At 71.4% G+C, this 57671-nt stretch carries 48 protein-coding genes and 4 tRNA genes (2 of these 52 running past the window's edge); 24 read left to right on the top strand and 28 right to left on the bottom strand.

Features of this window, described 5'->3' with window-relative positions; all coding sequences use genetic code 11:
- The 4 genes from NUH29_RS01190 to NUH29_RS01175 form a co-directional block, all read right to left on the bottom strand.
- A protein-coding gene (locus NUH29_RS01190; RefSeq protein ID WP_258797034.1) for a cellulase family glycosylhydrolase crosses the window boundary here: on the bottom strand, positions 1-1207 show its 5' portion. It extends 1157 nt beyond the left edge of the window; 1207 of the gene's 2364 nt are visible here — the first part of the coding sequence; the start codon lies at positions 1205-1207; the stop codon falls past the left edge of the window.
- Positions 1208-1268: 61 nt separating this feature from the next.
- A tRNA-Val gene (locus tag NUH29_RS01185) sits at positions 1269-1340 on the bottom strand.
- 33 nt (positions 1341-1373) lie between these two features.
- Positions 1374-1444 (bottom strand) — tRNA-Cys (locus tag NUH29_RS01180).
- 51 nt (positions 1445-1495) lie between these two features.
- Positions 1496-1568: transfer RNA gene (locus NUH29_RS01175), tRNA-Gly, on the bottom strand.
- Positions 1569-1704: 136 nt separating this feature from the next.
- Between NUH29_RS01175 and NUH29_RS01170 the strand changes: the two genes are divergently transcribed.
- Positions 1705-1777 (top strand) — tRNA-Val (locus tag NUH29_RS01170).
- Between the two features lie 9 nt (positions 1778-1786).
- Here the strand turns inward: NUH29_RS01170 and NUH29_RS01165 are convergent.
- Positions 1787-2785, bottom strand: coding sequence for a hypothetical protein (locus tag NUH29_RS01165; RefSeq protein WP_258797033.1), 999 nt, complete (start codon positions 2783-2785; stop codon positions 1787-1789).
- 102 nt (positions 2786-2887) lie between these two features.
- Positions 2888-4093 carry an ammonium transporter gene (locus NUH29_RS01160; protein WP_258797032.1) on the bottom strand — a complete coding sequence of 402 codons (1206 nt, stop codon included), beginning with the start codon at positions 4091-4093 and terminating at the stop codon, positions 2888-2890.
- A gap of 228 nt (positions 4094-4321) precedes the next feature.
- Here NUH29_RS01160 and NUH29_RS01155 point away from each other — a divergent pair, with 228 nt between their 5' ends.
- Positions 4322-5464 carry a Na+/H+ antiporter NhaA gene (locus NUH29_RS01155; RefSeq protein ID WP_258797031.1) on the top strand — a complete coding sequence of 381 codons (1143 nt, stop codon included), beginning with the start codon at positions 4322-4324 and terminating at the stop codon, positions 5462-5464.
- On the opposite strand, the gene zapE is transcribed toward NUH29_RS01155, so the two are convergent.
- Positions 5454-6470, bottom strand: coding sequence for a cell division protein ZapE (zapE, locus tag NUH29_RS01150; protein WP_258797030.1), 1017 nt, complete (start codon positions 6468-6470; stop codon positions 5454-5456). The genes NUH29_RS01155 and zapE overlap by 11 nt on opposite strands.
- A 151-nt stretch (positions 6471-6621) precedes the next feature.
- On the opposite strand from zapE, the gene NUH29_RS01145 reads away from it, so the two are divergent.
- From NUH29_RS01145 to NUH29_RS01135, 3 genes are read left to right on the top strand one after another with little or no spacing between them, the layout of a single operon-like run.
- A complete protein-coding gene (locus tag NUH29_RS01145) occupies positions 6622-7521 on the top strand; it encodes a sulfurtransferase (RefSeq protein WP_258797029.1) in 900 nt (299 codons plus the stop codon).
- Between the two features lie 27 nt (positions 7522-7548).
- Complete coding sequence (locus NUH29_RS01140; protein WP_258797028.1) at positions 7549-7986, top strand: SufE family protein; 438 nt, start codon at positions 7549-7551, stop codon at positions 7984-7986.
- On the top strand, positions 7983-8702 hold the full coding sequence (locus tag NUH29_RS01135) for a dihydrofolate reductase family protein (RefSeq protein WP_258797027.1): 720 nt from the start codon (positions 7983-7985) through the stop codon (positions 8700-8702). Before NUH29_RS01140 ends, NUH29_RS01135 begins: the two co-directional genes overlap by 4 nt.
- Here the strand turns inward: NUH29_RS01135 and NUH29_RS01130 are convergent.
- Positions 8678-9829 carry an alpha/beta hydrolase family protein gene (locus NUH29_RS01130; protein WP_258797026.1) on the bottom strand — a complete coding sequence of 384 codons (1152 nt, stop codon included), beginning with the start codon at positions 9827-9829 and terminating at the stop codon, positions 8678-8680. The genes NUH29_RS01135 and NUH29_RS01130 overlap by 25 nt on opposite strands.
- 100 nt (positions 9830-9929) lie before the next feature.
- Between NUH29_RS01130 and NUH29_RS01125 the strand changes: the two genes are divergently transcribed.
- The 6 genes from NUH29_RS01125 to NUH29_RS01100 all read left to right on the top strand — a co-directional run bounded on the left by NUH29_RS01125 (position 9930) and on the right by NUH29_RS01100 (position 18498).
- Positions 9930-10526 (top strand): DUF3000 domain-containing protein, encoded by a 597-nt coding sequence (locus tag NUH29_RS01125; protein ID WP_258797025.1) that lies wholly within the window; start codon positions 9930-9932, stop codon positions 10524-10526.
- Complete coding sequence (locus NUH29_RS01120) at positions 10519-11751, top strand: HRDC domain-containing protein (RefSeq protein WP_258797024.1); 1233 nt, start codon at positions 10519-10521, stop codon at positions 11749-11751. The genes NUH29_RS01125 and NUH29_RS01120 overlap by 8 nt, the downstream gene beginning before the upstream one ends.
- A 145-nt stretch (positions 11752-11896) precedes the next feature.
- On the top strand, positions 11897-13072 hold the full coding sequence (locus NUH29_RS01115; protein ID WP_258797257.1) for a thiolase family protein: 1176 nt from the start codon (positions 11897-11899) through the stop codon (positions 13070-13072).
- A gap of 2 nt (positions 13073-13074) precedes the next feature.
- A complete protein-coding gene (locus NUH29_RS01110; protein ID WP_258797023.1) occupies positions 13075-15231 on the top strand; it encodes a 3-hydroxyacyl-CoA dehydrogenase NAD-binding domain-containing protein in 2157 nt (718 codons plus the stop codon).
- An 85-nt stretch (positions 15232-15316) separates the two neighbouring features.
- Entirely contained in the window at positions 15317-15514 is a 198-nt protein-coding gene (locus NUH29_RS01105) for a hypothetical protein (protein WP_258797022.1), read from the top strand.
- 53 nt (positions 15515-15567) lie between these two features.
- Positions 15568-18498: an ATP-binding protein gene (locus tag NUH29_RS01100; protein ID WP_258797021.1), complete on the top strand. Its 2931-nt coding sequence runs from the start codon at positions 15568-15570 to the stop codon at positions 18496-18498.
- Here the strand turns inward: NUH29_RS01100 and NUH29_RS01095 are convergent.
- The 6 genes from NUH29_RS01095 to dut all read right to left on the bottom strand — a co-directional run bounded on the left by NUH29_RS01095 (position 18458) and on the right by dut (position 26855).
- Positions 18458-19957 carry an MDR family MFS transporter gene (locus NUH29_RS01095; protein WP_258797020.1) on the bottom strand — a complete coding sequence of 500 codons (1500 nt, stop codon included), beginning with the start codon at positions 19955-19957 and terminating at the stop codon, positions 18458-18460. The genes NUH29_RS01100 and NUH29_RS01095 overlap by 41 nt on opposite strands.
- A gap of 108 nt (positions 19958-20065) precedes the next feature.
- Entirely contained in the window at positions 20066-22009 is a 1944-nt protein-coding gene (gene dxs / locus NUH29_RS01090) for a 1-deoxy-D-xylulose-5-phosphate synthase (protein WP_258797019.1), read from the bottom strand.
- A 60-nt stretch (positions 22010-22069) separates the two neighbouring features.
- The gene (gene acnA, locus NUH29_RS01085) at positions 22070-24946 is read right to left on the bottom strand and encodes an aconitate hydratase AcnA (RefSeq protein WP_258797018.1); all 2877 of its coding nucleotides are present in this window, start codon (positions 24944-24946) and stop codon (positions 22070-22072) included.
- A 93-nt stretch (positions 24947-25039) separates the two neighbouring features.
- Entirely contained in the window at positions 25040-25786 is a 747-nt protein-coding gene (locus NUH29_RS01080) for a DUF3159 domain-containing protein (RefSeq protein WP_258797017.1), read from the bottom strand.
- Complete coding sequence (locus NUH29_RS01075) at positions 25786-26406, bottom strand: DUF3710 domain-containing protein (protein WP_258797016.1); 621 nt, start codon at positions 26404-26406, stop codon at positions 25786-25788. The genes NUH29_RS01080 and NUH29_RS01075 overlap by 1 nt, the downstream gene beginning before the upstream one ends.
- On the bottom strand, positions 26403-26855 hold the full coding sequence (gene dut, locus NUH29_RS01070) for a dUTP diphosphatase (protein ID WP_258797015.1): 453 nt from the start codon (positions 26853-26855) through the stop codon (positions 26403-26405). The genes NUH29_RS01075 and dut overlap by 4 nt, the downstream gene beginning before the upstream one ends.
- A gap of 33 nt (positions 26856-26888) precedes the next feature.
- On the opposite strand from dut, the gene NUH29_RS01065 reads away from it, so the two are divergent.
- The gene (locus tag NUH29_RS01065) at positions 26889-27329 is read left to right on the top strand and encodes a DUF3093 domain-containing protein (RefSeq protein ID WP_258797014.1); all 441 of its coding nucleotides are present in this window, start codon (positions 26889-26891) and stop codon (positions 27327-27329) included.
- Positions 27330-27371: 42 nt separating this feature from the next.
- Here NUH29_RS01065 and NUH29_RS01060 read toward each other — a convergent pair whose 3' ends face one another.
- Positions 27372-27662 (bottom strand): DUF4193 domain-containing protein, encoded by a 291-nt coding sequence (locus tag NUH29_RS01060; RefSeq protein WP_258797013.1) that lies wholly within the window; start codon positions 27660-27662, stop codon positions 27372-27374.
- A 205-nt stretch (positions 27663-27867) separates the two neighbouring features.
- Between NUH29_RS01060 and sepH the strand changes: the two genes are divergently transcribed.
- The gene (sepH, locus tag NUH29_RS01055; RefSeq protein WP_258797012.1) at positions 27868-28908 is read left to right on the top strand and encodes a septation protein SepH; all 1041 of its coding nucleotides are present in this window, start codon (positions 27868-27870) and stop codon (positions 28906-28908) included.
- A gap of 1 nt (position 28909) precedes the next feature.
- On the opposite strand, the gene NUH29_RS01050 is transcribed toward sepH, so the two are convergent.
- Complete coding sequence (locus NUH29_RS01050; RefSeq protein ID WP_258797011.1) at positions 28910-29974, bottom strand: alkaline phosphatase family protein; 1065 nt, start codon at positions 29972-29974, stop codon at positions 28910-28912.
- Between the two features lie 57 nt (positions 29975-30031).
- Between NUH29_RS01050 and NUH29_RS01045 the strand changes: the two genes are divergently transcribed.
- Positions 30032-32497 (top strand): DNA gyrase/topoisomerase IV subunit A, encoded by a 2466-nt coding sequence (locus NUH29_RS01045; protein WP_258797010.1) that lies wholly within the window; start codon positions 30032-30034, stop codon positions 32495-32497.
- A 4-nt stretch (positions 32498-32501) separates the two neighbouring features.
- On the opposite strand, the gene NUH29_RS01040 is transcribed toward NUH29_RS01045, so the two are convergent.
- Together NUH29_RS01040 and NUH29_RS01035 are read right to left on the bottom strand one after the other, a co-directional pair.
- Positions 32502-33557, bottom strand: coding sequence for a class I SAM-dependent methyltransferase (locus NUH29_RS01040; RefSeq protein ID WP_258797009.1), 1056 nt, complete (start codon positions 33555-33557; stop codon positions 32502-32504).
- Positions 33558-33621: 64 nt separating this feature from the next.
- Positions 33622-35694: a DNA gyrase/topoisomerase IV subunit B gene (locus tag NUH29_RS01035; RefSeq protein ID WP_258797008.1), complete on the bottom strand. Its 2073-nt coding sequence runs from the start codon at positions 35692-35694 to the stop codon at positions 33622-33624.
- 164 nt (positions 35695-35858) lie between these two features.
- Here NUH29_RS01035 and NUH29_RS01030 point away from each other — a divergent pair, with 164 nt between their 5' ends.
- Genes NUH29_RS01030 through NUH29_RS01020 form a run of 3 tightly spaced genes read left to right on the top strand, consistent with a single transcriptional unit; the run spans position 35859 to position 37833 of the window.
- Positions 35859-36086 carry a DUF7455 domain-containing protein gene (locus NUH29_RS01030; protein WP_258797007.1) on the top strand — a complete coding sequence of 76 codons (228 nt, stop codon included), beginning with the start codon at positions 35859-35861 and terminating at the stop codon, positions 36084-36086.
- A gap of 8 nt (positions 36087-36094) precedes the next feature.
- Complete coding sequence (locus NUH29_RS01025; RefSeq protein ID WP_258797006.1) at positions 36095-36772, top strand: alanine racemase C-terminal domain-containing protein; 678 nt, start codon at positions 36095-36097, stop codon at positions 36770-36772.
- A complete protein-coding gene (locus NUH29_RS01020; protein WP_258797005.1) occupies positions 36769-37833 on the top strand; it encodes an alanine racemase in 1065 nt (354 codons plus the stop codon). The genes NUH29_RS01025 and NUH29_RS01020 overlap by 4 nt, the downstream gene beginning before the upstream one ends.
- Before the next feature lie 39 nt (positions 37834-37872).
- On the opposite strand, the gene NUH29_RS01015 is transcribed toward NUH29_RS01020, so the two are convergent.
- The 4 genes from NUH29_RS01015 to NUH29_RS01000 are packed head-to-tail and all read right to left on the bottom strand — an operon-like array spanning position 37873 to position 42433.
- On the bottom strand, positions 37873-38595 hold the full coding sequence (locus tag NUH29_RS01015; protein ID WP_258797004.1) for a coenzyme F420-0:L-glutamate ligase: 723 nt from the start codon (positions 38593-38595) through the stop codon (positions 37873-37875).
- A 7-nt stretch (positions 38596-38602) separates the two neighbouring features.
- The gene (locus NUH29_RS01010) at positions 38603-40162 is read right to left on the bottom strand and encodes an RNA polymerase sigma factor (RefSeq protein ID WP_258797003.1); all 1560 of its coding nucleotides are present in this window, start codon (positions 40160-40162) and stop codon (positions 38603-38605) included.
- A complete protein-coding gene (locus NUH29_RS01005) occupies positions 40159-41502 on the bottom strand; it encodes an MFS transporter (RefSeq protein ID WP_258797002.1) in 1344 nt (447 codons plus the stop codon). Before NUH29_RS01005 ends, NUH29_RS01010 begins: the two co-directional genes overlap by 4 nt.
- A gap of 19 nt (positions 41503-41521) precedes the next feature.
- The gene (locus NUH29_RS01000) at positions 41522-42433 is read right to left on the bottom strand and encodes a proteasome assembly chaperone family protein (protein WP_258797001.1); all 912 of its coding nucleotides are present in this window, start codon (positions 42431-42433) and stop codon (positions 41522-41524) included.
- A 102-nt stretch (positions 42434-42535) separates the two neighbouring features.
- Between NUH29_RS01000 and NUH29_RS00995 the strand changes: the two genes are divergently transcribed.
- The 3 genes from NUH29_RS00995 (at position 42536) to sucB (ending at position 47050) form a co-directional block, all read left to right on the top strand.
- Positions 42536-44029, top strand: coding sequence for a leucyl aminopeptidase (locus NUH29_RS00995; RefSeq protein WP_258797000.1), 1494 nt, complete (start codon positions 42536-42538; stop codon positions 44027-44029).
- 98 nt (positions 44030-44127) lie between these two features.
- A complete protein-coding gene (lpdA, locus tag NUH29_RS00990; protein ID WP_258796999.1) occupies positions 44128-45498 on the top strand; it encodes a dihydrolipoyl dehydrogenase in 1371 nt (456 codons plus the stop codon).
- Positions 45499-45547: 49 nt separating this feature from the next.
- Positions 45548-47050 carry a 2-oxoglutarate dehydrogenase, E2 component, dihydrolipoamide succinyltransferase gene (sucB, locus tag NUH29_RS00985; RefSeq protein WP_258796998.1) on the top strand — a complete coding sequence of 501 codons (1503 nt, stop codon included), beginning with the start codon at positions 45548-45550 and terminating at the stop codon, positions 47048-47050.
- Here sucB and NUH29_RS00980 read toward each other — a convergent pair.
- Positions 47047-48435, bottom strand: a complete 1389-nt coding sequence (locus NUH29_RS00980) for a protein kinase family protein (RefSeq protein ID WP_258796997.1) — start codon at positions 48433-48435, stop codon at positions 47047-47049. The two genes, sucB and NUH29_RS00980, sit on opposite strands and share 4 nt — an antisense overlap.
- A gap of 108 nt (positions 48436-48543) precedes the next feature.
- On the opposite strand from NUH29_RS00980, the gene lipB reads away from it, so the two are divergent.
- The 3 genes from lipB (at position 48544) to NUH29_RS00965 (ending at position 50957) form a co-directional block, all read left to right on the top strand.
- Positions 48544-49203: a lipoyl(octanoyl) transferase LipB gene (gene lipB / locus NUH29_RS00975; RefSeq protein ID WP_258796996.1), complete on the top strand. Its 660-nt coding sequence runs from the start codon at positions 48544-48546 to the stop codon at positions 49201-49203.
- Positions 49200-50189 carry a lipoyl synthase gene (lipA, locus tag NUH29_RS00970; protein ID WP_258796995.1) on the top strand — a complete coding sequence of 330 codons (990 nt, stop codon included), beginning with the start codon at positions 49200-49202 and terminating at the stop codon, positions 50187-50189. Before lipB ends, lipA begins: the two co-directional genes overlap by 4 nt.
- Positions 50190-50255: 66 nt before the next feature.
- The gene (locus NUH29_RS00965; protein WP_258796994.1) at positions 50256-50957 is read left to right on the top strand and encodes a DUF4191 domain-containing protein; all 702 of its coding nucleotides are present in this window, start codon (positions 50256-50258) and stop codon (positions 50955-50957) included.
- A 13-nt stretch (positions 50958-50970) separates the two neighbouring features.
- On the opposite strand, the gene NUH29_RS00960 is transcribed toward NUH29_RS00965, so the two are convergent.
- Both NUH29_RS00960 and NUH29_RS00955 read right to left on the bottom strand, forming a co-directional pair.
- Entirely contained in the window at positions 50971-51870 is a 900-nt protein-coding gene (locus NUH29_RS00960; RefSeq protein WP_258796993.1) for a hypothetical protein, read from the bottom strand.
- Positions 51871-51973: 103 nt separating this feature from the next.
- A complete protein-coding gene (locus NUH29_RS00955; RefSeq protein WP_258796992.1) occupies positions 51974-52396 on the bottom strand; it encodes an RDD family protein in 423 nt (140 codons plus the stop codon).
- 143 nt (positions 52397-52539) lie between these two features.
- Between NUH29_RS00955 and glnA the strand changes: the two genes are divergently transcribed.
- A complete protein-coding gene (glnA, locus tag NUH29_RS00950) occupies positions 52540-53964 on the top strand; it encodes a type I glutamate--ammonia ligase (RefSeq protein WP_258797256.1) in 1425 nt (474 codons plus the stop codon).
- Between the two features lie 72 nt (positions 53965-54036).
- Here glnA and NUH29_RS00945 read toward each other — a convergent pair whose 3' ends face one another.
- The 3 genes in view from NUH29_RS00945 to NUH29_RS00935 are tightly spaced (at most 28 nt apart) and all read right to left on the bottom strand, a layout consistent with a single transcriptional unit that may run on beyond the window.
- Positions 54037-55458: a UDP-glucose dehydrogenase family protein gene (locus tag NUH29_RS00945; protein ID WP_258796991.1), complete on the bottom strand. Its 1422-nt coding sequence runs from the start codon at positions 55456-55458 to the stop codon at positions 54037-54039.
- 16 nt (positions 55459-55474) lie between these two features.
- The gene (locus tag NUH29_RS00940; protein WP_258796990.1) at positions 55475-56848 is read right to left on the bottom strand and encodes a glycoside hydrolase family 26 protein; all 1374 of its coding nucleotides are present in this window, start codon (positions 56846-56848) and stop codon (positions 55475-55477) included.
- 28 nt (positions 56849-56876) lie between these two features.
- On the bottom strand, positions 56877-57671 hold the 3' portion of the coding sequence (locus tag NUH29_RS00935) for a glycosyltransferase family 2 protein (protein ID WP_258796989.1). It continues 699 nt past the right edge of the window; the window shows 795 of its 1494 coding nt (coding positions 700-1494); the start codon falls outside the window, past its right edge; its stop codon occupies positions 56877-56879.

Here is a 57671-nt window from a genome sequence, read left to right as displayed (position 1 = left end):
CGCGCGACGGCTCGAGCGCCGACCACGACAGGTTCAACCGCACGACGTCGAACCCCTGCGCCGCGATCCCGGCGAAGTCGTCCTCGGTGAGTGGGCGCGTGTCGTCGACGTCCGCGCGGGGGCGGTAGAAGTCGACGAGCTGGTTGACGTTGACGCCGCGGAGCAGCACCTGGTCGCCGTCGCCGTCGGTGATGACGTCGCCCTCGGCACGGAGGAAGCCCGCCGGGACCGCGAGGTCGGGGCTCGCGGCCGCCGACGTCGAGGCGATCAACTGGGGGACGGCGAGCCCCGCCACGAGCAGGAGGCCGAGTGCGGATGCCACCGCCGCGCGAGCCGTGCGCGCCGGGGTACGCACGGGTGCGCGTTCGAGCACGAGGGCGACGACGCCCACGATCCATCCGGTGCACGCCGCGAACGAGAGCCCGTCGGCGACGGCCACGTAGGCGACCATGAGCGGCCACAGGTCGCCCGCGAAGCCGTCGTCGACGACGAGGGCCACCAGAGCCTGCACGACGCCCACCATGCTCGCCGCGACGACCGCGGCGAGCCAGCCGGCGAGCGCGCCCGCGACGCGCGACCGCATCCACCGCAGGCACAGCGCCGTCGCGCCGGCAAGCAGGAGCACCGTGACGACGACGGGGAGCACGCCCTGGTCGGGGCGGAATGTCGGGACGCCGGGAGCGTAGGCGGCGCCGGTCCACCAGGACCCCACGAGCAGCGGTGCCGCGCCGGCGAACGCGATCGCGGGGATCCAGACGGAGCGACGACCGAGCACCGGCGTCCACGGGGCGGGGTCGACCCGGGTGCGCTCGCCTCGGCCCCCGAGCCATCGGGTCAGCGCCGACACGATGAGGGCCGCGGGCACCGCCTTCGCGGTCACGTAGCCGCCGGCCCAGGCCGCCGTGCCGAGGTCTCCGGTCATCACCAGGCAGGCCGCGGACTGGGCGAGCACGACGGCGAGCACCATTCCGGGCACGAGGGTCCAGAAGCGCCCACCCGCGCGGAGCGCGACCCACCACACCATCGCGAGCAGTACCGGCAGGAACACGAGATACGGGGCGAAGCTCCAGATCCCGCTCGCGAGACTCGGGACGGCGCCCGACCAGCCGACCAGCGCGAGCAACCCGGTGGGGTCTGCGACCGCCTGCACCATGACGAGGACCAGCATGGTCGCGACCGCGACCCCGGGACGGCGGAACGTCTTCACGAACCCCTCCTTCTGCAGCGAAACAGGAAAACCCCCGGTCGAACCGGGGGTTTCGAGGGGGTGGGCGATACTGGGATCGAACCAGTGACCTCTTCCGTGTCAGGGAAGCGCGCTACCGCTGCGCCAATCGCCCGCTCCGGATGCGGGGCATCCGACTCGGTGAGTGAGGTGGCGACGGGATTCGAACCCGTGTATACGGCTTTGCAGGCCGCTGCCTCGCCTCTCGGCCACGCCACCAGGTGTGCGGTCCGTGGACCGTTGCCCGGTGGACCGTGAGACTCCTACTCGAGCGGATGACGAGACTCGAACTCGCGACCCTCACCTTGGCAAGGTGATGCGCTACCAACTGCGCTACATCCGCATCGCCCGCCGTCTCCGGCGTGCGTGTTCGACTGTAGCCGATCCGCGCGCGAGGTCAAAACCGACGCACCCGTTTGCGACGACGGCCTCCCGGGTGTGCCGACGAGCCCTCTCGGATATGGCAGGATGGTCGTCGCGGGCGATTGGCGCAGTTGGTAGCGCGCTTCCTTCACACGGAAGAGGTCATCAGTTCGAGTCTGGTATCGCCCACCGAAGATCTCACCGTCGGCGCGCGAGCAGCCAGCTCGGAGCGCTCGTCACGACCCCGAGCGCCGCGACCGCGAGGAACGCGGCGACGGGCGGCAGCAGAGCGCTGATCCGGCCGGAGAACACCAACCCGATGGTGTCGCCCGACACGGCCGGAGCGAGGTATCCGATGGCGGTGGAGGTCAGCACCACCAGCGCCCAGTGCCCCGCTCGTCCACCGGACGCCAGCCGCTTCGATCCGTAGACGAGAGCTGCCGCCGCACCGGCCAGGGCTCCCACCGCGAGCGACCAGGGGAACGAGATCCCCGCCGCGCCCGGGACGATCGCCACGAGCCCCGCCAGCAGTCCGTCCGCGGCCGAACGCAGCGGGTGCCTCGGCGCCTGGCGCAGCAGATCGACGAGCACCCACGCCACGGCACCGCCGACCGGTGCCACCACGGCGGCCAGCAGGATGCGCGGGGTGTACTCGTCCACGACACCCTCGAGCGCCGTCAACCACAGCGCCCCCGCGAACCACACGCCCACCACGGGGACCGCGAAGCGGACCCAACCCTCGCGCGCGACCGCGCTCGGGGCCCGCCACGCGATCAGCACCGACGACGCGGACGACACCAGCAATGCGAGCCCACCCCCGAAGTCCTCGACCCGGCACTCGCTCACTCCGCACATCTCGAAGAACAGCGGCGGGACGACGGCGCACACCGGGAACACCACGAGCGCCCACACGAGCACGAGGGACCACGCGACACTGCTCCGGCCGGGGGCCGTCTCCTCCGCGGCGCCCGAGAGCAGCACCGCGATCGGCGCGACCGCGAAGGCCGACGCGAGCAGGAAGGGCGCCGTCTCGGCTGCCGTCGCCAGCCCGGCGAACACGGCCACGGATGCGGCCCCCGAGGTCGCGAGAAGGGCGCGGATCACGACCTCGCTCCTGCGGGGCGGTCGCATCATGCGCACGAGCGCGGCGGTCATCAGCGCGCTGCAGAACGCCGAGACGAGCAGGAGTTCGGGCATCGCACCTCCGAGCGCGCACGGACCGCGCCGGGCGCAGACAACGATACGGGGCGCCGCCTCCGGAGAGACGGCGCCCCGCGCCGGGTTGGTCGGTCGACTGGATCAGTCGGCCAGGGCGTAACCCTCTTCGCCGTGCACGACGGTGTCGACACCGGCGAGCTCGTCCTCGTTCTTGATGCGGAAGCCGATTGTCTTCTGGATGGCGAAGCCGATGATCCACGCGACCACGAAGGAGTAGATCAGCACGCCGAAGGCGGCGACCGCCTGCATGAGCAGCTGCATGCCGTCACCACCCACGAAGAGGCCGGTGCCGGTGGCGAAGAAGCCCAGGTACAGGGTTCCGATGAGACCGCCGACCATGTGGATGCCCACCACGTCGAGCGAGTCGTCGAAGCCGAGCTTGAACTTCAGCTCGATCGCGATGGCGCACACGGCGCCGGCGATCAGACCGAGCAGCAGACCCCAGCCGGGCGTGAGGTTCGCACAGGACGGGGTGATCGCGACGAGACCCGCGACGGCGCCCGAACCGGCGCCGACCGAGGTCGCCTTGCCGTCCTTGATCTTCTCCACGATGAGCCAGCCGAGGATGGCCGCAGCCGTGGCACCGAGGGTGTTGATCGCGATGAGGCCGGCACCCGCGAGGTCGTTGAGGAACTCGGCGCCCACGTTGAAGCCGAACCAGCCGAACCACAGGATCGACGCGCCGAGCAGCACCAGCGGCACGTTGTGCGGCTTCTGGATGCCCTTGGCGAAGCCGATGCGCTTGCCGAGCACCAGCGCCAGCGCCAGCGCGGCAGCACCCGCGTTGATGTGGACCGCGGTACCACCCGCGTAGTCGATGACGGTGTAGTCCAGACCCAGGGTGTCACCGAGGCTGAGGATCCAGCCTCCACCCCAGACCCACGCGGCGACCGGGAAGTACACCAGCGTCGCCCAGATGCCCGCGAAGATCATCCACGAGCCGAACTTGGCGCGATCCGCGATCGCACCGGAGATGAGCGCGACCGTGATGATCGCGAAGGTCGCGCCGAACAGGGCACCGACCAGGGTCTCGTTGTCTGCCGCACCGAGTGCGAAGTCCGAGAACGGATTCCCCGCGAACTCCCACGCGCCGCCGACAGCAGACATGTTGAAGCCGTAGAGGATCCACAGCACGCTGATGAGTCCAAGAGCGCCGAAGCTCATCATCATCATGCTGACGACGCTCTTCGCCTTGACGAGACCGCCATAGAAGAAGGCAACGCCCGGAGTCATGAAGACAACCAGCGCAGAGGCCGTGATGGCCCAAGCGAGTTCGCCGGTATCCATAGGTTTTCTTACCTCTCTGAGATGTGCATGGGACGCACCGTCGGATCCTCGCAGGGTGAGCCGTGATGCTCCTCGGGTACGCCGACAGTCTGGCTACGGGACGTTTCGGGGGGGCTGTCGTGCTGTTTCGCGGGCGTTACACCGATCTCGGGAATGTAAACATCATGTTTCCCGGCGCTGCAGCTTTCCTTCGAATTCCCCGGGATCGCGCATGAAAGAGTGGGTGCCATGCATTTCTTCCGCTCCGAGCGCGTCGCCGCGGTCGTGCTCGCCGCGGCCGCGGTCATCGGGCTCGCCGTCGCCAACTCCCCCATCGGTCCGGCGGTCATCGGCATCCGCGACGAGCATCCCCACACGGGGATCACGGTGCTCGACCTCTCGATCGGACACTGGATCGCCGACGGTCTGCTCGCCCTGTTCTTCCTGGTGGCGGCGATCGAGCTGCGGCACGAGCTCACCCACGGAGAGCTCGACACCCCCCGCAAGGCGCTGGCCCCGGCCGTCGCCGCCACCGGCGGTGTCATCGCCCCGGCACTTCTCTATTTGGCGATCGTGCACGAGCCGGCGGGGAACGTCGGCTGGCCCATCCCGACGGCCACCGACATCGCCTTCGCGCTCGGGGTGCTCGCGCTGCTCGGTCGCGGCCTGCCCCGCCGGGTGCGCGCGTTCCTGCTCGCCCTCGCCGTGCTCGACGACCTCATCGCCATCGCGATCATCGCGGCCTTCTTCACTCGCGACCTCCAGCCCGTGCCGCTGCTGGTCGCCGTACCGCTCATCGCCGCCTTCGGATGGGTGAGCGCGCGCCGGAGCCTCGCTCCCGCCGTGCGGGTGGTGCTGCTCGTGGCCATCGGCGTGGCCGTGTGGGCGCTCGTGCTCAGCTCCGGGATCCACGCGACCATCGCCGGCGTCGCCCTCGGCCTGGTGTTCTCGCCGGGACCCGCCCACCGCACCCGGCACACCCTCGAACCCTGGGTCAACGGCGTCGTCCTTCCGCTGTTCGCCCTGAGCGCCTCGATGGTCGCGATCCCCGAGGTGCGCGAGGGCGGACTCGGAGGGGTCTTCTGGGGGGTGCTCATCGCGCTTCCCGTGGGCAAGCTCCTCGGCATCACCGCCGGTGCGCTCATCTCCCGGCGCATGATGCCGGCCAGCGAACGCGCAGTGGCGCTCAGACTGCCCGAGGTGCTCGTCGTCGCGACGCTCGGCGGAGTCGGGTTCACGATCTCGCTGCTGATGGCCGAGCTCGCCTTCCGCGGCGAGACGACCCTCGTCGCGTCGGCGACCCTCGCCGTGCTCGCGGGTTCGCTCGTCGCGATCCTCGTCGGAGGGGTCACCACCGCGGTGGTCGCCCGCCGGATGCGCGTCAGCTCGTGAGGGCGATGAGCCGCGAGATCGCGCGCAGGTACTTCTTCCGGTAGCCGCCCGACATCATCTCGTCGCCGAAGACCTCGTCGAGACGCGTCCCCGTGGCCACGACCCGGACCTGCTCGTCGTAGAGCCGATCGACGAACGCGACGAATCTCAGCGCATCCGCCTGGTCGACGAGGGTGTGCACGCCGCGCAGCCCCACCGCCGTCAGCCCCTCGACCATGCGCACGTAGCGCGAGGGGTGGACCCGCCCGAGATGGCCGAGCAGCGCGTCGAAGTCGTCGAGCGTGACGGAGCCCGGCTGCGCGGCCAGCGCGCTCTCGAGCTCGTCGGCTCCGACCGCGGCGGCGTGACCCTCGACCTCGCGGCGCCGGTAGTCGAGGCCGTCGATGCGCACGATGTCGAAGCGGTCGGCGAGGGCCTGGATCTCGCGCAGGAAGTCGACGGCGGCGAACCTGCCCTCGCCGAGTGCGTTCGGGGGCGTGTTCGACGTCGCGGCGATCCGGGTGCCGCCCCCGGCGAGCTCGGCGAGCAGACGGGTCATCATCATCGTGTCGCCCGGATCGTCGAGCTCGAACTCGTCGATGGCCACGAGCGAGGCGCCGCGCAGCAGCTCGACCGCGTTCGCGTAGCCGAGGGCGCCGACGAGCGCCGTGTACTCGATGAACGTGCCGAAGTACTTCCGGCCGGGGGCGAGATGCCAGAGCGCGGCCAGCAGGTGCGTCTTGCCGACGCCGAATCCGCCGTCCAGGTAGATCCCGGGCTTGGCCTCCGGTGCCCGTCGCCTGCCGAACAGGCCCCGGCCGCCCCCTCCGCCTCCGCCCCGGAGGACGTCGGCGAACGCCCGCACCTTCGCGACCGCCTCCGCCTGCGACGGGAAGTCGGGGTCGGGCCGGTAGCCCTCGAGGCTCGCCGTGGCGAACTGGCGCGGAGGGACGAGCGACGACGCCATCTCGGCCCCCGACATCTCGGGTGCGCGGTCGAGGAGCGACGCGACGATGTGCTGCGGCATGCGGATCCTTCGTCGCCACGACCGTGCGGTCGGCGAGAGCGGTAGGGGTCGGGGTGCGGGACTGTGTCGAACTCTTACGGAGTCCCAGCGCGTCCCGGAGGCGGATGCCTACCCTGGACGTGGAAAGTTTACCCACGAGGAGAGAACCACCATGGCCGTCGCGACCGACCCGAATCCCGCCTTCGCCGCATTCGCCCACCCCGAACGGCTCGTCGGCACCGAGTGGCTCGCCGCGCACCTGGGCGAGCCCGGGCTCGTGGTCGTCGAGTCCGACGAGGACGTGCTGCTGTACGAGACCGGCCACATCGAGGGTGCGGTCAAGATCGACTGGCACACCGACCTCAACGACCCCGTGCTGCGCGACTACCTCGACGGCGCGGGCTTCGCCCGCCTGCTCGGAGGCAAGGGCATCTCGCGCGACGACACCGTCGTCATCTACGGCGACAAGAACAACTGGTGGGCGGCCTACGCGCTCTGGGTGTTCACCCTCTTCGGTCACGAGGACGTGCGCCTGCTCGACGGCGGACGCGCCAAGTGGGAGGCCGAGGGGCGTCCCTACACGGCCGAGATCGCCGCGCGCCAAGCGGTAAGCTACCCCGTGGTCGAGCGCGACGACACCGCCGTGCGCGCGTTCAAGGACGACGTGCTCGCACACCTCGGCAACCCCCTCATCGACGTCCGCTCGCCCGAGGAGTACGTGGGCGACCGCACGACCGCACCCGCCTATCCCGAGGAGGGCACCCTGCGGGCCGGCCACATCCCGAGCGCGCAGAACGTGCCCTGGGCGAAGGCCGTCGCGGAGGACGGATCCTTCAAGCCGAAGGACGAACTCGACGCCATCTACCGCGACGGCGCGGGCCTCGCGGACGGTGATAGCGTGATCGCCTACTGCCGGATCGGCGAGCGCTCGAGCCACACCTGGTTCGTGCTCACCCATCTTCTCGGCTTCGAGGGAGTGCGCAACTATGACGGGTCCTGGACCGAGTGGGGCAGCGCCGTGCGCGTCCCGATCGTCAAGGGAGCCGAGCCCGGACCGGTCCCCGCGCGCTGAGCGACGGATCATGGCGCAGGTGACCGCGTGAGCGTCGGACTGCCCGAGAAGCTCGCCGAGATCCGCGACGACTTCCTCGCCCTCGACCAGCAGGATCGCCTCCAACTGCTGCTGGAGTTCTCACGCGAGCTGCCGGAGCTGCCGGAGCGCTACGCGGATCACCCCGATCTGCTGGAGCGCGTGGAGGAGTGCCAGTCCCCCGTCTACATCTTCGTCGAGGTCGACGACGACCGGATCGTGCACCTGCACGCCACGGCCCCGCGCGAGGCGCCGACCACCCGCGGTTTCGCGTCGATCCTCGTTCAGGGGCTCGCCGGCTTGACGGTCGAGCAGGTGCTCGCCGTGCCCGCCGACTATCCGCTCACGATCGGGCTCACCGAAGCGGTCAGCCCGCTGCGGATCCGGGGCATGTCGGGTCTTCTCGGCCGGACGCAGCGCCAGGTGCGGGAGAAGACCGCCGCGTGATCCTGCGCGCGGTCCATCCCGAGGCCGGCGCGCCGATCACCGTCGGCGACGCCGGGGCCCGCGACCGGCTCCGTGCCCTGTACCGGCGGGCGGACGACGCCTCGGGCGTGCGCGTCAACCTCATCGCGAGCGTCGACGGCAGCGCCCGAGGAGACGACGGCACCTCGGAGTCGCTCTCCAGCCGCGCCGACCGCGCGGTGCTGGGCGCGATCCGCGCCGAGAGCGACGCCGTCCTCGTCGGCGCCGCCAGCCTGCGCGCGGAGGGGTACCTGCTGCCCCGCACGGCGCGCCTCGCCGCGCTCACCGCATCCGGGGACTTCACCGGCGCCCAACCCGGGGAGGTCGACGACCCGGAGAAGCTGATCGTGCTCGGCCCGGAAGCCGCGCGCGCCCGCACCGCCTCGACGCTCCCGGTCCCCCATCGGTTCGTGGCGCTGGCGGCCGACGGCGACGGCCGGATCGGACTCCGGGACGCGCTCGACGCGCTCTCCACGCTCGGGGCCCCGTCGGTCGTCTGCGAGGGCGGGCCGTCGCTCGCCGCCGCGCTGCTCGCCGACGGCCTCGTCGGAGAGCTCTGCCTCTCCACGAGCCCCCGGCTGACGGGGGGCGGCCTGCCGGTGCTCGGTGCCGCGGCGCACCCCGCCGTCGAGCTCGAGCTGCTCGGGTTGCTGGTCGACGACGCGGGCGGTCTCTACGCGCGCTGGCTCGTGAGCTGATCGAGCCAGTTGCGGATGGCGTCCTCCCAGCGGGTGCGGTCGTAGTTCCACAGCTTCGTGTGCCGTGCGATCGTGAACTCCTCGAAGGTCACGATGTCGGGGCGCACCGTCGCGAGCGAGATCGACGCGCTCGCCGGGACGAACCCGTCGTCGACGCTGTGCAGCAGCAGGATCGGCCGGTCGAGCTCGGCGGCACGGGTCACGAAGTCGAGGCGCTCCAGGTCGAGAGGCTCCGCGAGCCCGGTCACGACGCGCCCCCACCGGGAGCGGATGAGCGTGTACACACCCCAGCGGACGACGGGCGGCAGCCGGCGCATCCGCGCCTGGAACTCGAGGGTCGCGATCCAGTCGACCACCGGGGAGTCGAGCACCACACCGGTGACGAGCGCCGCCCGCGGCGAACGGGTCAGCGCCTGCAGCACGGTCGCGCCGCCCATCGACCAACCCATGAGCACGATCTCCCGAGCTCCGCGCGCGATCGCGTAGGCCATCGCGGCGTCCACGTCGACCCATTCGCGGTCGCCCAGGGCGTAGCGGTAGTCGGCGCTGCGGGGGGCGTCGCCGTCGTTGCGATACGAGATCAGCAGCGAATGGAACCCCGACGCGCGGAAGGGCGCGACGGCGCGCAACGTCTCCTGTCGCCGGACAGCGCGACCGTGCACCTGGATCACCCAGCGGTCGGTGTCCTCCGCAGCGGGGACGAACCACGCGGGAGCGGCACCGAGCGGGGTCTGCACGGACACGTTCTCGTACGGCACCCCGAGCGCGCGGGGCGACAGCCAGAACCATCCGCTGAAGCGCCCGCGGACGGCGCGCCGCAGATCGCCGAAGTCGACCTCGAGCAGTTCGCGCGTCACCCCCACCCGGTCGACGGAGACGATCTCTCCGACCCGCGCGTGCCCCGTGTCGCCCGAGAACCAGAAGCTGTACTCCCCCGGGAGCAGCGAATCGGGCGTCGGCGAGAGCACGATGCGCCCGCTGTCGGGCTGGAGGTCGAGGATCCGGATGTCGTCGTCGCGGCGCGACGGAGGGATCACGACCGTGCGCGCGACGATCGCGCTGAGCACCGCGATCGTCCCGACCGCGACCGCACCGGCACCCAGGACACCCCACAGCACCCCGGCCATCCGCGAACGGGCTCCAGCTGTCCGACGCGGCACGGCGACCTCCCTCGTGCGGACGGCGTGGCACCGCCGCTGCTCTCATCGAGAATCCTAGGCTTCCCCCGTGGCCACCCCGCAGTCCGAGTCCGCTCCGCCGGCTCCGTTCGCCCGCGCCGTCGCGTCGGTGAAGGCGGCGACCACGCGCGCCGAGATGGAGGTCGCCGAGATCACCGCGCCGAGCGGTCTCGCTCCCTACGCGCTCGCGCTCGCGGCCGATGTGCGGCCCACCGTGCACGGGATCGACTCGGTGCTCGGGACCGGCCGCTTCGTGCTGCTCTACGACCCCGAGGAGCCCGAGGCGTGGGGCGGCCCGTTCCGTGTCGTCGCCTACGCGCAGGCGCCGCTGGAGACCGAGATCGGCGTCGACCCGTTCATCGCCGAGGTCGCCTGGTCGTGGCTCGTCGACGCGCTCGACAGCCGGGGAGCGGAGTACACCGCGGCCTCCGGCACCGCCACCAAGGTCCTCTCGACCGGTTTCGGCGAGCTGGCCGGGCAGGGCGACGCCGCCCAGCTCGAGCTGCGCGCCTCCTGGTCGCCGCTCGGCTCCGACATCGGCCATCAGGTCGAGGCGTGGTGCGATCTGCTGTGCATGCTGGCGGGGCTCCCGCCGTCGTCCGATGCGGTCTCCCTGCTCCCCCACCGACGGGTGTCGCGTGACTGACGCCGAGACGCCGCCCACCGCGGACGCCGCCCACCCGGAGGTGCACGTCATCGACGGTCGGGACGAATACCTCGAGGCGGTCGAGCAGCTCGCGCGCGGGAACGGGCCGTTCGCGGTCGACGCCGAGCGCGCATCCGGGTTCCGCTACTCGCAGCGCGCCTACCTGATCCAGGTGTTCCGTCGCGGCGCCGGGGCCTTCCTGTTCGACCCGCCCGCGATCGGGGACTTCCACGAACTCGCCGAGGTCATGCGGGGCGAGGAGTGGATCCTGCACGCGGCGAGCCAGGACCTCGCCTGCCTGCGGGAGGTGGGACTCGACCCGAGCACGATCTTCGACACCGAACTCGGTGCGCGACTGGCGGGCCTTCCCCGCGTGGGCCTCGCCACGGTGGTCGAGGAGCTGCTCGGAATCCACCTGGCCAAGGCGCATTCGGCCGCCGACTGGTCGACGCGTCCGCTTCCGCAGGGATGGCTCGTCTACGCCGCCCTCGACGTGGAGCTGCTCCCCGATCTGCGCGACCGGATCTCGGAGCTGCTGCACGCGGCGGGCAAAGAGGAGATCGCGCGTCAGGAGTTCGGCGCCGTCCTCGAGAAGGCCGCGCCGGTCCGCCAGGAGCCCTGGCGTCGCCTCTCGGGCATGCACTCGCTGCGCACCCCCCGCCAGCTCGCGATCGCCCGCGCCCTCTGGCTGGCGCGCGACGAGCTCGCGCAGCAGCTCGACACGGCGCCCGGCCGGCTCGTCCCGGACCTCTCGCTCGTCGCGGTCGCGAAGGCCCAGCCGGCCAGCAAGCGCGACCTCGCCGCCCTGAAGGACTTCACCGGACGTGCGAGCCGTCGTGAGCTCGAGCGCTGGTGGGCGGCCGTCGAGCGCGGCACGGCGGATGCGGAGCCGCCCAGCATGCGGGGTACCGGCGACGGCGTACCGGCGCCGCGCGCCTGGGCGGACAAGAACCCGGAGGCCGACCGCCGCCTGAAGCTCGCCCGCGCCGCGGTCGGCGCGCGCGCGGAGGAGCTCGAGATCCCCGTCGAGAACGTGCTCACCCCGGACACCCTCCGGCGGGTGGCGTGGTCGCCCCCGGCCGAGATCTCCGCGGAGAGCATCGGCGAGGCGCTCGCCGTGCACGGCGCGCGCGCCTGGCAGGTCGACGAGCTCGCCGCAGCCATCGCGGACGCGTTTGTCGAGGCGCGCCAACCCCCCTCCCGCACCCCCGACGAGGCTTCGTAGGTTCCGTCGAACGATGCGAGCGCCCCCGCGGGTGCCTGCCTAGGATCGAGGACGACACCCGGATGCGCGGCCGCACGCCCGCATCCGTCCCCTGAACTGTGGAGGCATCGTGGCCCAAGCGCCATCGGCTCATCGCACCGACGTCGTGTTCGTTGACGGGGTGCGCACCCCGTTCGGACGCGCGGGCGAGAAGGGCCAGTACTGGAACACCCGCGCCGACGACCTCATCGTGAAGGCGATGATCGGTCTCCTCGAGCGCAACCCCAACCTGCCGAAGGATCGCGTCGACGACGTCGCGATCGCCGCGACCACGCAGCAGGGCGACCAGGGGCTCACCCTCGGCCGCACCTCCGCGATCCTCGCCGGGCTGCCGCTCTCCGTGCCGGGCTACGCCATCGACCGGATGTGCGCGGGCGCCATGACGAGCGTCACGACGATCGCCGGAGCCATCGCGTTCGGCGCCTACGACATCGGCATCGCCGGCGGCGTCGAGCACATGGGCCGCCACCCCATGGGCTTCGGCGCCGACCCGAACCCGCGGTTCCTGGCCGAGAAGCTGGTCTCGCCCGACTCCCTCAACATGGGCAACACGGCCGAGCGCCTGCACGACCGCTTCCCGCAGCTGACGAAGGAGCGCTCCGACCTCTTCGGCATGCGCAGTCAGCAGAAGGTGGCCGCCGCCTACGCCGCCGGCAAGATCCAGCCCGACCTCATCCCCGTGGCCATCAAGTCGGATGCCGGCTGGGGCCTCGCCACGCAGGACGAGGGGATGCGCCCGGAGACGACCATGGAGGGGCTCGCCGCCCTCAAGACGCCGTTCCGCCCGCACGGGCGCGTGACCGCGGGCAACGCCTCGCCGCTCACCGACGGCGCCACCGTGTCGCTTCTCGCGAGCGAGCAGACGGCGCGCGACCTCAACCTCTCGGTGAAGATGCGCATGGTGTCGTTCGCCTTCGCCGGCGTCGAGCCGGAGGTGATGGGTATCGGTCCCATCCCGTCCACCGAGAAGGCGCTGCGCAAGGCGGGGCTCACGATCGAGGACATCGGCCTCTTCGAGCTCAACGAGGCGTTCGCGGTGCAGGTGCTCTCCTTCCTCGACCACTTCGGCATCGCCGACGACGACCCGCGGGTCAACCCGTGGGGCGGCGCGATCGCCATCGGTCACCCCCTCGCCTCCTCGGGGGTGCGGCTCATGATCCAGCTCGCCCGCCAGTTCGAGGAGCACCCGGAGGTGCGCTACGGTCTCACCGCCATGTGCGTCGGCCTCGGCCAGGGCGGCTCCGTGATCTGGGAGAACCCGCACTACAAGGGGGCGAAGTGAGCATGAGCGGCCTTCCCGATTACAGCGGATCCGACTTCGCGAAGCTCGTCGCCCTCGACCCCGACGAGATCGTCACCCACTCCTTCGTACGCGACATCGTGCTCGCCAGCGGCAAGCGACTGGCGTTGCTGACGCTCGACAACGGCCGCGACCACACGCGCCCCAACACCCTCGGCCCGGCGACCCTGACGGAGCTCGGCGAGCGTCTCGACGAGCTCGCCGCCCGCGCCGCGGCGAAGGAGATCGACGCCGTCGCCGTCACCGGCAAGCAGTTCATCCTCGCCGCGGGCGCGGATCTCTCGAAGGTCGGAGAGATCCAGGACCACGAGACCGGTCTCCTGATGGCCCAGCTCGGGCACAAGACCCTCGGCAAGCTCGGGGAGCTGGGCGTGCCGAGCTTCGTGTTCGTCAACGGCCTCGCGCTCGGCGGCGGCGTCGAGATCGCCCTCAACGCCGACTACCGCACGATCGACTCCTCGGTTCCGGCGCTCGCACTCCCCGAGGTGTTCCTCGGCATCATCCCCGGGTGGGGTGGTGCCTGGCTGCTGCCGAACCTGATCGGCATCGAGAACGCGCTCGAGGTCGTCATCTCGAACCCCCTCAAGAACAATCGGATGCTGAAGGGCCCGCAGGCCTTCGAGCTCGGGATCGCCGACGCCATGTTCGGCCCGGCGAACTTCCTCGAGAACTCGCTCGCCTGGGCCGACGGCGTGCTCACCGGCGCGATCAAGGTGAAGCGCCCGAACGAGCCGGGCAAGCTCGAGCGCCTCGCGAAGTGGGACGTGGCCATCGGGATCGCGGAGAAGACCCTCAAGAGCCGTATCGGCGAGGTCGCCACGAGCCCCTACACGGCGCTCGGGCTGCTCAAGGCGGCGAAGAACACCGACAAGAAGACCGGCTTCCTCGCGGAGGACAAGGCGCTGGCCGATCTGATCTCCGGCGATCAGTTCCGGGCGTCGATCTACGCCTTCAACCTCGTGCAGAAGCGCGCGAAGCGGCCCGCGGGCGCGCCCGACAAGGAGCTCGCGCAGAAGGTCGGCAAGGTCGGAGTGATCGGCGCCGGTCTGATGGCCAGCCAGTTCGCCCTGCTGTTCGTGCGCCGCCTGCAGGTGCCGGTGGTCATCACCGACCTCGATCAGGCGCGCGTCGACAAGGGGATCGCCTACATCCACGGCGAGATCGACGAGCTGCTCGGCAAGGGACGCATCGACTCGGACGAGGCGAACCGCCTGAAGGCGCTCGTGACCGGCACCACCGACAAGGCCGACTTCGCGGACTGCGACTGGGTCATCGAGGCGGTCTTCGAGGAGCTCGGCATCAAGCAGGACGTCTTCGCCGAGGTCGAGAAGCACATCTCACCGGAGGCGATCCTCGCGACGAACACCTCGTCGCTGTCCGTCGAGCAGATCGGCGCGAAGCTCGCCCACCCGGAGCGTCTCGTCGGCTTCCACTTCTTCAACCCGGTGGCCGTCATGCCGCTCATCGAGGTCGTCAAGACACCGAAGACCACGGACGCCGCGCTCTCCACCGCCATGGTCACCGCCGCCAAGCTGCGCAAGAACGCCGTGATCACCACCGACACGCCCGGCTTCGTCGTGAACCGGGTGCTCGCGAAGGTGCTCGGCGAGGCGATGCACGCGGTGGAGCAGGGGGCGTCGTTCGAGGACGTCGTCGAGGCGGCGCGCCCGTTCGGTCTGCCGATGGATCCGTTCGTGCTGCTCGACCTGGTGGGACTCAAGGTCGGCGCCCACGTGCTCGACACCCACCACACGGCGTTCCCGGAGCGCTTCTTCGACAGCCCCGCCCTGCACGAGCTCGCCGAGTACGGTGCGATCTTCGAGAAGGACGCCAAGGGCAAGATCAAGGGCTACGACAAGAAGGCCCTCGAGATCGTGAAGAAGCACCGCCCGGCCGACGCGGTCGCGCTCAGCCCCGAGCAGCTGCGCGAGCGGCTGCAGCTCGGGCTGGCCGACGAGATCCACCGCATGCTCGACGAGCACGTGGTGGCCGCCGCCGAGGACATCGACCTGTGCATGATCCTCGGTGCGGGCTGGCCGTTCCAGATGGGCGGGGCGACCCCGTACCTGGACCGCGTCGGTGCAAGCGAGCAGGCCTTCGGCGACACGTTCCACCACCCGCCCATCCGCGGCGTGCGATAGGCGTGCCATCGGTCTGAGGTAGGCCGTCCGGAAATAGGGAATCCGCCCGATCCGGGCGGCCTACCTCATCTCCGACGCTGGAGTCATGGATCTCACCCCCGACTCCCGCATCTGGATCTCCGACACCCGCGACGCCGAGCTGGCTCTCGCGGCCGAGCGCGCGCGCAGAGCCCTCGAGCGCGCGGGCGACGGCGCCCGCGCCGCGCGCGTCCCCCTGTTGTCGCGACTGCGTCGCCGCGCCGGCGCGCCGCAGCGCGCGGTGACCCACCCGGTGACGCACTGAGCCTCGCGACGCCGGCCGGGCGTCGGGTCGGTCGCGGATGGCACGATGATGACGTGCGCATCCAGACCGTCTCGCCGATGGTCGGCCGCGACGTCGAACGAGGCGAACTGGCCGACGCGTGGACCGAAGCCCGTGAGGGCGACCCGCGCATCGTCGTGGTGGGCGGTGAGGCCGGCATCGGCAAGTCCCGCCTCATCGACGAGTTCCTCGCCGGGCTCGACGACCGGACGGTCGTCGCGCGCGGCCAGTGCGTCGAGTTCGGCGCCGTCGGCATCCCCTACGCGCCGCTCGTCGGCGTCCTCCGGGATCTCGTGACGGCCGTCGGAGCCGATGCCGTGTTCGAGGCGGCGGCGGGCGGCGCCTCGACCCTGCACGCGCTCGTCGAGGCGCGCACCCCGGTCGAACGCGACGAACGGCTGGGCGTCGAACGGCTCGACGAGGTCGTGACGACGATCCTCGAGAGCCTGTCGGCGCAGCGGGACGTCGTCGTGGTCGTCGAGGACGTCCACTGGGCCGACCCCGCCACCCTCGACGTGCTGCGATTCCTCGCGCGGATGCTGCGTTCCGGGAGGCTGCTGGTCGTCGCGAGCTACCGCAGCGACGACGTCCGCCGCGGCCACCCGCTGCGCGCCCTGCTCGCCGAGCTCGAACGCACCCGGCGCGTCTCGCGCATCCTGCTCGCACGGCTCGACGCCGCCGAGGTGCGCGCCCAGCTCGCGGGCCTGCTCGGCGGCCTCCCCAGCGCCGAGCAGGCGCGCACCGTCTTCGACCGCAGCGAGGGTGTGCCGTTCTTCGTCGAGGAGCTCGTCGGATGCGGTGGCGAGCTCGCCGACGGAGTTCCCGCGACGCTCCGGGAGCTGCTCCTCGCGCGATACGAGGGGCTCACCCCCGCCGCCCGTCGTCTCGTGCGGTTGCTCGCCGCGGGCGGTGGCCAGGTCGACCACGAGATCCTCGTGGGGGTCGGCGACAGCGACCCCGACCAGCTCGACGCGGCTCTGCGCGAGGCGATCGAGGCCGGCGTGCTCGTCGTCTCGGGACGCGGCTACGACTTCCGACACGCGCTCGTGCGCGAGGCGGTGGTCGACGAGCTGCTGCCCGGCGAGCGTGCCCAGGTGCATGCCGCCTACGCGGTCGCGTTGTCGGCGCAGTCGGTCGAGCCGACCGCACGCGCCGGCCGCTCCGTGCTCATCTCGGCGCACTGGCTCGAGGCGCACGACCTCGAGCAGGCGTTCCGCAGCTCGCTCGACGGGATGCGGTTGAGCCGCGCCGCCTTCGCCTACGCGAGCGCCGCCCAGCTCGGCGAGCGCGCGCTGTCGCTGTGGAATCGCATCCCCGACCCGGTCGCGTCCGCCGGTGCCTCGCACGTGCAGCTCCTCGACCGCGTCGCGCGCTCCTGGCGCGCCGCCGGGGAACCGCAGCGCGCCCTCGCCACCATCGATCTCGCCATCTCGGAAGCCGGCACGGACGACCCCGTCGAGCTCGCCCGGCTGGTCCGGAATCGCGGGCTCATGCTCGGAACCGAGGGGCACGTCGACTCGCTCACCATGTACGAGCGGGCGCTCGCGATCCTGGGCGACGCCGACGAACCGGCGCTCCGCGCGGGGCTGCTCGCCGAGGCTGCCAGCAAGTACATGGTGTCGGGGCGATCGGAGGAGGCGATCGCGGCGGCGAGCGAGGCCCTCGCGACCGCTCCCCCGGATGCCCCCCGCATCCGCTCGATCGCCGCGAACGTACGCGCGGGCACGCTGACGCACCTGGGACGCATCGACGAGGGCGCGGCCGACTACGACCTGGCCCGACGCGAGGCGGGTGATGATCGCGACGCGCTGCTGCGATACCACGTGAACTACTCCGACTCGCTGCACCTGCTCGGGCGGTACGACGAGTCGATGCGCGTGGCCCTCGCGGGCATCCGCATCGCCGAAGCCTCCGGCGTCGCCCGCACCTCGGGCGCGATCCTGGCTCTCAACACCGTGGACCCGCTGTTCGCCCTCGGCGAGTGGGATCGCGCCGACGCCCTCATCGAGGACTCGCTCGATCTGGACCCTCCCGTCGTGTTCCGCGTGTACCTCCGACGCGCGCGCATCCGGTCCGTGCTGTGGCGGGGCGACCCTGCACGGGCGGCCGCGCTCTTCGAGCAGTGGCAGTCCTCGATGCGCCAGATCGCCGAGTTCGAGGACCAGGTGGCGGCGGGCCTCGCGCTCGACATCGCGGAGGTGCACCTCGCTCTCGGCGACACGGATGCCGCGTGGGAGTGGGCGGGACGGCTCGTCGAGCGCGAGCATCTGGCATCGGCACCCTGGGAGCTGCCGATCGCCCCCGTCGTCGCCCGCATCATCGCGCGACGACGTGAGGCGAGCGGCGATCCAGGGCGTCAAGGCGACGACGTGGCGCGCCTGCGCGCGGTGATCGCCCGGGACGCCTGGCCGACCCGCCCCCTGTGGGCCGCGTTCGTCGAGGCCGAGCTCGGCGGACCGAGCGGTGCGGGCGACGATGTCGACGCATGGCACGCGGCCCTCGCCCTCGCGGCATCCGCCGAGACCGCCGTGCTCACCCGACTGCAACTCCTCGAGGGGCTCGCGCGCGCCCGACTGCGCACGGGCGACCGCGATGGGGCATCGGAGACCCTCGCGTCGCTCAGCAGCGAGGCTTCTCGCATCGGCGCCCGGTGGTTCGTCGACGAGGCGGCGCGGCTCGTGGCGTCGGGTGGCCTCGCCGTCCCCGTCCGCACGAGCGCCTCCGATGAGCTCACGGCGCGCGAAAGGCAGGTGCTGGAGCTGATCGCCGAAGGGCTCAGCAACGGTCAGATCGCCGAACGCCTCTACATCAGCCGCAAGACCGTCTCGGTGCACGTCTCGGCGGTGCTCCGCAAGCTCGGGGCCACCTCCCGCACGGAGGCCGCACGACGGCTGCTCAGCGCATCGCCCCTCGGCACATCTCCCGTCAGTGCATCGCCGGGCGCGCCTCGAGCTGCTCGTCCGTGAGCTCGGGGGCGACGGGCTTGCGCACGAAGAACGCGGCGACGATCGCGAACAGCGACAGCACCGCTCCCCCGATGAAGGCCAGATGCGCTCCCGCGATCACCTGCTCCGGGGTCGCCGTCTCGGCGGTCGGCGCCCCGGCCGCCGCCGTTCCGACGGCGAGCAGCGCGATGAACGCCGCGGTGCCGGCGGCTCCCGCCACCTGCTGGACCGTGCCGATGGTGGCCGAGCCGTGCGAGTACAGGTGCGGCGGCAGGGCGCTCGTCGCGGTCGTGAAGATCGGGGTGAACAGGAAGCCGAGCGCGAGGCTCAGCACGACATGGGTCACGAGCACGAACCACAGCTGCGTGTCGGGGCCGAAGAACGTCATGGCCCAGATCGCCGCACTCATCACGATCGAGCCCGGAAGCACGAGGGGCGCGGGCCCGTATCGGTCGTACAGGCGGCCGACGAGCGGGCCCAGCAGTCCCATCACGAGACCGCCCGGCAGCAGCGTCAACCCGATCACGAGCGTGTCGATCGCGAGGCCGCGCTCGAGGTAGATCGGGAAGAGGATGACGACGCCGAAGAGCACGGCCATGAGGATCACGAAGAACAGGATCGAGACCGTGAAGCTGCGCGCCCGGAAGGTGCGCAGGTCGAGCAGGGCCGCATCCCGACGCTGCAGCACCAGCTGACGCCAGATGAAGAGGGCCAGGCCGACCCCGCCGATCACGAGGGGGATCCACGAGGGCATCATGGCCTTGCCCTCGGCCGCGAGACCGAGGTTGCTCAGACCGAAGACCACGCCGCTGAAGCCGAACGCGGACAGGATCACCGACAGCACGTCGAGCGGCACCTTGCGGGGCTCCGACACGTTGGGCACCCGTGCGATGCCCACGACGAGCATGAGCAGGGCGATGGGGAGCATCACCCAGAACAGCCCCCGCCACGCCGTGAGCTGCAGCACGAGACCCGACACGGCCGGACCGATCGCCGGCGCGACCGACATCACGATCGAGATGCGACCCATGATGCGCCCGCGATCCGAGAGCGGGACGAGCGTGAGCACGGTGGTCATGAGCAGCGGCATCATGATGCCGGTGCCGCTCGCCTGCACGACCCGCCCGGCCACGAGCACGCCGAAGCCCGGTGCGGTCGCCGCGATGAGCGTGCCCGCGGAGAACAGCGTCATGGCGGTGATGAACACCGTGCGCGTCGTGAGCCGCTCGAGCAGGAAGCCCGTGACGGGGATCACCACGGCGAGCGTCAGGGCGAACGCCGTGGTGAGCCACTGACCCTGGCTCGGGGAGATCCGCAGATCCTCCATGATCTCGGGGACCGCGACGCTCATCGTGGTCTCGTTGAGGAACACCACGAAGACGGCGGCGAGCAGCAGCACGATGGCGACGCGGTTGCGGCGGGCGGTCGCGGGATCGGGGGCGCCGCTCGTCGCGGACGTCTCGACGGCGTTGTTCGTCACGGTTCCTCCGGTGGGGGTGGTGGTGGGCGATGCTGCCCGGGGAAGTCCAACTATGTGAACAGCGTCCACATTAGCGGAGACCACCGACATCGGCACCCCGCGAAGGGGTCAACGACCCGTTTCGGCGTCGTATTCCCGCGCCGGCTCCGCCGGGAGCGGACGAGCCACCGGGATGCGCGTGCCCAGCACCTGCGCGACGATGTCACGCGCGATGCGCTGGTCGGTGAGCCCCGCGTCCTCGAGGATCTGGTCGCGCGAAGCGTGCTCGAGGAACTCGTCGGGAAGGCCGAGCTCGTCGACCGCGGTGTCCACGCCCGCCGCTCGGAGGTCCTGGCGGATGCGCGTCCCGACCCCGCCGACGCGGATCCCGTCCTCGATCGACACCACCAGCCGATGCTCGCGCGCGAGCTCCACCACGCTCCCGGGCACGGGGATCACCCAGCGCGGATCGACGACGGTCGCGCCGATGCCCTGCGCGGCGAGTCGTTCGGCGACCCGCATCGCGAGCGACGCCATCGGGCCGACCGCGACCAGCAGCACGTCGCGGTGGGCTGCCTCGCGCAGCACGTCGACGCCGTCGTCGGTACGGCGCACGGCGTCGAACTCGTTGCCGACCGAGCCCTTCGAGAACCGCAGCACCGTCGGGCCGTCGTCCACGGCGACCGCCTCGGCGAGCTCCTCCCGCAGCCGGGTCGCGTCGCGCGGCGCCGCGATCCGGATCCCCGGCACGACCTGCAGGATCGCGAGGTCCCACATCCCGTGATGACTCGGGCCGTCGGGTCCCGTCACCCCGGCGCGGTCGAGCACGAACGTCACGCCGGCGCGGTGGAGCGCCACATCCATCAGCACCTGGTCGAAGGCCCGGTTCATGAACGTCGCGTAGAGCGCGACCACCGGATGTAGGCCGCCGAAGGCGAGACCGGCGGCGCTCGTCGCGGCGTGCTGCTCCGCGATCCCGACGTCGAACACCCGCGCGGGGAAGCGCTCGGCGAACCTGTGCAGCCCCGTCGGCCGCAGCATGGCCGCGGTGATCCCCACCAGGCGGGGGTTCTGCTCGGCGAGGTGCAGGATCTCGTCCGAGAACACCGAGGTCCACGAGGGGCGGCTGGGGTGCTCGAGGGGCTCCCCGGTCTCGGGGTCGATCTGGCCGACCGCATGGAACTGATCGGCCACGTCCGAGACCGCCGGCTCGTAGCCGCGTCCCTTCTGCGTGATGACGTGCACGATGACCGGCGCGTCGTAGTCCTTCGCCTGCCGCAGCGCCTCCTCGAGGGAGCGCAGATCGTGACCGTCGACGGGGCCCAGGTACTTGATGTCGAGGTTCGAGTAGAGCGCTTCGTTGTTGGAGAACCGGGACAGGAACCCGTGGATGGCGCCCCGCGTTCCGCGGTAGACGGCCTGGCCGGGCCTGCCGAGCCGGTCGAAGAAGCGCCTGCTCGAGAAGTAGAGCGAGCGGTACGCGCGCCGGGTGCGCACGGTGTTCAGGAACCGCGCCATCCCTCCGATCGTGGGCGCATAGGAGCGACCGTTGTCGTTCACCACGATCACCAGGCGCCGCGAGTTGTCGTCGGAGATGTTGTTGAGCGCCTCCCACGTCATGCCGCCCGTGAGCGCACCGTCTCCGACGACCGCGACCACATAGCGGTCGCCCTGGCCCGTCATGGCGAATGCGCGCGAGATGCCGTCGGCCCAGCTCAGCGAGCTCGACGCGTGCGAGCTCTCGACGATGTCGTGCTCGGACTCCGTGCGCTGCGGGTAGCCCGCGAGGCCGCCGCGCTCTCGGAGTCCCGTGAAGTCCTGCCGCCCCGTCAGGAGCTTGTGCACGTAGCTCTGATGCCCGGTGTCGAACACCAGCGCGTCGTGCGGCGAGTCGAACACCCGGTGCATCGCGATCGAGAGCTCGACCACGCCGAGGTTGGGTCCGAGGTGGCCCCCCGTCTTCGAGACCTCGCGCACGAGGAATCCGCGGATCTCCCCCGCGAGCTGCTCCAGCTGCTCGCGGTTCAACCCGTCGAGGTCACGAGGACCGCGGATCGAATCGAGCAGGCTCATGTCGTCGACCCTACGCTTCCCGACCGAGTGAACGGTGATCGACCCACTCGGTCCCCGAGCTCAGACCAGCGACCTCAGCACGTACTGGAGGATGCCGCCGTTGCGGTAGTAGTCGGCCTCACCGGGGGTGTCGATCCGGACCACGGCGTCGAACTCGACGGTCTGCTTGCCCTCGGGAGAGAACTCGCTCGGCGCCGCGGTGACGTGCACGGTCTTCGGCGTGACGCCCTCGTTGAGCTTCTCGAGCCCCGTGATCGAGACGATCTCGGTGCCGTCGAGCCCCAGCGACTTCCAGCTCTCGCCCGCCGGGAACTGCAGCGGGACGACGCCCATGCCGATCAGGTTCGAGCGGTGGATGCGCTCGAAGCTCTCGGTGATGACCGCCTTGACGCCCAGCAGGCTCGTGCCCTTGGCCGCCCAGTCGCGCGACGAGCCCGACCCGTACTCCTTGCCGCCGAACACCACGAGCGGAGTGCCCGCGGCCTGGTAGTTCTCGCAGGCGTCGAAGATGTAGGACTGCGGACCGCCCGGCTGGGTGAAGTCGCGGGTGAAGCCGCCCTCGACGACCTGGCCGTCGTTGACCGCCGACACGAGCTCGTTCTTCAGGCGGATGTTCGCGAAGGTGCCGCGGATCATCACCTCGTGGTTGCCGCGGCGGGAGCCGTAGGAGTTGAAGTCCTTGCGCTCGACGCCGTGCGCCTCCAGGTACTCCGCGGCGGGCGTGCCCGCCTTGATGTTGCCGGCGGGGCTGATGTGGTCGGTCGTGACCGAGTCGCCCAGCGTCGCCATGACGCGCGCGCCCGCGATGTCGGAGACCGGCGTGAGCTCCATCGACATCCCGTCGAAGTACGGCGCCTTGCGCACGTACGTCGAGTCGGCATCCCACTCGAAGATGGGGCCGGTGGGCGTCGGCAGGCTGGTCCAGCGCTCGTCGCCGTCGAAGACCGTCGCGTACTGCTTGATGAACTGCTCACGCGAGATCGAGGAGTCGATGATCTCCTGCACCTCGGCGGGGTCGGGCCAGATGTCCTTGAGGAAGACGTCGTCGCCGTTCTGGTCGGTGCCGAGCGGGTCGGTCTCGAAGTCGAAGTTCATCGACCCGGCCAGGGCGTAGGCGACCACGAGAGGAGGCGACGCGAGGTAGTTCATCTTCACGTCCGGGCTGATGCGCCCCTCGAAGTTGCGGTTGCCCGAGAGCACCGCGGTGACGGCGAGGTCGTTCTCGTTGATCGCCGCCGACACCTCGTCGATGAGCGGACCCGAGTTGCCGATGCAGATCGTGCAACCGTAGCCGACCGTGTAGAAGTCGAGACCCTCGAGCGCCTTGTCGAGGCCCGACTTCTCGTAGTAGTCGGTGACGACCTTGGAGCCCGGTCCGAGGGTCGTCTTGACCCACGGCTTGCGCTTCAGGCCCTTGTCGACCGCCTTCTTCGCGAGCAGGCCCGCGGCGATCATGACGGACGGGTTCGAGGTGTTGGTGCACGAGGTGATCGCCGCGAGGGTCACCGCGCCGTTGTCGAGGATGTAGCTGGTGCCCTCCGGTGTCGTCACCTTGACGGGCTTCGACGCGCCGTTGGGGGCTCCGCTGTTGATGTGCACCTCGCGCGTCGCGGGCTCCTCCTCACCGGGCACGGGACCGGGATCCGACGCCGGGAACGAGTGCTTGCCCTCGAGGTCGACGAGGTCGTGGCTGGTCGACGCGGTCGCGTAGCCGAGGATGTCCTTCTCGAACTGGCTCTTCGCCTCGGAGAGCAGGATGCGGTCCTGCGGGCGCTTGGGGCCGGCGATCGAGGGCACGACGGTGCCGAGGTCGAGCTCCATGTACTCGCTGTACGAGGGCTCGTGCGAGGCGTCGTGCCAGAGGTGCTGCTGCTTGGCGTACGCCTCGACGAGGGCGACGGTCTGCTCGTCGCGTCCGGTGAGGCGCAGGTAGTCGATCGTCACGCCGTCGATCGGGAAGATCGCCGCGGTCGAGCCGAACTCCGGGCTCATGTTGCCGATGGTGGCGCGGTTGGCGAGCGGCACGGAGGCGACGCCCGCCCCGTAGAACTCGACGAACTTGCCGACGACGCCGTGCTTGCGCAGCATGTCGGTGATGGTCAGCACGACGTCGGTCGCCGTGACGCCCGCGGGGATCTCGCCCGTGAGCTTGAATCCGACGACGCGCGGGATGAGCATCGAGACCGGCTGACCGAGCATGGCCGCCTCCGCCTCGATGCCGCCGACGCCCCAGCCGAGAACACCGAGGCCGTTGACCATGGTCGTGTGCGAGTCGGTGCCGACGCAGGTGTCGGGGTAGGCCTGCAGCACTCCCCCGTTGACCCGGTCGTAGATGACCTTCGCGAGGTGCTCGATGTTCACCTGGTGCACGATGCCGGTGCCCGGGGGCACGACCTTGAAGTCCTGGAAGGCGGTCTGGCCCCAGCGCAGGAACTGGTACCGCTCGCCGTTGCGCTCGTACTCGATCTCGACGTTGCGCTCGAGAGCGTTCTCGGTTCCGAACAGGTCGGCGATGACCGAGTGGTCGATGACCATCTCGGCGGGCGAGAGGGGGTTGATCTTGTCGGGGTCGCCGCCGAGGGCGGTGACGGCCTCGCGCATCGTGGCGAGGTCGACGATGCAGGGCACGCCGGTGAAGTCCTGCATCACCACGCGCGCGGGGGTGAACTGGATCTCGGTGTCGGGGTCGGCATCCGGGTTCCAGGAGCCGAGAGCCTCGATCTGCGCCTGGGTGACGTTCGCCCCGTCCTCCGTGCGCAGCAGGTTCTCGAGCAGCACCTTGAGGCTGAACGGCAGCTTGTCGTATCCGGGCACCGCGTCGATCCGGAAGATCTCGTAGTCGGTGCCTCCGACCGTCAGGGTGTCCTGGGCGGAAAAGCTGTTGATGCTCGGCACGGTCGTCTCCTCTGGCGATTGTCCGGATGCGCGCTCTGCCATCCTGACGGCCGACACGAGCGCATTCCAGCAAGGCAAGCCTAAGCCTGACCGCCGCCGCGCACCCGGGTCGATTTATCTTGACATCAAGATATCTTACGCCTCTGCGGAGCCCTCGTCGTCCGCCGCGCCGGTCCATGCAGAGCGGATGAGCAACCAGCTCACCCAGAGCAGGATGGCGTACGGCGGGATGCCGAGCAGGAGCTTCGTCGCGGCGAGACCCGCGGCGTCGCCCGCCAGGTACAGCGGCACCTCGACCGCCAGCCGGAGCGCCGGCAGCACCGCCCACAGGACGGTCGCGATGAGGGCCACCCGCGCCTTCGCCGGGTCGCCCCGCCAGCCGGTGTCGCCCGTCAAGAGCCCCACCAGCACGCCGATCAGCGGACGCCGCACCGCGATGCTCAGCAGCATCGCCAGCAGCAGCACGACGTTGATGATGAGCCCGGGGAGGAAGTTGTCCTCCGCGCGGCCGCTCAGCAGGGCCAGCCCCGCGGAGATCCCGACGCCGAGTGCTCCGACCACGGCGGTCATGACCGCCTGGCGCATCACGAGGCGCACGACGATGAAGACGACGGCGAGACCCAGAGGCGCGAGCACCGCGGGGGCGAGCTGCTGGGTGATCGTGAACACCACGAGGAACAGCAGAGGGGGCAGGATCGACTCCACGAGACCCCGGACGCCGCCGACGGCCGCCAGCAGCGCACCCGCCGTCGGCGCCTGACCCGGCGTCACATGACCGAGACCCGACCGCCGCACGGCCGCGGCCATCGCCTCCGAGAACCCGGGCTCCGGCGGGGTCGGGTGCTCCTCGCCTCCCCGCGACGCGTCGTCCGCCGCGGCCATCAGGCGGATGCCGGGGAGTCGCCGCCCTGCACGCTTGCCGGCACGGTGAGCGGGATCAGGTCGCGCGGCGGCATCGGGGTGTTCCCGCGCACCACGACGATGCTGCGGAACAGGTCCTCCACCTGGGCCGCGGCCTCGGGCTCCACGGCGGCCTTGCCGCTGATCACGCCGCGCAGGAACCAGCGCGGGCCGTCGACACCGACGAAGCGCGCGATCCGGACGCCGGGTGCGTTGCCCGACGGCGCCGGGATCTCGGCGCGCAGCTCCGGCCCGAAGGGACCGTCGACCGTCTGGGTGCGGCCGCCCTGGCGGGAGATCTGCTCGACGATCTGCTCGCGGATCTCGTGCCACAGCCCGCTCGTGCGCGGAGCGGCGAACGGCTGCACCTGCAGAGTCGACTCGGCGTAGTCGAGGGCGACCGCGACCACGCGCTTGCTGCCCTCCTCGATCTCGAGCCGCAGGGCGAGCTCGGGCCGCGGAAGGATCTTCACTCCCCCGAGGTCGACGTAGGGCCGCACCTGGTTTGCCTCGGCGACGTCGAGCGGGCCCGCGGTGGCCCGGTCCTCGGGTGCCGACTTCGGCTGGTCGACGGCGCCGTCATCGACGGGAGCGTCGCTCATGGTGTTCCTCCTGGAGTCGAATAGCCGGTGGAGCCGAAGCCGCCCTCGCCGCGATCGGAGCCGGGCAGGCGCTCCACCGGGATGAAGCGCGCCCGGCTCACCGGCATCACGACGAGCTGCGCGATGCGGTCGCCTGCGGAGATCGCGTAGCTCTCGCGCGCATCCGTGTTGAGCAGGGTCACCCGGATCTCGCCGCGGTAGCCCGCGTCGACGGTTCCCGGGCTGTTCACGATGGTGATGCCGTGCCGGGCGGCGAGCCCGCTGCGCGGCACGACGAACGCGACGTACCCGTCGGGCAGGGCGATGCCGACCCCGGTGCCCACGGTGGCGCGCTCGCCGGCGGCGAGCACGACGTCGTCGGTGGACACGAGATCGGCGCCGGCGTCGCCGGGATGCGCGTAGGCGGGGACGGTGTCGCCCCGGAGCAGCACCTCGACGGTCTCGGTCACCCCACGAGGCTAGTCCATGGTCGAATTGCCTGGATGACGTACCGCGAACGGCTGTGGCCGGCCCCCTGGATCTTTCTCGCGACGGCGCTGGTGATCCCCGCGTCGCTTCTGGTGTTCCTGCCGATCTCGTCCGTCGCGGGCGTGGCGGTCGCGATCGCCCTCTACGGGGCGATCGTCGTCGCGCTCGCGCTCACCACCCCGACCATCGAGGTCGTCGACGGCGAGCTGCGGGCCGGGCGGGCGCGGTTGCCGCTCTCCGCGGTGGGCGAGGTGCACGTGGCGCGCGGTCCCGATGCCGTGCGGGAGCGGGGCGTCGGATTGCACGCCGACGCGTGGCTGCTCATCCGCGGATGGGTGGCCGACGTGGTGCGCGTGGAGCTCGACGACCCCGAGGACCCGACGCCGTACTGGCTTCTCTCGAGCCGGCGCGCCGAGGCGCTGGCGACCGCGATCCGGGAGGGCGCGAAGCGCTGACCGCGAGAAGCGGCGTGGCGCTCCCCGATCAGCTCGCTGCGCTCAGGCGGCGCACTCGATGCAGATCGGGCCGAGGTCGGTCTTGTGGTCGAACTGCGACTGGTGCTTGACGAGGAAGCAGCTCACGCAGGTGAACTCGTCCTCCTGCGGGGGCAGCACCACCACATCGAGGTCGAGGTCGGACAGGTCCTGGCCGGCGAGCTCGAATCCGGGGTTGTCGGCGTCGTCGACGTCGACCACGCCCGACAGCTTGTCGGGCACGCGCTCCTGGAGGGCCTGGATCGACTCGGTGTCGTCGTCGGTCTTCCGCGGGGCGTCGTAATCGGTAGCCATTCCCATCCATCCAGGTCGCTGCGTGCGGGTGAAGCGGCGTCAGTCTGCATCATCGGATGCCGGAGCGCAAACTCTCCCAGCCGGCTCTCAGAAAGCGTGAGAACCGCGGCGTGTGCAACTCGCGGCGCGCCCGCGGTATTCCCCGGTTCCGGGGTCTCTCCGTGGCATCCTGACCTCGGATCATGACGGCTGGAGGTCGTTCCGCATGCAAGAGCTCAAGGTCATCGGAGTCGAGAACGGCTCGCTCCTGGTCGCCTCCGACGACGGGGACGAGTACCGCGTCGAGGTCGACGAGACCGTGCAGTCGCGGCTGCGCGCCTCGATGCCCGACCCCGGTCCCCTGCGACGACTCGCTCCCCGCGAGATCCAGGCCCAGATCCGGGCCGGCATGACGGCCGAGGACGTGGCCCGGGTGACGGGCGCCTCGCTCGAGTACATCAAGCGCTTCGAGGGTCCGGTGCTCGCCGAGCGCGAGTACGTCGTCGAGTCCGCACTCAACGTGCCCGTGCACATGGCGGTCGAGACCGACCCCCTCGCCTCGGGGGCGACCTTCGGCTCGGTCATCCGGGAACGCCTCGTCGACGCGGGAGCGTCCGGTGAGCGCTGGGCGAGCTGGAAGGAGCAGGGCGGCGGCTGGGTCGTCAAGCTCACCTTCTCGGCTGCCGAGATCGAGCGCGACGCGCGGTGGGCCTTCGAGCCGAAGAAGCAGTCGCTTCAGCCCCTCAACCAGGAGGCGGTGCAGCTCTCGCAGCAGGGTGAGCTGCCGCCGAGCCTCATCCCGCGGCTCCGCGCGGTGCCGCTCGACGAGCGGGACGACGCGCGGTTCGACTCCGGCGCCTTCGCCGTCGAGACGGAGGCCGACGGCACGGTCGTCACCGCCGTCGAGTTCACGCAGCTCGAGTTCGGCACCCGCACGAGCCCGGAGGAGGAGCCGAGCGGCACCCACCACACGGCCGATCTGCTGGAGGCGCTCCGCCGCCGGCGCGGGGAGCGGGAGCCGCTCGACCTCGACGAGGGTGAGCAGGGACTGGCCGCTCACCCCTCGACGGGAGTGGTGAAGCTCGTCGACGTTCCGCTCGAAGGCGTGCCCGACGAACCGGTCCCGGCGAACTTCGCGTCGCAGCCGACGGCCAAGGCGTCCGGTTCCTCGGGAGCCACCGGTCCGCTCGGCAAGCGCCGCGGACGTGCGTCGATGCCCAGCTGGGACGAGATCGTCTTCGGCGCCCGCAGCGACGACGACCTGTAGCTCAGCTCCAGGCGCCGAAGCGCAGCAACGGCACGGCGGTCTCGGCGGCGCTGAGCGATCCGTGCTGACCGACCATCCCCCGCCCGTGATCGTCGGCCGACGCGTAAAAGGCGTGTGCGCCGCGGGCGGCCACGAGCACCTCGCCGATGCGCGGCAGCACCTCGGCGTCGACATCGCCGAACCAGCCCGCGGCGACGGCCTCCGCCCGGGTGGCGATCCAGGCGCGTCCCCCCTCGGCCGCACGCCAGCGGTCGGCGAGGGCGTCGGGGTCCACGTCGGCGTCCAGCTGCAGCTGCAGGCAGCGCGGCTCCCCCGCGACGTGGCGCACCCCGTCGAGCAGGGCGTCCGCCACGATGCGTTGCGCGTGCTCCGGCACGTCGACCATGCCGTGGTCCGCCGTCACGACGAGCCCGTCCCGCGGACCGAGCAGGCCGAGCACCGCCGCGAGCTCGGCGTCGAGATCCTCGAGCGCGGTCACCCACTCGTCCGAGGCGACGCCCTGCGCGTGGCCCGCGACGTCGAGGTCGGGCACGTAGTAGTAGACGAGCGCGGGTCCCGGGGTCGCGAGCACCCGCCCGAGAGCCTGCTGCCGGGCGGCCGCGCCCGTCGCGCCCGCGAACTCCGCCCCGCGCAGCACCGCCCGGGTGAACTCCGAATCGCGGTAGCGCGGATGCGCGATCGCCACGGCCCGCACGCCGACCGCCGTCGCCCGCTCGAAGAGGGTGGGCATCCGCTGCCACGCGGCGGGGTCGAGCCCCTCCCACCCGCTCAGCTGGTTGACGACCCGGTCGTGCGCGGGGTCGTAGACGCGGTAGCCCACGAGACCGTGCCGGCCGGCGGATGCGCCGGTCGTCAGCGTGGCCAGCGCGGCGACCGTGGTGGTCGGGAAGCCCGCGCCGATGGCGGGGTCGACCGGCAGTCGCCGCGCGAGGGTGCGGGCGTGACCGGCGTGGGCGCCGAGCGGCTGGTGGCCGAGCCCGTCGACCACCACGACGACGGCCTTCTCGGCGGGCGCGAGGCCCATGCGCCCCGTCGCGCCCTGGACGGCCGAGAGGCAATTCGGCATGACGTCCGCGAGGCTCAGCCTGTGCGTTTTCGCCGCCGGTAGCATGGGCCCGATCTTATGACTCCGCCCGAAGCCACCCCCGTCACCCCTGCCTCATCCGCCGCCGGCGAGCGGATCGAGGACGTCGACGTCTCGACCGAGATGCAGGGTTCGTTCCTCGAGTACGCCTACTCGGTCATCTACTCGCGCGCCCTCCCGGACGCGCGCGACGGTCTGAAGCCGGTGCAGCGCCGGATCCTGTTCCAGATGAACGAGATGGGCCTGCGCCCGGATCGCGGCCACGTGAAGTCCGCCCGCGTCGTGGGCGACGTGATGGGACGCCTGCACCCGCACGGCGACACGGCGATCTACGACGCCCTGGTGCGCCTCGCCCAGGACTTCACGATGCGCGTCCCGCTCGTGGACGGGCACGGCAACTTCGGCTCCCTCGACGACGGTCCCGCGGCCCCGCGGTACACCGAGGCGCGCATGCAGGCCGCCGCCCTCGCGCTCGTCGAGTCGCTCGACGAGGACGTCGTGGACTTCGTGCCGAACTACGACAACCAGCTCACCCAGCCCGAGGTGCTGCCCGCCGCCTACCCGAATCTGCTCGTGAACGGCGCCAGCGGTATCGCGGTGGGCATGGCGACCAACATGGCGCCGCACAACCTCATCGAGGTGGTCGGCGCCGCCCGACACCTCCTCGAGAACCCGGCGGCCACGCTCGAGGACCTCATGGCGTTCGTGCCGGGGCCCGATCTGCCCACCGGCGGCACGATCGTCGGCCTCGACGGCATCCGCGACGCCTACGCCTCCGGTCGCGGGTCGTTCAAGACACGCGCGAAGGTGACCGTCGAGCAGCTCTCGGCCCGGCGCACGGGTCTCGTCGTCACCGAGCTGCCGTACCTCGTGGGCCCCGAGAAGGTGATCGAGAAGATCAAGGACGGGGTGAACGCCAAGAAGATCACCGGCATCGCCGACGTCACCGATCTCACCGACCGCAAGAACGGCCTGCGCCTCGTCATCGGCATCAAGACCGGCTTCTCCCCCGAAGCGGTGCTCGAGCAGCTGTACCGGCTCACCCCGCTCGAGGACGGCTTCTCGATCAACAACGTGGCGCTCGTCGAGGGCCGCCCGCAGACGCTCGGACTGCGCGAGCTGCTGCGCGTCTACCTCGATCACCGCATCCAGGTCGTCACCCGGCGGTCGCGCTACCGCCTCGCGCGTCGTCAGGAGCGCCTGCACCTCGTCGAGGGACTGCTCGTCGCGATCCTCGACATCGACGAGGTCATCCAGCTCATCCGCGGCAGCGACGACACCGCGCAGGCCCGCACCCGCCTGATGGAGGTCTTCGACCTGTCGCAGCTGCAGGCCGAGTACATCCTCGAGCTGCAGCTTCGGCGGCTCACCCGCTTCAGCAGGATCGAACTCGAGACCGAGCGCGACAAGCTGCGCGCCGAGATCGCCGAACTCAAGGCGCTGCTCTCGGATCCGGCGCGCATCCGCACGCAGGTCGGCGTCGAGCTCGACGAGGTGGCCGACCGGTTCGGCACCCCGCGCCGCACGCTGCTGACGGAGGCCGGCGCCCAGGTGTCGGCGTCGGCCGCCCGGAAGTCGGCGGGCGTCTCGCTCGAGATCGCCGACGCGCCGACGCTCGTCGTGCTCTCCACGACGGGCCGCGCGGTGCGGATCGATCTCCCGGAGGGAGTCGACGCCCCCGCCGCCGCCGCGCGGCGCAGCAAGCACGACGCGATCCTCTCGACCGTCCACGGCACCACGCGCGGCGAGCTGGGCGCCGTCACCTCGCGGGGGCGGCTCATCCGATTCACACCCGTCGACCTGCCGTCGGTGCCGGCGAACTCGGTGCAGCTGGCCGCCGGTGCGCGGATCGGCGACTACCTCGGCATCACCGACAAGAAGGAGCGGGTGCTCGGTCTCGTGTCGCTGACCAGCGACCAGCCGATCGCCCTCGGTACCCGGCAGGGCGTCGTCAAGCGGGTGGCGGCGGGCGGCTACCCGAACCGACCCGACTTCGAGGTGATCGCGCTGAAGACGGGCGACGAGGTGGTCGGCGTGTCCCAGGGCGCGGACGGGGACGAGCTGGTCTTCGTCACCTCCGACGCGCAGCTGCTCCACTTCCCCGCATCCCAGGTGCGCCCGCAGGGTGTCGCCGCCGGAGGCATGGCGGGGATCAACCTGTCGGCGAAGGCGTCGGCGATCTTCTTCGGGGCGATCGACCCCGCGGATGCCGTGGTCGTCACGCTCTCCACCCCCGCCGAGACGCTGGCTGGCGCGGACGCGGGCCGGGGCAAGGTCTCGCACTTCTCGGAGTTCCCCGGCAAGGGGCGCGCCACAGGAGGGGTTCGATCGCACGCGTTCCTGAAGGGGGAGGTCTCGCTCGCCCTGGCCTGGGTCGGGCCCGCCCCCGCGCTCGCGGTGTCGGCCGACGGTGCCGCTCGGACGCTCCCGGAGGTCGGCGCGAAGCGCGATGCATCCGGCACCCCGCTCGACGCGGTCGTCGCCTCGGTCGGGCGCACGCTCTGAGGCGCTAAGGACGCAACCGGGAGAAACGAAGCAGCCCGAACCCCTCGATGGGGAGCTGCTCGACCGCTGTGAAGCCCGCCTCTCTCGCGTAGCGCTCGAGGACCGCCCGGCGCATGACGGTACCGGTGCCGACAGAGTGCGGGCTCGACATCCCGTCGGGCAGGCACACCAGCAGGCTGAATCCGTACATGATCCGCTCGACGCCGTCTCCGGGCGTGAGCTCGTCGGCGACCGCCTCGTCCACGATCACCACGGCACCGTCATCGCGCACCGCGCGCCGGAGCGCCGAGAGCACCTCGACCGGGCGGGGCATGTCGTGCAGCGCCTCGAAGACGAAGGCGACGTCGAACTCGTCGTCGACACCACCACCGTCGGCGTGGCGGAACTCGACCCGATCGTCGAGGCCGAACCGGACGGCGCTCGCGCGCGCCGCCTCGACGGAGGGTTCGTCGACGTCGATGCCGACCACGGTCGCGCCCGGGTAGGCGCGGGCGAGCGCGAGGGTGGACCAGCCGGCGCCGCACCCGACGTCCGCGATCCGAGCGCCCGCGCGCCCGAGGAGGTCGTGCAGCTCGGGCACCGAGGCCAGGGACGGTGCCAGCCGCCGCTCGAACCATGGCCGGTTCATATCGGCCTGCGACTCCCGCGCGTCGGGACCCAGTTGATCCCACGAGACGCCCCCGCCCGTTCGGTAGGCCTCCAGCAGGGCGGGCAGCTGCACCGCGGCGGCAGCGAGCATCCGCGCGAGAGGCGCCAGATAGTCGAGGGACGACGTATCGGTGAGCACCTCGGCCGCGCCGGTCCCGATCGTGTAGCGGGCGTCTGCGCCCCGCCCCTCGTGTTCGAGGAGCCCGGTCGTCGCCTGCTGCTCGAGCCACTCGCGCGCGTAGCGCTCTGCGGTGCCCGTCGCGGCCGCCAGCTCGCCAGGACCGGCGGGGCCGATCTCGACCAGTGCCCGGTAGTAGCCCAGCCGATCGCCCAGGTAGACGCTCAGCAGGTCCGCGGTGCCGAGGGCCGCATCGAAGATGCGCCCAGCGATCTCGTCGGTGGTCGCGGACATGGCCGCCTCGCTCTCTCCCCCGGAGCCAGGATCGCGGTTCGCGACCGGCCGGACAAGAGGCGGGTCAGACGTCGACGCGCGAGCGATCCAGTCCCTGGCCGGCGATGATGAAGTCCTTGCGCGGGGCGACGTCGTTGCCCATGAGCAGCTCGAACACCCGGTTCGCCGCGTCGGCGTCCTCGATGCGCACCCGGCGCAGGGTGCGGTGCGCCCGGCTCATGGTGGTCTCCGCGAGCTGATCGGCATCCATCTCCCCCAGGCCCTTGTAGCGCTGGATCGGGTCCTGGTAGCGACGTCCCTGCTTCTTCAGGGTCGCGAGCACCGACTGCAGCTCGGGCTCCGAGTACGTGTAGATGATGTCGTTGGGGTTGGACCCGGGGTTCATCGCGACGACGCGGTGCAGCGGCGGCACCGCCGCGAACACCCGGCCGTCCTCGATCATCGGCCGCATGTAGCGGAAGAACAGGGTGAGCAGCAGCGTGCGGATGTGGGCGCCGTCGACGTCGGCGTCGCTCATGATGATCACCTTGCCGTAGCGGGCGGCCTCGAGATCGAAACTCCGGCCGGATCCGGCGCCGATCACCTGGATGATCGACGCGCACTCGGCGTTGCCGAGCATGTCGGCGATCGACGCCTTCTGCACGTTGAGGATCTTGCCGCGGATCGGCAGCAGTGCCTGGTGCTCGGAGTCGCGCGCCAGCTTCGCGGTGCCGAGCGCGGAATCGCCCTCGACGATGAACAGCTCGGTGTCGGCCACGTCGTTCGAGCGGCAGTCGACGAGCTTCGCGGGCAACGACGAGCTCTCGAGCGCGTTCTTGCGCCGCTGGGTCTCCTTGTGGGCGCGTGCCGAGATACGGGACTTCATCTCGGCGACGACCTTGTCGAGCACGAGGGCCGACTGGGCCTTGTCGTCCCGCTTGGTGCTCGCGTAGCGCTCCTGCATGCCCTTCACGACCGCGTTCGACACGATCGCCCGGATCGCCGGGGTGCCGAGCACCTCCTTGGTCTGACCCTCGAACTGCGGCTCGGGTAGACGCACCGTCAGCACCGCGGTGAGCCCGGCGAGAACGTCGTCCTTCTCGAGCTTGTCGCTTCCGGCCTTCAGACGGCGTGCGTTCTTCTCGACCTCGGCGCGCAGGAACTTCAGGAGCCCCTGCTCGAAACCCGCCTGGTGGGTGCCGCCCTTGGGCGTCGCGATGATGTTGACGAAGCTGCGGAACACGGTGTCGTATCCGGTGCCCCAGCGCAGCGCCAGGTCGACCTCGCACTCGCGCTGCAGCTCGGTCGGCACCATGTGCCCGTTCTCCTGCAGCACCGGCACGGTCTCGGTGTAGGCGCCCGTGCCCTGGATGCGCCAGATGTCGGTCACGCCCGCGTCGGGTGCGAGGTGCTCGACGAACTCGCTGATGCCCCCCGCGAAACGGAACGTCGAGGTGGCGGGCTCCTCCCCTCGCTCGTCGCGGATCTCGAGGCCGAGACCCGGGACCAGGAACGCGGTCTGGCGGGCGCGCCCCATGAGCTCCTCGGTCTGGAACCCGGCGCCCTTCGTGAAGATCTGCCGGTCGGCCCAGTACCGGATGCGGGTGCCGGTCACGCCCTTCGCCACCTTGCCGACGACCCGCAGCTCGCTCCCCGAGACGAACGGCGTGAAGGGCGCATCCGGCGTCGGCGCGCCGGTGTCGGCGAAGACGCCGGGCTCGCCGCGGTGGAACGACATCGCCCAGGTCTTGCCGTCGCGGTCGACCTCGACGTCGAGACGCTCGGAGAGGGCGTTGACGACCGAGGCGCCGACACCGTGCAGGCCGCCGGATGCCGCATAGGAACCGCCGCCGAACTTGCCGCCCGCGTGCAGCTTCGTGAACACGACCTCGACACCGGACAGGCCCGTCTTCGGCTCGATGTCGACCGGGATGCCGCGCGCGCGGTCGCGCACCTCGACCGACTCGTCGGCGTGCAGGATCACCTCGATGTCGGTGCCGTGGCCCCCGAGGGCCTCGTCGACCGAGTTGTCGATGATCTCCCACAGGCAGTGCATGAGGCCGCGCGAGTCGGTCGAGCCGATGTACATGCCGGGCCGCTTGCGCACCGCCTCCAGCCCCTCGAGGACGGAGAGATGGCGCGCGGAGTAGTCGGTCACCGCACGAGCCTAACCGCGCGCCGCGCCGGGCCCCGGGAGCCACCCCGTGCCCAGCACTGGGGATACGCCACGGGCGAAATACCCCCTCGCCATCCGGAACATCCAGCTTCGTCGTGCTTACATGGATCAACGCACCACACCGCGACCCGAGGGAGGAGCAGGACATGTCACAGATCACGACCGACGACACCGTCGAGCTGGAGCGTCCCGCCCTGACTGCGCTCGATCGCTGCGACATGTGCGGCGCCCAGGCCTACGTCCGGGTGACCCTCGCCTCCGGCGAACTGCTGTTCTGCGCCCACCACGGCGCCGAGTACAAGCCGAAGCTCATCGAGACCGCCCTCGAATGGCACGACGAGTCGGACCGGCTCGCGGAGTCGGTCGCCGGCTGACCTCTGCGGTGCCGCTTCCCGGGCTGCGTCGGCGCGCCCTCATCGATCTCGAGGCACTCGCCGACAACCTGCGCGAGCTGGGCTCCGATGTCATCGACCTGCGTGCCGACGCCTACGGCCACGGCGTCGCCCTGGTGGCCCCGCTCGCGGCGCGCATGGGCGTCTCGCGCGCACGCGTGAGCGACGAGCGGGACGCCGCCGTGGCGCGCGCCGGCGGGATGGCCGACGTCGCCGTCGGGCGCACGGGTGACGGCGACACCGCAGCCCGGGCCGTGTACGGGATCTCCGGAGGCCGCCCGGTGCTCACCCTGCTCGGCGAGCTCGTCGCCGTGAAGCACGTGCCCGCCGGCTCCGGGGTCTCCTACGGCTACACCCATCGCACCGAGCGCCCCACGGTTCTCGGGCTCGTCGGGCTCGGCTATGCCGACGGGGTGCCGCGCCTCGCCTCCAATCGCGCCGCCGTGGCGATCGACGGCGTGCGCCGCCCGCTGATCGGACGCATCGCCATGGACCAGTTCGTCGTCGACCTCGGAGACGACGCCCCGGCCCCCGGCGGCGAGGTGGTGCTGCTCGGAGATCCCGCACGCGGCGAGCCCTCTGCCGGCGAGTGGGCGGCCTGGACCGAGCGACCCGCGCTCGCCCTCACCGCCGGCCTCGGCGCCCGGATCGAACGGGTGGTGCGATGACCGCCGCGCTCACCATCCACCTGCCCGCCGTGCGCGCGAACGTGGCACGGCTGGCGGCGATCGCCGCCCCCGCGCGCACCATGCTGGCCGTGAAGGCGGACGCCTACGGGCACGGGATGCTCCCGGTCGCGCGGGCGGGCCTCGCGGCGGGAGCGGACTCGCTCGCGGTGCTGGAGGTACCCGCGGCGCTGTCCCTTCGGGAGGCCGGCATCCGGGCTCCGCTGTTCGCCTGGCTGCACGGCGTCGAGACCGACTTCCGGGCGGCGATCGAACACGAGATCGACCTCGGGGTCTCCTCCCGGCCGGAGCTCGAGCGGATCGCCGCGGCGGCCGGCCCCGGAGTCGCCGCCGTCCACCTGAAGATCGACACCGGCTTGCATCGCAACGGCGCCTCCGCCGAGGAGTGGCCCGCTCTCGTCTCCGCGGCGCTCGAGGAGCAGGCGCGTGGTCGCGTGCGGATCGCGGGGCTCTGGTCGCATCTCGCGGATGCCGGCGCCGAGGCGGATGCGGTCGCCCTCGCGGAGTTCCGTGCCGCGGTCGCCGTCGCGGCCGGGCTCGGGGTTCCGCTGGACGGCGCCGACCGGCCCCTGCTGCATCTCGCCGCGAGCTCGGCGGGCATCCGTGAGCCGGAGGCCCGTCTCGACCTGGTCCGCTTCGGGATCGCCGCGTACGGCGTCTCGCCGTTCGACGACGTCGACGGTCCCGGGCTGGGCTTGCGCGGCACCGCGACCCTCACGGCCGAGGTGGTCGCCGTCGACGACGGACGCGCACTCCTCGACGTGGGATCGGCGGACGGCCTGCCCCCCGCCGTGCTCGGGCCGTCGGGGTCCGGGGCCGAGGTGTTGCTCGGCGGACGGCGCGCGCGCGTGGTCGAGGTGGGCGTCGACGCCCTCGCGGTCGAGACCTCGGCCGAGTTCGCCCTCGGCGACACGGCGATCGTCTACGGCCCCGGCGACGCCGGCGAGCCGACCGTCGAGGACTGGGCGCGCTGGGCGGGCACGATCGGCGACGAGATCCTCGCGCGCATGTCGGCGCGCATCCCCCGCGTGTTCGCGGAGTGACGCGACGGGATCGCGATGTGCCGCCGCGCGGCTACCGGGTCAGCGGGTCGCGCGCCGGATGACGCCGAGCGGCGTGGACTCGTGCCCCTGCCCGATCGGGTTGTCCTGGAGGATGCGCGCCACGAGCTTCTCCTGCTCGCGGGTCAGCGTGGAGCCGAGCACGTTCCCGCCGATGTCGTTGATGTCGACCAGCAGCACGTCGGCGCGGACGCCGGCCGCCGATATCACGTCGCGCACGTGCTCCGAGGTCTGCTTCGGCTTCGCCGCGGTGAGCACCACCATCTCGTCGTACGGCGGGATGGTCGGGTAGCCCGGACCGTCGATGCCGCGCGCCTTCGGGCCGGCGATCCGGTAGAAGTCGCCCGAGCGCCGGAAGACCTTCTTGGACACCACGGACACGCCCGCGGCGAACAGGATCCGCAGCGTGCCGACCTCGCGGATGGCCATCTCCATGGTCTCCGGGATGCCGAGCCCGATGCCCCACGGCGTGCGCACGACGCGCTTCGAGAGCCAGACGGCGAGTGGCCGCGGGTGCACCTCCGCCACCGGATAGGCGCGGCCCTGGGAGCCGGCGACCATCTTCTCGGTCATGAACAGCCAGTCGCCGTCGCGCAGCTCGCCGAGGGCGTAGCGCTCGATCACGGCGTCGAGGCTCTCCCCCGGCAGCACCACGTGGGTCTTGATCGGCAGGCGCTCGTAGCGCACGCCGTCCACCTCGACCTCGCGCGGCCTCGTGCGGTTCTCGTCGTAGGGGACGTCCACTCTCGGCCTACTCCAGGTAGTCGCGCAGCGACTGCGAGCGGGACGGGTGACGCAGCTTCGCCATCGTCTTCGACTCGATCTGGCGGATGCGCTCGCGCGTCACGCCGAAGGTGTCGCCGATCTGGTCGAGGGTCTTCGGCATCCCGTCGCCCAGCCCGAAGCGCATCCGGATGACCCCGGCCTCGCGCTCGGAGAGGGAGTCGAGCAGCGACTCGAGCTGCTTCTGCAGCATCGTGAAGCCCACGGCGTCGGCCGGGACGACCGCCTCGGTGTCCTCGATCAGGTCGCCGAACTCGCTGTCGCCGTCCTCGCCGAGCGGCGTGTGCAGCGAGATCGGCTCGCGGCCGTACTTCTGCACCTCGATGACCTTCTCGGGGGTCATGTCGAGCTCGCGGCTCAGCTCCTCGGGGGTGGGTTCGCGGCCCAGGTCCTGCAGCATCTGGCGCTGCACGCGGGCCAGCTTGTTGATGACCTCGACCATGTGCACCGGGATGCGGATGGTGCGCGCCTGGTCGGCCATCGCGCGGGTGATCGCCTGGCGGATCCACCACGTGGCGTAGGTCGAGAACTTGAAGCCCTTGGTGTAGTCGAACTTCTCGACCGCGCGGATGAGACCGAGGTTGCCCTCCTGGATGAGGTCCAGGAACTGCATGCCGCGGCCGGTGTAGCGCTTCGCGAGCGAGACGACGAGTCGCAGGTTCGCGCCCAGCAGGTGGTTCTTCGCCCGCTGGCCGTCACGGGCCACCCAGGAGAGCTCGCGGCCGAGCTGGCTGCGCTTCTCCTGGTCGCTCATCTGCGACAGCTTCTCCTCGGCGAAGAGGCCCGCCTCGATGCGCATCGCGAGCTCGACCTCCTGCTCGGCGTTGAGGAGCGCGACCTTGCCGATCTGCTTCAGGTAGTCCTTGACCGGGTCGGCGGTCGCGCCGGTGATCGCGGCGGAGTAGACCGGGACCTCGTCCTCGTCGTCCGACATCGACAGGCGCAGCGCACCCGTCGGAAGCGGCTCGTCGCGTCCGGTCGAGGTGTCGTCGTCGTCCGAGTCCGAGTCCGACTCGTCGTCGTCCGAGTCGCCCTCCTTCGCGTCGGGCGTCTCGTCTCCGGCGTCGTCGCCGTCGTCGCCGCCGGTCTCGGGCGCGTCGTCGCCGTCGCCGTCGTCGGTCTCGAGCTCGAGCTCCTCGTCGTCGACGTCCTCGTCGGCGACGTCGTCGCCGGCCTTCTTGGCCTTCGCGGGCGACGCCTTCGCCTTGGCCGGAGCCTTGGCCGCCGTCTTCGCGGCGGGCTTGGATGCGGATGCGGCCGGAGCCTTCGCGGCGGACGCGGTCTTCGCCGGCGCCTTCGCGGCTGTGGTCTTCCGAGCAGCGGCTGCGGTCTTCTCGGATGCGCGGTCGTCCTTGACCGGCTCCGTCTTCGACGTGGTACGGGGGGTGGCCATGCTGACCCCTTTCGCGGGTGGGAGGTGCGTCTGGGCAGTACGTAGACCCGTGTCAAGTCCCCCGCGCCTCCGCCGCCGGATCACTCCTGCGTCAGCTGCACGAGACGGGGATTCGACCGGGTCTCGGTTTCTCATTCTCGCACACGCGGAGGGCGCTTCCTGCCGCGTGCACGGAACAATGCAACCCACAAGGGGGCCACGAGTATTCCCTCCTCCTCGTAGAGCCGACGCCGCGTATGCCGGCGCTTCCACAGCAGACCGACCGTTCCGACCACCGCGACCAGGTACGGCACGAGGAAGGCGACCCGGAAACCCTCGAGGCTGTACAGCGCCGACGACGACGACCCGGCGGCGACCCGCCACCCGTCGCTCAGGTCGAGCACGACCCCGACGAGCAGCATCGTGACGAAACCCCCCACGAATCCGCCCGAGTTGGCGATCCCCGTCGCCGAACCGTGGGCGTGGCGGGGGTTCGAGCTCCGGGCCACGTCGAGGCCGATGAGCGAGGCGGGGCCGCACACGCCGACGCTCAGGAAGAAGATGGACACCAGCCACAGCGGCGGGGCGGGCTGCCAGAGCAGCACGACCGCCCAGATCGCGAACATCCCCCAGGTGATCGCCAGCACGAGGTCGCTGCGTCGCAGCGGGTGGCGCGCGATCAGCAGACCGACGATCGGCCCCGACACGAGCGTGCCCACGACCATGAGCGTGAACACGCCGGATGCCGTGGCCGGGTCGTAGCCGAGGCCCGCCGTGAGGAACGGGTATCCCCACAGGATGCCGAGCATGGTCGGCACCGTCCCGGCGAGGAGGTGCGCCCAGAACCCGAGCTGGGTCCCCGGGCGTGTCACGCTGGCGCGCAGCCCGCGCTCGGCGGGATCGACGACGCGCAGCTCCGAGGTCGTCACCGCGGGCGTCCCGCGGCGCACCACCGCGAGGGCGACGACCGCTGCGAGGGCCGAGGCCGCCGCGGCCGCCAGGAACGCGGGCGTCCACCCCTGCAGGTGCAGCAGCAGAGCGAACGGGAACGCCGACACGATCTGCCCGAGCTGCCCGGTCATGCCGACCCACTGCGACAGCTGCGGGAGGATCCGCCCCGAGAACCAGCTCGGCAGCAGCCGGATGACGCTGACGAAGGTGGCCGCGTCGCCGATGCCCACGAGCACACGTGCGACGACCGCGACCCCGATGCCCCCGGAGACGGCGAGCAGGCCCTGCCCGACGGCCATCACCACGGCACCCGCGACTATCAGCACGGGAGCCCCGATGCGGTCGGCCAGCACGCCCACGGGGATCTGCAGCATCGCGTACACCACGATCTGCACCACCGCGACGGTCGAGATCACGGCGGCGTTGACGGCGAAGCGGTCGGTCGCATCCACGCCCGCGACGCCGAACGAGGTGCGCTGCAGAACGCCCACCAGGTAGGCGAACGCCGCGCCCCCGAAGACGAGCCAGGCGCGGAGCGAGTTCACGCGCCCAGGCTACGGGCGGTCAGGCCCGGGGCTCGTCACGACGCGAGGCGAGGAAGCGCTCCAGCTCGGCCGCGATCGTGTCGGCGCTCGGCAGCTCGCCGTCGACGTCGACGAGCGGCGAGGGAAGCGGGTTCTCCTCCATATAGCTGTCGTGGCGCTGTTCGAGGGTCTGCACGAGCCGCTCGAGCTCCGGGTTGCCGGCGACCTGCTCCTCGACCTTCTGGATGAACTCGCGCCCCTGCTCCCGCAGCTCGTCGCTCGGGAAGATCAGCCCGGTCGAGGCGCTGATGCTCTCGAGGGCCGCGACCGCCGCGAGCGGGTACTCGGTGTCGGCGAGGTAGTGCGGGATCAGCATCACGAAGCCCGCGGTCGGATGCCCGGACTCCTGCAGTCGGTACTCCAGCAGGTGCAGGGCGTTGCCCGGAACCTGGGTGCGCGGGCGCCAGACCGAGTACGCCTCGATCAGCTCGCTGCGGTTGCCGCTCACCGTCACCCCGATCGGACGGGTGTGCGGCGTCGGCATGGGGATGGCGTGGATCCACGTCGTGTCGGCGACCGCGAAGCTCTCGACGAGCTCGAGCACGGCCGCGGTGAAGGCCTCCCACCGGAAGTCCGGCTCGTATCCGCTCAGCAGCAGGAACGGACGGTGCAGCTCGTCCTCGACGAGCGAGAGCACCAACCGCGACGGCTCGTAGGAGGAGAGGTGGTCCTCGTCGAAGTACATGACGGGGCGCCGGGCGCGGTAGTCGAGCAGCAGATCGTTGTCGAAGACGACGAGGTCGCGCACCACGGGCATGTCGCGCAGCACCTCGGTGATCTGCGAGACCGCGGAGCCCGAGTCGGTGAAGCCCGTCAACCCGGCCACGAGGTGGAGTCCGGCCGGCACGTCGGAGACGTCGCCGATCACCTCGTACAGCGGGTTCGCGTCCATGGGCCCGAGTCTACGAGTCGGCCATCGGGCGGCGCCGGACGGGCGCGCGTCACGGGCACGCTCACAGCGAACGCCCGAGCCGCGGGCCGTTACCCTGGCCGCATGGCAGTCCCCGAGCTCTCCGTCACGACCGCACCTCTGACCGAGGTGGAGGCGTCCCTCCTCGTCATCGGCGTCACGCGCGGACCCGACGGACCGCGGATCGCGGTGCCGGGCGCCCCGGACGACCTCCAGCAGCTGCTCGCCCCGCTCGGGGTCACCGGCGCGTCCGACGAGTTCCGGCGCGGGCCCCTGCTCCCCGGCACCGCGACGCCGGTCGCGTTCGTGGGTCTCGGAGCCGATGCCGGGCGCGCAGCTCTCCGCTCGGCCGCCGGGACGGTCGGGCGGCTGACGAGCGGGCTCGGGTCGATCGCGCTGGCGCTGCCGACCGCGGGAGACGACGACGTCGTCGCCGTGCTCGAGGGTGCGGCGACGGGCGCCTACGCTTATCTGGCCTACCGCACGACGATCGACCCCGCGGGGAAGCTGCCGCCGAGCCGGATCGTCGCCGTCGCGCCCGGGGTCGTCGAGGCCGACGCGGTGATCGCGGACGCCCGCGCGACGGCGCTGGCCACCCATCTCGTGCGCGACCTGGTCAACGAGCCCGCGTCGGATCTGTACCCGGAGACCTTCGTCGAGCGGGCCCGATCCCTCGCCGCGGGTTTGCCGGTCGAGCTCGAGGTGCTCGAGCCGGAGCAGCTCGCGGAGCAGGGCTATGGCGGCATCCTGGGCGTCGGCAGCGGATCGAGCCGCGGACCCCGCCTCGTCGTCGTGCGCTACGTGCCCGCGGGTGCCTCCGCGCACCTCGCCGTCGTCGGGAAGGGCATCACCTTCGACTCCGGCGGGCTCTCGCTGAAGCCGCCGGCGTCCATGCCGACCATGAAGTACGACATGACCGGCGCCGCGACCGCGCTCGCGGTCGTGCTCGACGCCGCGCGCCGCGGGCTCCCGGTGCGGGTGTCCGCGTGGCTGTGCCTCGCCGAGAACATGCCCTCGGGCACGGCGGTTCGCCCGGGTGACGTGCTGCGGATGTGGAACGGCACGACCGTCGAGGTCACGAACACCGATGCCGAGGGCCGCCTCGTGCTGGCGGACGGTCTGGCGGCCGCCGCCGTCGAGCGTCCCGACCTGCTGGTGGACGTCGCGACCCTCACGGGTGCCGCCCGCGTCGCCCTCGGCGACCGCACCACCGGCGTGATGGGGGACGACGACGCCGTCGCCCGGGTCGTCGCGGCCGCGAAGACCACCGACGAGGCGATGTGGGCGATGCCGCTCCCCGGCGAGCTCCGCGCGGTGCTCGACTCCGATGTCGCCGACATCGCCAACGCCAAGCCGGGGCACACCGCCGGCGGCATGATGCTGGCCGGGCACTTCCTCCGGACCTTCGTCGGCGAGGCCGGTGGAGAGGGTCCCGGAGCCCGGATCGGATGGGCGCATCTCGACATCGCGGGCCCCGCGTACAACTCCGGAAGCCCCTACGGTCCGGTCGGCAAGGGACCGAGCGCGGTCGCCGTGCGCACCCTGCTGACCCTGACGGCGGACCTCGCAGAGGCGTAGTAGGGTCGTCACGGCAAGGAACGCCTTGCCCTTCCCCTCCTCGCGACACCACCGATGACGCGAGGGCAAGACACGTGAAGCGCAAGGGAGTTTCTCCGGTGTCCGAGCAGAACTTCGACCTCGTCGTCCTGGGAGCGGGAAGCGGCGGCTACGCCGCGGCCCTGCGATACGCCCAGCTCGGCAAGTCCGTGGCCCTCATCGAGAAGGACAAGGTCGGCGGCACCTGCCTGCACGTCGGCTGCATCCCGACCAAGGCCCTCCTGCACTCCGCCGAGGTGGCCGACGTCTCGCGCGAATCCGCGAAGTACGGCGTCACCACCCAGTTCGGCGGCATCGACATCGCCGCGGTGACCGCGTACCGCGAGGGGATCGTCGCGGGCAAGTACAAGGGCCTGCAGGCGCACCTCAAGGGGCGCGGCATCACGACGATCGAGGGCACCGGGCGTCTCACCTCGCCGACCACCGTCCAGGTCGGCGACCAGACGATCACCGGCACGAACGTCATCCTCGCGACCGGCTCCTACTCGCGCACCCTCCCCGGTCTCGAGATCGGCGGACGCGTCATCACCTCCGAGCAGGCTCTCGCCCTCGACTTCGTGCCGAAGAAGGTCGCCGTGCTCGGCGGTGGCGTCATCGGCGTCGAGTTCTCGAGCGTCTGGAAGAGCTGGGGCGCCGACGTCACCATCATCGAGGCGCTCCCCCACCTGGTGCCCAACGAGGACGAGGCCATCTCGAAGCACTTCGAGCGCGCCTTCCGCCGCCGCGGCATCGACTTCAAGCTCGGCGTGCGCTTCTCGGGCGTGACCCAGAACGAGTCCGGGGTCGTCGTGACCCTCGAGAACGGCGAGACCGTCGAGGCCGACATCCTGCTCGTGGCCGTCGGTCGCGGCCCGCTCACGGCCAACCTCGGCTACGAGGAGGCCGGCGTGCAGCTCGACCGCGGCTTCGTCGTCGTCGACGACAAGCTGCAGACCACGGTGCCGGGCGTGTACGCCGTCGGCGACATCGTGCCCGGCCTCCAGCTCGCCCACCGCGGATTCCAGCAGGGCATCTTCGTCGCCGAGGTGCTCGCGGGTCTCGACCCGATCACCGTCGACGACGTCAACATCCCGAAGGTCACCTACTCCGACCCCGAGGTCGCGTCGGTCGGTCTGACCGAGGCCAAGGCCGCGGAGAAGTACGGGGCCGAGAACATCACCGCGTTCGAGTACAACCTCGCCGGCAACGGCAAGAGCCACATCATCGGCACCTCGGGCATCATCAAGGCGATCCGGGTCAACGACGGCCCGGTCGTCGGCGTGCACATGATCGGCGCGCGCGTCGGCGAGCTGATCGGCGAGGCGCAGCTCGTCGTCGACTGGGAGGCGTACCCCGACGACATCGCCCCCTACATCCACGCCCACCCCACTCAGAACGAGGCCCTCGGCGAGACCTTCCTGGCGCTCGCGGGCAAGCCCCTCCACGTCTGAGCGCGGCGGCATAAGCTAGAACGACACGGCTGAATAAGGAGCATCACCGATGAGCGAATCCGTCAGCCTCCCGGCGCTCGGCGAGAGCGTCACGGAAGGTACGGTGACCCGCTGGCTGAAGAAGGTCGGCGACCGCGTGGAGGTCGACGAGCCTCTGCTCGAGGTCTCGACCGACAAGGTCGACACCGAGATCCCGTCCCCGGTCGCGGGGGTGATCGAGGAGATCCTGGTCGCCGAGGACGAGACCGTCGAGGTCGGTGCACCGCTCGTGCGCATCGGCGACGGCTCGGGCGGTGGTGACGCCGCTCCCGCCGCACCCGCGGAGGAGGCCCCTGCGGCACCCGCTGAGGCACCGGCCGCCGCGCCCGTCGAGGCACCGGCGCCCGCCGAGGCGCCCGCTCCGGTCGAGGCTCCCGCTCCGGTCGAGGCTCCCGCCCCCGCCGAGCAGAGCGCTGCTCCGGCTCCCGCGGAGGCCGCCCCGGCACCCGAGACGGAGACCGCCGCGGCCGCCGAGCAGGCCGCCGCCGCATCCCCGGAACCCGCGCCGACTCCCGCCACCGAGGCACCGGCTGCGGCCCCCGCGCCGGAGGCCCCGGCCCCGGCGGCGGCAGCACCCGCCGAGGTGCCGAGCGGCGCCCACGCCGGCTACGTGACCCCCATCGTCCGCAAGCTCGCGAACGAGAAGGGCGTCGTGCTCGACGAGGTCACCGGCACCGGCGTCGGCGGTCGCATCCGCAAGCAGGATGTGCTCGACGCGGTCTCGGCCGAGGCGACTCCCACCGCCGCGCCGGCCGCCGAGGCGGCACCCGCCCCCGCGGCGACCGCCGAGGCCTCCCCGCTGCGCGGCACGACCGTTCCGATGACGCGCCTGCGCAAGGTCGTGGCCGAGCGCGCGGTCGTCTCGATGAACTCCACGGCCCAGCTCACCACGGTCGTCGAGGTCGACGTGACGAAGGTCGCCGCACTGCGCGACGCGGTGAAGGCCGACTTCCTGGCGAAGACCGGCACGAAGCTGTCGTTCATGCCGTTCTTCGCGCTCGCGGCCGCCGAGGCTCTCCGCAGCTTCCCGATCATCAACGCGACCGTCGACGGCGACAACATCGTCTATCCCGAGACCGAGAACCTCTCGATCGCGGTCGACACCGAGCGCGGACTGCTCACGCCGGTGATCCGCAACGCGGGCGACCTCGACATCGCCGGCCTCGCCAAGGAGATCGCCGACCTCGCCGAGCGCACGCGCGACAACCGCCTGAAGCCCGACGAGCTCGCCGGCGGCACCTTCACGCTCACCAACACCGGTTCGCGCGGTGCGCTGTTCGACACCCCCGTGGTGTTCCTGCCGCAGGTCGCGATCCTCGGCACGGGCGTCGTCGTGAAGCGGCCCGTCGTGATCAGCGAGGGCGGCAGCGATGCGATCGCCATCCGGTCGACCGTGTACCTGGCGCTGTCGTACGACCACCGCATCATCGACGGTGCCGACGCCGCCCGCTTCCTGGGCGCCGTGAAGGCACGCCTCGAGGGCGGCGACTTCCAGGGTTCGCTCGGAATCTAGCCCCGCGCGATCCAGTCGCGGATCCTCCATCCGGCCTCGCTCCTCATCATGAGGAGCGAGGCCGGAGCGGTCTCGGGGCCGAGTTCGACGAGCGCTCCGTCGCCGAGCCGCTCGACGACTCGGGCGCCTGCCGCGTCGACGGAGTGCGACGACGCCTCCTCCCCTGCCCGGAGCGCCGCGACAGCCTGCCGGTCGGCGGCGAGAGCCGCCGAACCGGTCTGATCCACCTCGTCGAGGCACAGCACGGACAGCGTCGCGAAGCACTCGTCGCGGCGGTCCAGCAGCACCGCCAACGCGGCGAGCGGATCGTCGCCCTGCAGCGCCGCGGCGCGTGCCCCGACGCGCTCGTCCCCCTCCTCACGGGCGGATGCGTCCGTGACCGGCGCGATGGGGGCCGGCGTCGACCCTCCGGCGATGGGCGCGCGGTGCCCGGTCGGGGTCAGCACGAGCATCAGGGAGGCCGCCGCGACGGCCGCGGCGGCTCCGACCGCGAGCCGACGGCGAAGCGGCGGCAGCCCCGCGACCGTGTGCGCCAGCCGCGACAGCACCCTCTGGAGGCGCGCGACGGACGGCGCCTGCCCCGCATCGACCGGTGCGGCGTCGTCGTGCGCAGGATCGCCGGACGCAGCGCCCTCCGCGGTCGAGAGCCGGATCGGCACGATGCGCGCCGACGCCGACGCGGCCACGGCCGACACGGACGGCGGGCGATACGGCACCGGTGCTGCGAGTTCCGCCAACCCCTCCGCGAGCGTGGCCAGGAGGTCGCGGTCGGCGATCCCGTCGACGACGGCGATCAGCTCGGCGGCGGCCTCCGCCCGCGCGCCCGCGACCCGACCGAGCACCTCGCGGGCGAGACCTCGGAGCGCGGCGCGATCGCGCGCCACGTGCTCCGAGCGATCGAGCACGGCTGCCGAGGAGCCGGGCGCGAACAACACGGCGGCGGCGACGCTCGCCACCACCGCGCCCTCCTGACCGAGCACGATGCAGCGGGCATCGAGCGTCCCGTGGGCGACCCCGCTCGCGTGCATGCGCGACACCGCCCCGACGACCGGGTGCAGTGCCGAGACGGCCTCCCCCGCCGCCCAGCGTTCCCGCTCGGCGAGGGCTGCCGCCAACGTCGGTCCGGCGACATGGGAGCGCAGGAGCGCCGGACCGAACCCGTCGTCGAGCACGTCCACCAGAGCGACCAGACCCGAGCCGTGCGCCCGGTGGAGGCCGGCGATCTCACGCAGGCAGCGCTTCGACCCCAGGGCGTCGAGCGGACGCACCAGGACGGCCGGCCCGCCCGACTCCCCCTCGACCTGCACGAGCATGCTCTCGCGGTGCGCATCACGCGCGAGCGGCCGCACGATGCGGATGCCGGGGTGCGGGTCGTCGCTCGCCATGCCCCGAGGATCACCCGGCGGTCGCCGCGCGAGCCCCGGCCCGACGGGATCTGGGTGCGGACGCCCGTCCGTCCGGTCCGGGAGGACCGGAGCCGATAGGCTGGGGCGGTGGTCGACTACGTCGACGCGGGGCTAAGCGCCAACTCCGTGTCGTATTCGACGGCCCTCGAACGCCAGCGTGCCGTGCACGCCGACGTCGCGAGCGGCCGGGCGCCCGATACCGTGCTCCTGCTGGAGCACCCGCCCGTCTACACCGCCGGGAAGCGGACCGAGCCGCACGAGCGGCCGGTCGACGGAACCCCCGTCATCGATGTCGACCGGGGCGGCAAGATCACCTGGCACGGCCCCGGGCAGCTGGTGGGCTACCCGATCCTGCGACTGGCCGATCCGATCGACGTCGTCGCCTACGTGCGCAGGCTGGAGCAGCTGCTCATCGACCTGCTCGAGGACCTCGGCGTCGCGAGCACCCGCATCGAGGGTCGCAGCGGCGTGTGGATCCCCCGCGCGGGATCCCCCGCCGACAAGATCGCCGCCATCGGCATCCGGGTGGCGGACGGCACCACGATGCACGGCTTCGCGCTCAACTGCAGCAACGACCTCGAACCGTATCGCGCGATCATCCCGTGCGGCATCCGGGACGCCGGGGTGACGACCATCAGCCGGGAGCTGGGGCGGACGGTCACGCCGAGCGAGATCGCGCCCCGCGTCGTCGCGCGCTTCGAAGACGCCCTGACGGGGAGTCTCCGGCACACGGCGGTCCCGGCATGACCGCCCCTCCCGAGGGGCGCAAGCTGCTGCGCCTCGAGGTGCGCAACGCCGAGACACCCATCGAACGCAAGCCGGAGTGGATCAAGACGCGCGCGAAGATGGGCCCCGAGTACACGGCCCTGCACAGCCTCGTCAAGTCCGAGGAGCTGCACACCGTCTGCCAGGAGGCCGGCTGCCCGAACATCTACGAGTGCTGGGAGGACCGCGAGGCCACCTTCCTGATCGGCGGGAGCCAGTGCACGCGCCGGTGCGACTTCTGCCAGATCGACACGGGCAAGCCCGCCGACTACGACACCGACGAACCGCGTCGGGTCGCGGAGTCGGTGGCGCGCATGGGGTTGCGCTACGCGACGGTCACCGGTGTCGCGCGGGACGACCTCCCCGACGAGGGCGCCTGGCTGCATGCCGAGACGGTCCGCGCGATCCACGCGGCGAACCCGGGCACGGGTGTCGAGATCCTCGCGACCGACTTCTCCGGCGACCCGGAGTTGCTGGGCGAGGTGTTCGCGAGCCGTCCCGAGGTCTTCGCGCACAACGTCGAAACGGTCCCCCGCATCTTCAAGCGGATCCGCCCGGCGTTCCGCTACGACCGCTCGCTCGGTGTGATCACCGCCGCCCGGGACGCGGGTCTCATCACGAAGTCGAACCTGATCCTCGGGATGGGCGAGGAGAGGCACGAGGTGAGCGAGGCTCTGCGCGACCTCCGCGACGCCGGGTGCGACATCATCACGGTCACCCAGTACCTGCGCCCCTCGCCCCGGCATCTGCCGGTGGCGCGCTGGGTGCGTCCCGAGGAGTTCGTCGAGTTCAAGGAGGAGGCCGAGCAGCTCGGTTTCCTCGGCGTGCTCGCCGGGCCGCTGGTCCGCTCGAGCTACCGCGCCGGCCGCCTGTGGGCGCGGTCGATGCGCGCCAAGGGGCGCGACATCCCGCAGGAGCTCGCGCATCTCGCCGACAGCGAACTCGGGTTCGCACAAGCGGTGTCCTGAGTAGCGACCAAAGAATTTGGTCGCGTGGCGAAGGGCGGTGTCCTGACAGACCGTAGGCTGGATCCCATGGCACGCAGCACGCCCGAGAAGGAACCCGGACGCCTGAAGCAGATGTGGCAGGTCTTCCAGATGACCCGCCGCTCGGACCCCGGCATCACCTGGTACCTCATCCTCTCGTTCCTCGTCCCCGTCGCGGTCTCGATCGTCGTCTCGGTGGCGTTCTTCGGCGGGAACGTCATCGGGATGATCCTGATCATCGTCACGGGCGTGCTGCTCGGAGCGCTGCTCGTGCTGGTCGTGCTCGGGCGCCGCGCCGAGCGCGCCGCCTACTCGCAGATCAGCGGGCAGCCAGGAGCGGTCGGCGCCGTCATCAAGAACGGGCTGCGCCGCTCGTGGGTCGGCAGCGAGGAGCCCGTCGCCTTCAGCGCCAAGACGCGCGACGCCGTCTACCGCGCGGTGGGACGGCCCGGCGTCGTGCTGATCGGCGAGGGCCCGCGCTCGCGCACCCAGCCGATGCTCGACAAGGAGCGCGCCGCCGTCTCGCGACTGCTGCCGAACGTGCCGGTGCACGTGCTCTACGTCGGACCCGACCAGGGCTCCGTCCCCCTGCACCGCATCTCGGCGGCGCTCGGCAAGTTCCCGCGCAAGCTCACCAAGGCCGAGGTGCTGCAGGTCGACAAGCGACTCACGTCGGTCGCGAAGGTGAAGGGCTTCAAGATCCCGGGCGGCATCGACCCGCAGCGGATGCGGGCTCCCCGACCCCGGTAGCCCGCGGGCGGACTCAGCCGACCCGGTCGAGCAGCCACACCGTCATGTTCGACGAGCTGCCGCCGACGCAGGTCTGGTAGTAGCCCGCATGTCCCGCGGGCACGGCGGAGGCGTTCGCTCCGTAGGCGAGCCCGCCGACGATGCCTGCGACCCGGTACGTCCCGTATCCGGGGAACTGCACGGTCGAGCCGACTCCGACCCGGCCCCACGCGCGTCCCCCGCATGACCAGTGCTCGGCCGCGTAGAACGCGCCGCCCAGGTAGCCAGCGATCTCCGCGACGTTCACCGACCCCCGGCACGCGTCGATCTGCGCCTGCCCGCCGCTGGTCCAGATCGTCTCGACGAACGCGCCGCCCGCCCTCGCCGCGCCGCCCGACCGCGTCGCGCGCGCGGCGGCGGCCTCCGCCGCGATGCGGGCCGCCTCCTTCTCGGCCGCGATCCGGGCCTGTTCGGCCTCCCAGGCGCCGACCGCGTCGCCGACCGCCGCGGTCCCTGCGCGGAGCCGCGCCTGCACGCCCTCGAGCGACACCGCGGACCCGGCGACGTCGCCACCCCACACCGCTGCCCGGACCGCCTCCGCGATCGACTGGTCGGCTGCTCGCACGGCGGTGCCGAGGCCGGATCGGGCGTGCTGATCGAGCACGCGACCGCTCGATGCGGTGAGCGCCGCACGCGCCGCCGTCGCGGCGTCCCGCACGGCGGAGATCTGCGGCGACAGGGAGACGGTCGCGGGCGCGACCACCGCCGACGGGATCGCCGCGAGCACACCTTCCGACTCCGGCCGCGGGGTCGCCCCGATCGCGAGGACCGCGATCGCGAGCACCAGCACGATCCGCCGGAGCGGATGCGTCTCGTCGTGGGGCCGCGGCGCGACCGCGATCGGCCGCAGCCGATGCCCGACGCTCGTCGTCACCCGTCACCTCGCTCACCGCGCGGAGGCGATCGGGTGCGCCTCGACTCGTGAGCCAGTGTGCTCCGCCCGGTCTACCCCCCGCAAGGGGGTAGACGAGGCCAACTCAGACGCGCACGAGGACGGTTCCCGCGGCCTTGTCGTGCAGGCCGCGCTGATCGCGGTCCCAGATGAGGGCCGGGATCGCCAGACACAGCAGCACCGTGCGCACCGCGGGGCGCCACACGCCCAGATAGCCTCCGCCGAGCGGCACGACGCGCAGCCGCACGATCAGGTGCCCCAGGCTCCCCCCGACGACGAGGAGGAACAGGTACTGCTCCACGGCGAACAGTCCCAGCGTCACGAACGGATCCGTGCCCTGCGAGGTGCGGAAGAACGCCCACGACAGCAGCGTCGCGACCGCCCAGTCGATGAGCAGCGCGACGATCCGGCGCCCCGGGCGGCCGACGGAACGCGGACCCGCCTCCGGGAGGCCGAGACGTTCGCCCGGCCAGCGGTTCGGGATGGGTCCGGGGGCCGGTGAGGTCACGCTTTCCACTCTAGGGAGCACCGCGTAACATGCCGGAAACAAACCGGTCATGGTCGGGAAATCCCGTCCCCATAGCCTCTCAACGGCTGCACCCGCAGCCGACTCGTTCCACGCCCTTGGAGTAATCCCCTATGTCCAAGCCTCTGTTCAGCGACTCGTCCGAGGTGCTGAAGTTCATCAAGGACACGGATGTCAAGTTCCTCGACATCCGCTTCACCGATCTGCCGGGTATCCAGCAGCACTTCAACATCCCGGCCTCGACCGTGGATGAGGACTTCTTCACCGTGGGGCAGCTCTTCGACGGTTCGTCGATCCGCGGCTTCCAGTCGATCCACGAGTCCGACCTGCAGCTCATCCCGGATGTGTCGACGGCGTTCGTCGACCCGTTCCGCACCGAGCGCACCCTCGTGATCGTCTTCGACATCTACAACCCGCGCAACGGCGAGATCTACTCGCGCGACCCGCGTCAGGTCGCCAAGAAGGCCGAGAAGTACCTCGAGTCGACCGGCATCGCCGACACCGCGTACTTCGCCCCCGAGGCCGAGTTCTTCATCTTCGACGACGTGCGCTTCGAGGTGAAGCAGAACAAGAGCTTCTACGAGGTGGACTCCTCCGAGGCGGCCTGGAACTCCGGGCGCGTCGAGGAGGGCGGCAACCTCGCCAACAAGACCCCGTACAAGGGCGGCTACTTCCCCGTCACGCCCGTCGACCAGATGGCCGACCTGCGCGACGACATCGTCCTGAAGCTCACCGACGTGGGCCTCGAGGTCGAGCGCAGCCACCACGAGGTGGGCACCGCCGGTCAGAACGAGATCAACTACAAGTTCGACACGATGGTCCACGCGGCCGACGACATCCTGAAGTTCAAGTACATCGTCAAGAACACCGCGCTCGAGTGGGGCAAGACGGCGACCTTCATGCCGAAGCCGCTCATGGGCGACAACGGCTCGGGCATGCACGTGCACTCCTCGCTGTGGGACGGCGGCAAGCCGCTGTTCTACGACGAGCAGGGCTACGGCGGCCTGTCGGACATCGCGCGCTGGTACATCGGCGGCATCCTCAAGCACGCCGCCGCGGTCGCCGCGTTCACGAACCCGACGGTCAACTCGTACCACCGCCTGATCCCCGGCTTCGAGGCCCCGGTGAACCTGGTCTACTCGGCCGGCAACCGCTCGGCGTCGATCCGCATCCCGATCACCGGCACCAACCCGAAGGCCAAGCGCATCGAGTTCCGCGCCCCCGACTCGTCGGGCAACCCGTACCTCGCCTTCGCGGCGATCCTGATGGCGGGTATCGACGGCATCAAGAACAAGATCGAGCCGCACGAGCCGGTCGACAAGGACCTCTACGAGCTGCCTCCGGAGGAGGCCAAGAACATCCCGCAGCTGCCGGGGTCGCTCGACGAGGCGCTGAAGGCCCTGGAGGCCGACCACGACTTCCTCCTCGAGGGCGGCGTGTTCACCCAGGACCTGATCGACACCTGGATCGACTACAAGCGCGAGAAGGAGCTCCTCCCCTTCGCGCAGCGCCCGCACCCCTTCGAGTACGAGCTGTACTTCGGGGTCTGAGCCGCAGACGCGCAGAAACGGACGGGCCGTCTCCTTCGGGAGGCGGCCCGTCCGCTGTCATCTGCGGCCGGCTCAGACGAGGGCGTCCGCGCGCGCTCGCGCCGGTTCGGCACCCGGCGCCGTGACGCCGGTGCCGAGTCCGATGACGGTCCACCCGGCCGCGGTCCAGCGCTCGCGGTCGAGCTTGTTGCGCGCGTCGACGACAGTGCGCGCACGCACGCGCCTCCCGAGCTCCTCGGGGTCGGCGTCCAGGAACTCGGACCACTCCGTCAGCAGCAGCACGACGTGCGCGCCGTCGACCGCCGTGAGGGTGTCGTCGGCGTAGGAGAGCGTCGGGAACATCCGCCGGGCCGTCTCCCCCGCCTCCGGGTCGAAGACGGTCACCTGGGCACCGCGCAGGTGCAGCGCCGCCGCCACGTTGAGTGCCGGCGAATCGCGGACGTCGTCGGTCAGGGGCTTGAACGCCGCCCCGAGCACGCCGATGCGGGCGTTCAGCACGGAGCCCCCGCACGCCTCCAGCGCCAGGTCGACGACGCGCTGGCGCTGGGCCATGTTGATCTCGTCGACCTGCTCCATGAGACCGACGACCTCGAGCGCGCCGAGCTCGGCGGCTCGGTGCATGAGGGCGCGGATGTCCTTCGGCAGGCACCCGCCGCCGAAGCCGAGCCCCGCGTCCAGGAACCGTCGCCCGATCCGGCCGTCGAAGCCGATGGCGTCGGCGAGGGCGTTCACATCCGCGTCGGCCACCGTGCAGAGCTCCGCGATCGCGTTGATGAACGAGATCTTGGTCGCAAGGAAGGCGTTCGCGCTCACCTTGACGAGCTCGGCTGTCGTGAGGCCCATCGCGAGGAACGGCGCCCCCTCGGCGATCGGCTGGCCGTAGACCTGCCTCATGACCCGCTCGGCGGCCGGCGAGGCTCCGCCGATCACGACCCGGTCGGGGTGGAGGGTGTCATCGACGGCCTTCCCCTCGCGCAGGAACTCCGGGTTCCAGATCAGCTCGGTCGAGACCCCCTCCGGTGCGAGGGCCCCGAGCAGCTCGCGCAACCGCGCCGCGGTGCCCACGGGGACCGTCGACTTGCCGACGACGATGCCGTCGTGGCTGAGCGCACGCGCGATCCCCGCCACCGCCGACTCGACGAAACGCAGGTCGGCGGCGTGGCTCGTCGCCTGCTGAGGCGTCCCGACACAGACGAAGTGCACGTCGCTCATGGCGACCGCCTCCGCGAGGTCGGTGGTGAAGCTCAGCCGCCCGGTCGCGAGGTGGCGCGCGAGCAGCTCCTCGAGACCCGGCTCGAAGAACGGCACACGCCCTCCCGCGAGCAGCTCGACCTTCGCCGGGTCGGTGTCGACCCCGACGACGTCGAACCCGAGCTCGGCCATCGCGGCGGCGTGGGTCGCCCCCAGGTACCCCGTGCCGATCACGCTGATCCGAGGCTTCAGTGCGGCCGCCTCCGGCGTCGCCCCCGTCGTCGCATCCGTCGTCCCCATCATGGTGTCTCCTCCCTCGTCAGCCGAGCGGCTGGGTCTGCACGTCGTCGCCGAGCTCGGCGAGACCGTTCTGGAAGGCCGCGAGCGAGTCGGCCCGTGAATCGATGCGCCAATCGTTGGTCGCCCGTTCGCCCTGCACGTAGGTCGTCACGGCGAGGCTGAACCAGGCGAACCCGACGATGTCGTCGTTGGCCGGGTCGGCGAGGCCGTCGAAGAAGCTGGCCACCCACTCCGGCTTGTGCCCCTCGGTCTCGGACGCCCCCACCTCCGCGAGCACGATCGGCTTGTCGGCGACCTGCCGCAGCTGGGCGAGCGTCGCACCGAACGTCGTGTCGAAGGTGTAGCTGCTCGTGCTCGTGTAGGGCGGGCGCAGGTAGCCCGACATCCCGATCCAGTCGACGTAGTCGTCGCCCGGGTAGAGCTGCTCGGTGAACGCCAGGCCGCGGTTCGCCGAGGGAAGGTTGTCGACGCGGTTCGGCGCCCACACCCAGATCACGTACTCGTTCGCGCCCTCCTGCTCGAAGATGTCGTGCACGTGCTGCCACATCTTCACGTAGTCGCCGGGGCTGTTCCCGTTGATCGAGGCCCCGGATCCGTCGGTCTCCGACCACGGGTACCAGACGCCGTTCATCTCGTGATCGAGACGGATGGCGAGCGGCAGCCCGGTGCTCGCGATCGCCTGGGCGTAGCGGTGCAGGTAGTCGTCGAACGCACCGCCGATGATGCGCGGAAGCGAGTAGTCGGGCTCGTCGACGACGTCGTTCTGGGCCGCGATGGGCCGCGACTCCCAGGTCAGCATCGGCAGCATGCCCCGCGACCAGGAGCGCGTGACCGCGTCGGCACGGAAGTCCTGGTCCCAGCCGCCGAAGTAGCCGACCATGCTCGGCAGCGCCCCCACCTTCTGCGAGGTGGCGTCGAGCGTCGCCCAGTTGTGGGGCGCCTGCTCGGTGTACATGCCGTAGTACATCGCGCTCGGGGACAGCAGTTCGGCCTTCGAGGGCGCGGTGACCGGCGCTGCCGCCGGCTGCGGTGCCGGGGCCGGCGCGGGAGCCGTCTCGAGCGGCGCCGTCGCGGACCGCTCGGAGTTCTGCAGGATGGCCAGCTCCTTCAGGGCGGCCTGGAGCGCGCCGTCGCTGCTGGCGAGCTGCTGCTCGGCGTCGACCTTGCCCTCCGTGAGGGAGCCCACCTGCGCCTCGAGGGCGTCGATGCGCGCCATCAGCCGCTCGCGCTCGTGCGCGGCGTCGGCGGCCTCCTGGACCTTCTCCGCGGCGCGGATCGTCTGCTGCACGGGCGACACGTCGGGCGACGTCCACACGATCGCGCTCAGTGCCGCGAGGGCCAGCACGAGCACGGTCGCCGCGACCGCCGTGACGCGGGAGCGGGTGCGGGACACGGCCCACCAGGAGCGGGCGGCAGTGACACTAGACAAGGAGCATCGCCTCCAGAGCGAAGATCGTGAATCCGATGAGGTACGGGATGGCGGCCAGCGGGTTCGGCCGGCGCCGGCGTCGCGGCTTCCTCGCCGCAGCGGACGGCTCGCTCGGGCTCAAGCCCGTGATCGAGGCGACACCCAGGGGCACGCTCGCCGCGCGGACCAGCACGGCGTTCGCGCGGCTCTGGGACGACCCGGAACCGGCCGCGGCGGGCGACGACGTCTGCTCGGGGTCGCCGCCCGCGTACGCACCCGTGCGGGTCCCCCACCCGCTCGCGTGCGCCATCCGGAAGAACCCGAGCAGCCGGATCGGCATGAGGAAGAACGTCGAGACGATGATGAACACCGGCAGCCGCAGGAAGTCGCTCGGCTTCTCGGAGAGATGCCGCAACTGGCGGATCGCCATGCTGAGCACCGACGAGGCGACCATGAGGGCCAGCACGAAGACCACTCCGGACTGCAGGCCGTACTCCTCGAGGAAGCCGGCGTAGAAGTTGTAGCCCTGCCCGGTCAGGGCGCGGTACGTCCACCCCGCGATCACACCCCAGAGCAGGAACGGGAGCAGGATGTCCATGACGAAGAAGAGCGCGAGCACGGGGGCGTGACCGAGCATCCAGGGCAGCATCCGGAGGGTGTTGTACTGGCTCCCGCGCGCCCAGCGCAGTTGCTGCTTGAACAGCTTCTTCACCTGGAGCGGCGCATCCGTGTAGACGAGGCTCGTGTACTGGTAGACGGTGCGATAGCCCGCCTTCAGCGTCAGGTTGGTCAGCGTGCGATCGTCGGA

The sequence above is a fragment of the Protaetiibacter mangrovi genome (genome assembly GCF_024752305.1).
In the GTDB taxonomy this organism is placed as follows: Bacteria; Actinomycetota; Actinomycetes; order Actinomycetales; family Microbacteriaceae; genus Homoserinibacter; species Homoserinibacter mangrovi.
Note: the sequence above shows the minus strand (reverse complement) of the source record. Positions and strands in the feature narration are given on the sequence as shown.

Bases quoted from the DNA above. Each gene is read 5' to 3' on its own strand.
- acnA (WP_258797018.1), bottom strand. From the start codon at position 24,946: ATGGCAGAGCGCGCATCCGGACAATCGCCAGAGGAGACGACCGTGCCG.
- sepH (WP_258797012.1), top strand. From the start codon at position 27,868: ATGCAAGAGCTCAAGGTCATCGGAGTCGAGAACGGCTCGCTCCTGGTC.
- NUH29_RS01050 (WP_258797011.1), bottom strand. From the start codon at position 29,974: ATGCCGAATTGCCTCTCGGCCGTCCAGGGCGCGACGGGGCGCATGGGC.
- NUH29_RS01030 (WP_258797007.1), top strand. From the start codon at position 35,859: ATGTCACAGATCACGACCGACGACACCGTCGAGCTGGAGCGTCCCGCC.
- NUH29_RS00980 (WP_258796997.1), bottom strand. From the start codon at position 48,435: ATGGCGAGCGACGACCCGCACCCCGGCATCCGCATCGTGCGGCCGCTC.
- sucB (WP_258796998.1), top strand. From the start codon at position 45,548: ATGAGCGAATCCGTCAGCCTCCCGGCGCTCGGCGAGAGCGTCACGGAA.
- NUH29_RS00945 (WP_258796991.1), bottom strand. From the start codon at position 55,458: ATGATGGGGACGACGGATGCGACGACGGGGGCGACGCCGGAGGCGGCC.
- NUH29_RS00965 (WP_258796994.1), top strand. From the start codon at position 50,256: ATGGCACGCAGCACGCCCGAGAAGGAACCCGGACGCCTGAAGCAGATG.
- zapE (WP_258797030.1), bottom strand. From the start codon at position 6,470: ATGCCGCAGCACATCGTCGCGTCGCTCCTCGACCGCGCACCCGAGATG.
- NUH29_RS01010 (WP_258797003.1), bottom strand. From the start codon at position 40,162: ATGAGAAACCGAGACCCGGTCGAATCCCCGTCTCGTGCAGCTGACGCA.
- dxs (WP_258797019.1), bottom strand. From the start codon at position 22,009: ATGAGCCTGCTCGATTCGATCCGCGGTCCTCGTGACCTCGACGGGTTG.
- NUH29_RS01145 (WP_258797029.1), top strand. From the start codon at position 6,622: ATGGCCGTCGCGACCGACCCGAATCCCGCCTTCGCCGCATTCGCCCAC.
- NUH29_RS01105 (WP_258797022.1), top strand. From the start codon at position 15,317: ATGGATCTCACCCCCGACTCCCGCATCTGGATCTCCGACACCCGCGAC.
- NUH29_RS00995 (WP_258797000.1), top strand. From the start codon at position 42,536: ATGGCAGTCCCCGAGCTCTCCGTCACGACCGCACCTCTGACCGAGGTG.
- lipA (WP_258796995.1), top strand. From the start codon at position 49,200: ATGACCGCCCCTCCCGAGGGGCGCAAGCTGCTGCGCCTCGAGGTGCGC.
- NUH29_RS01075 (WP_258797016.1), bottom strand. From the start codon at position 26,406: ATGAGCGACGCTCCCGTCGATGACGGCGCCGTCGACCAGCCGAAGTCG.
- NUH29_RS01155 (WP_258797031.1), top strand. From the start codon at position 4,322: ATGCATTTCTTCCGCTCCGAGCGCGTCGCCGCGGTCGTGCTCGCCGCG.
- NUH29_RS01000 (WP_258797001.1), bottom strand. From the start codon at position 42,433: ATGGACGCGAACCCGCTGTACGAGGTGATCGGCGACGTCTCCGACGTG.
- NUH29_RS01060 (WP_258797013.1), bottom strand. From the start codon at position 27,662: ATGGCTACCGATTACGACGCCCCGCGGAAGACCGACGACGACACCGAG.
- NUH29_RS01160 (WP_258797032.1), bottom strand. From the start codon at position 4,093: ATGGATACCGGCGAACTCGCTTGGGCCATCACGGCCTCTGCGCTGGTT.
- NUH29_RS01165 (WP_258797033.1), bottom strand. From the start codon at position 2,785: ATGCCCGAACTCCTGCTCGTCTCGGCGTTCTGCAGCGCGCTGATGACC.
- NUH29_RS01080 (WP_258797017.1), bottom strand. From the start codon at position 25,786: ATGGCCGCGGCGGACGACGCGTCGCGGGGAGGCGAGGAGCACCCGACC.
- NUH29_RS01065 (WP_258797014.1), top strand. From the start codon at position 26,889: ATGACGTACCGCGAACGGCTGTGGCCGGCCCCCTGGATCTTTCTCGCG.
- NUH29_RS01040 (WP_258797009.1), bottom strand. From the start codon at position 33,557: ATGTCCGCGACCACCGACGAGATCGCTGGGCGCATCTTCGATGCGGCC.
- NUH29_RS01020 (WP_258797005.1), top strand. From the start codon at position 36,769: ATGACCGCCGCGCTCACCATCCACCTGCCCGCCGTGCGCGCGAACGTG.
- NUH29_RS01045 (WP_258797010.1), top strand. From the start codon at position 30,032: ATGACTCCGCCCGAAGCCACCCCCGTCACCCCTGCCTCATCCGCCGCC.
- NUH29_RS01110 (WP_258797023.1), top strand. From the start codon at position 13,075: ATGAGCGGCCTTCCCGATTACAGCGGATCCGACTTCGCGAAGCTCGTC.
- NUH29_RS01130 (WP_258797026.1), bottom strand. From the start codon at position 9,829: ATGGCCGGGGTGCTGTGGGGTGTCCTGGGTGCCGGTGCGGTCGCGGTC.